Annotated in this window: 48 protein-coding genes; 21 read left to right on the top strand and 27 right to left on the bottom strand. The window is 64.8% G+C overall.

Annotated features, from left to right (window positions below):
• Window positions 1-257: 257 nt before the first annotated feature.
• The 5 genes from VGN68_RS05330 to hisG all read right to left on the bottom strand — a co-directional run bounded on the left by VGN68_RS05330 (window position 258) and on the right by hisG (window position 6180).
• Window positions 258-2378: a sodium-translocating pyrophosphatase gene (locus VGN68_RS05330; protein WP_414713010.1), complete on the bottom strand. Its 2121-nt coding sequence runs from the start codon at window positions 2376-2378 to the stop codon at window positions 258-260.
• 179 nt (window positions 2379-2557) lie between these two features.
• The gene (gene thiL / locus VGN68_RS05325) at window positions 2558-3487 is read right to left on the bottom strand and encodes a thiamine-phosphate kinase (protein ID WP_327474605.1); all 930 of its coding nucleotides are present in this window, start codon (window positions 3485-3487) and stop codon (window positions 2558-2560) included.
• A gap of 187 nt (window positions 3488-3674) precedes the next feature.
• Window positions 3675-4121 (bottom strand): transcription antitermination factor NusB, encoded by a 447-nt coding sequence (nusB, locus tag VGN68_RS05320; RefSeq protein ID WP_327474603.1) that lies wholly within the window; start codon window positions 4119-4121, stop codon window positions 3675-3677.
• A gap of 111 nt (window positions 4122-4232) precedes the next feature.
• Entirely contained in the window at window positions 4233-5537 is a 1305-nt protein-coding gene (hisD, locus tag VGN68_RS05315) for a histidinol dehydrogenase (RefSeq protein WP_327474601.1), read from the bottom strand.
• Complete coding sequence (gene hisG / locus VGN68_RS05310; RefSeq protein WP_327474599.1) at window positions 5524-6180, bottom strand: ATP phosphoribosyltransferase; 657 nt, start codon at window positions 6178-6180, stop codon at window positions 5524-5526. The genes hisD and hisG overlap by 14 nt, the downstream gene beginning before the upstream one ends.
• A gap of 38 nt (window positions 6181-6218) precedes the next feature.
• Between hisG and VGN68_RS05305 the strand changes: the two genes are divergently transcribed.
• A complete protein-coding gene (locus VGN68_RS05305; protein ID WP_327474597.1) occupies window positions 6219-7298 on the top strand; it encodes a DUF2332 domain-containing protein in 1080 nt (359 codons plus the stop codon).
• Window positions 7299-7549: 251 nt separating this feature from the next.
• Here VGN68_RS05305 and VGN68_RS05300 read toward each other — a convergent pair whose 3' ends face one another.
• Window positions 7550-8065, bottom strand: coding sequence for a DUF1465 family protein (locus VGN68_RS05300; RefSeq protein ID WP_327474595.1), 516 nt, complete (start codon window positions 8063-8065; stop codon window positions 7550-7552).
• 32 nt (window positions 8066-8097) lie between these two features.
• Window positions 8098-8295: a YdcH family protein gene (locus VGN68_RS05295; RefSeq protein ID WP_327474593.1), complete on the bottom strand. Its 198-nt coding sequence runs from the start codon at window positions 8293-8295 to the stop codon at window positions 8098-8100.
• Between the two features lie 125 nt (window positions 8296-8420).
• Between VGN68_RS05295 and VGN68_RS05290 the strand changes: the two genes are divergently transcribed.
• Window positions 8421-8579 carry a DUF465 domain-containing protein gene (locus VGN68_RS05290; protein ID WP_293703544.1) on the top strand — a complete coding sequence of 53 codons (159 nt, stop codon included), beginning with the start codon at window positions 8421-8423 and terminating at the stop codon, window positions 8577-8579.
• Between the two features lie 49 nt (window positions 8580-8628).
• Here the strand turns inward: VGN68_RS05290 and VGN68_RS05285 are convergent, their stop codons facing one another.
• From VGN68_RS05285 to VGN68_RS05275, 3 genes are all read right to left on the bottom strand, one after another.
• The gene (locus tag VGN68_RS05285) at window positions 8629-9018 is read right to left on the bottom strand and encodes a PilZ domain-containing protein (RefSeq protein ID WP_327474588.1); all 390 of its coding nucleotides are present in this window, start codon (window positions 9016-9018) and stop codon (window positions 8629-8631) included.
• Window positions 9019-9123: 105 nt separating this feature from the next.
• Window positions 9124-9585, bottom strand: a complete 462-nt coding sequence (gene dksA / locus VGN68_RS05280) for an RNA polymerase-binding protein DksA (protein WP_327474586.1) — start codon at window positions 9583-9585, stop codon at window positions 9124-9126.
• Window positions 9586-10300: 715 nt separating this feature from the next.
• The gene (locus VGN68_RS05275) at window positions 10301-11215 is read right to left on the bottom strand and encodes a hypothetical protein (protein ID WP_327474584.1); all 915 of its coding nucleotides are present in this window, start codon (window positions 11213-11215) and stop codon (window positions 10301-10303) included.
• Between the two features lie 320 nt (window positions 11216-11535).
• Here VGN68_RS05275 and serS point away from each other — a divergent pair, with 320 nt between their 5' ends.
• The 3 genes from serS (at window position 11536) to VGN68_RS05260 (ending at window position 14784) form a co-directional block, all read left to right on the top strand.
• Window positions 11536-12816, top strand: coding sequence for a serine--tRNA ligase (gene serS / locus VGN68_RS05270; RefSeq protein WP_327474582.1), 1281 nt, complete (start codon window positions 11536-11538; stop codon window positions 12814-12816).
• A gap of 96 nt (window positions 12817-12912) precedes the next feature.
• A complete protein-coding gene (gene surE / locus VGN68_RS05265; RefSeq protein WP_327474580.1) occupies window positions 12913-13683 on the top strand; it encodes a 5'/3'-nucleotidase SurE in 771 nt (256 codons plus the stop codon).
• Window positions 13684-13716: 33 nt separating this feature from the next.
• Window positions 13717-14784: a potassium channel family protein gene (locus VGN68_RS05260; RefSeq protein ID WP_327474578.1), complete on the top strand. Its 1068-nt coding sequence runs from the start codon at window positions 13717-13719 to the stop codon at window positions 14782-14784.
• On the opposite strand, the gene VGN68_RS05255 is transcribed toward VGN68_RS05260, so the two are convergent.
• A complete protein-coding gene (locus tag VGN68_RS05255) occupies window positions 14781-15110 on the bottom strand; it encodes a DUF423 domain-containing protein (RefSeq protein WP_327474576.1) in 330 nt (109 codons plus the stop codon). The genes VGN68_RS05260 and VGN68_RS05255 overlap by 4 nt on opposite strands.
• Window positions 15111-15179: 69 nt before the next feature.
• Between VGN68_RS05255 and VGN68_RS05250 the strand changes: the two genes are divergently transcribed.
• The 3 genes from VGN68_RS05250 to VGN68_RS05240 all read left to right on the top strand — a co-directional run bounded on the left by VGN68_RS05250 (window position 15180) and on the right by VGN68_RS05240 (window position 18975).
• Complete coding sequence (locus tag VGN68_RS05250) at window positions 15180-15887, top strand: alpha/beta hydrolase (RefSeq protein ID WP_327474574.1); 708 nt, start codon at window positions 15180-15182, stop codon at window positions 15885-15887.
• 166 nt (window positions 15888-16053) lie between these two features.
• Entirely contained in the window at window positions 16054-17424 is a 1371-nt protein-coding gene (gene rimO / locus VGN68_RS05245; protein WP_327474572.1) for a 30S ribosomal protein S12 methylthiotransferase RimO, read from the top strand.
• Window positions 17425-17493: 69 nt separating this feature from the next.
• Window positions 17494-18975, top strand: a complete 1482-nt coding sequence (locus VGN68_RS05240) for a DUF4403 family protein (RefSeq protein ID WP_327474570.1) — start codon at window positions 17494-17496, stop codon at window positions 18973-18975.
• A gap of 2 nt (window positions 18976-18977) precedes the next feature.
• Here the strand turns inward: VGN68_RS05240 and VGN68_RS05235 are convergent, their stop codons facing one another.
• Complete coding sequence (locus VGN68_RS05235) at window positions 18978-19418, bottom strand: NUDIX hydrolase (protein WP_327474568.1); 441 nt, start codon at window positions 19416-19418, stop codon at window positions 18978-18980.
• 167 nt (window positions 19419-19585) lie between these two features.
• Between VGN68_RS05235 and VGN68_RS05230 the strand changes: the two genes are divergently transcribed.
• The gene (locus VGN68_RS05230) at window positions 19586-21124 is read left to right on the top strand and encodes an NAD(P)/FAD-dependent oxidoreductase (protein WP_327474566.1); all 1539 of its coding nucleotides are present in this window, start codon (window positions 19586-19588) and stop codon (window positions 21122-21124) included.
• A 6-nt stretch (window positions 21125-21130) separates the two neighbouring features.
• On the opposite strand, the gene VGN68_RS05225 is transcribed toward VGN68_RS05230, so the two are convergent.
• Both VGN68_RS05225 and VGN68_RS05220 read right to left on the bottom strand, forming a co-directional pair.
• A complete protein-coding gene (locus VGN68_RS05225) occupies window positions 21131-22066 on the bottom strand; it encodes an SDR family oxidoreductase (RefSeq protein WP_327474564.1) in 936 nt (311 codons plus the stop codon).
• Window positions 22067-22083: 17 nt separating this feature from the next.
• Complete coding sequence (locus VGN68_RS05220; protein ID WP_327474562.1) at window positions 22084-22917, bottom strand: DUF4163 domain-containing protein; 834 nt, start codon at window positions 22915-22917, stop codon at window positions 22084-22086.
• A 55-nt stretch (window positions 22918-22972) separates the two neighbouring features.
• Between VGN68_RS05220 and VGN68_RS05215 the strand changes: the two genes are divergently transcribed.
• The 3 genes from VGN68_RS05215 to argC all read left to right on the top strand — a co-directional run bounded on the left by VGN68_RS05215 (window position 22973) and on the right by argC (window position 26336).
• Window positions 22973-24376, top strand: coding sequence for a leucyl aminopeptidase family protein (locus tag VGN68_RS05215; RefSeq protein WP_327474560.1), 1404 nt, complete (start codon window positions 22973-22975; stop codon window positions 24374-24376).
• A gap of 85 nt (window positions 24377-24461) precedes the next feature.
• Entirely contained in the window at window positions 24462-25406 is a 945-nt protein-coding gene (locus VGN68_RS05210; protein ID WP_327474559.1) for a C40 family peptidase, read from the top strand.
• Window positions 25407-25409: 3 nt separating this feature from the next.
• On the top strand, window positions 25410-26336 hold the full coding sequence (argC, locus tag VGN68_RS05205; protein WP_327474557.1) for an N-acetyl-gamma-glutamyl-phosphate reductase: 927 nt from the start codon (window positions 25410-25412) through the stop codon (window positions 26334-26336).
• Between the two features lie 50 nt (window positions 26337-26386).
• On the opposite strand, the gene VGN68_RS05200 is transcribed toward argC, so the two are convergent.
• Window positions 26387-26602 (bottom strand): hypothetical protein, encoded by a 216-nt coding sequence (locus VGN68_RS05200; protein WP_293703599.1) that lies wholly within the window; start codon window positions 26600-26602, stop codon window positions 26387-26389.
• Between the two features lie 182 nt (window positions 26603-26784).
• Between VGN68_RS05200 and VGN68_RS05195 the strand changes: the two genes are divergently transcribed.
• The gene (locus VGN68_RS05195) at window positions 26785-28125 is read left to right on the top strand and encodes a sorbosone dehydrogenase family protein (protein ID WP_327474553.1); all 1341 of its coding nucleotides are present in this window, start codon (window positions 26785-26787) and stop codon (window positions 28123-28125) included.
• Here VGN68_RS05195 and VGN68_RS05190 read toward each other — a convergent pair.
• From VGN68_RS05190 to dnaN, 4 genes are all read right to left on the bottom strand, one after another.
• Window positions 28122-29351 carry an RNA polymerase sigma factor gene (locus VGN68_RS05190; RefSeq protein ID WP_327474551.1) on the bottom strand — a complete coding sequence of 410 codons (1230 nt, stop codon included), beginning with the start codon at window positions 29349-29351 and terminating at the stop codon, window positions 28122-28124. The genes VGN68_RS05195 and VGN68_RS05190 overlap by 4 nt on opposite strands.
• The gene (locus VGN68_RS05185) at window positions 29348-29710 is read right to left on the bottom strand and encodes a YciI family protein (RefSeq protein WP_327474549.1); all 363 of its coding nucleotides are present in this window, start codon (window positions 29708-29710) and stop codon (window positions 29348-29350) included. The genes VGN68_RS05190 and VGN68_RS05185 overlap by 4 nt, the downstream gene beginning before the upstream one ends.
• A gap of 30 nt (window positions 29711-29740) precedes the next feature.
• Complete coding sequence (locus tag VGN68_RS05180; protein WP_327474547.1) at window positions 29741-30184, bottom strand: hypothetical protein; 444 nt, start codon at window positions 30182-30184, stop codon at window positions 29741-29743.
• 113 nt (window positions 30185-30297) lie between these two features.
• A complete protein-coding gene (dnaN, locus tag VGN68_RS05175) occupies window positions 30298-31413 on the bottom strand; it encodes a DNA polymerase III subunit beta (protein WP_327474545.1) in 1116 nt (371 codons plus the stop codon).
• A 171-nt stretch (window positions 31414-31584) separates the two neighbouring features.
• On the opposite strand from dnaN, the gene VGN68_RS05170 reads away from it, so the two are divergent.
• Complete coding sequence (locus VGN68_RS05170) at window positions 31585-32082, top strand: hypothetical protein (protein ID WP_327474543.1); 498 nt, start codon at window positions 31585-31587, stop codon at window positions 32080-32082.
• A 125-nt stretch (window positions 32083-32207) separates the two neighbouring features.
• Here the strand turns inward: VGN68_RS05170 and VGN68_RS05165 are convergent, their stop codons facing one another.
• A complete protein-coding gene (locus tag VGN68_RS05165) occupies window positions 32208-33089 on the bottom strand; it encodes a LysR family transcriptional regulator (RefSeq protein WP_327474541.1) in 882 nt (293 codons plus the stop codon).
• A gap of 151 nt (window positions 33090-33240) precedes the next feature.
• On the opposite strand from VGN68_RS05165, the gene VGN68_RS05160 reads away from it, so the two are divergent.
• Window positions 33241-33570 carry a UrcA family protein gene (locus VGN68_RS05160; RefSeq protein ID WP_327474539.1) on the top strand — a complete coding sequence of 110 codons (330 nt, stop codon included), beginning with the start codon at window positions 33241-33243 and terminating at the stop codon, window positions 33568-33570.
• Between the two features lie 43 nt (window positions 33571-33613).
• On the opposite strand, the gene VGN68_RS05155 is transcribed toward VGN68_RS05160, so the two are convergent.
• The 3 genes from VGN68_RS05155 to VGN68_RS05145 all read right to left on the bottom strand — a co-directional run bounded on the left by VGN68_RS05155 (window position 33614) and on the right by VGN68_RS05145 (window position 35364).
• A complete protein-coding gene (locus VGN68_RS05155) occupies window positions 33614-34120 on the bottom strand; it encodes a hypothetical protein (protein ID WP_327474537.1) in 507 nt (168 codons plus the stop codon).
• A gap of 25 nt (window positions 34121-34145) precedes the next feature.
• Window positions 34146-34871 (bottom strand): hypothetical protein, encoded by a 726-nt coding sequence (locus VGN68_RS05150; RefSeq protein WP_327474535.1) that lies wholly within the window; start codon window positions 34869-34871, stop codon window positions 34146-34148.
• Between the two features lie 100 nt (window positions 34872-34971).
• Entirely contained in the window at window positions 34972-35364 is a 393-nt protein-coding gene (locus VGN68_RS05145; RefSeq protein ID WP_327474533.1) for a helix-turn-helix domain-containing protein, read from the bottom strand.
• Between the two features lie 112 nt (window positions 35365-35476).
• Here VGN68_RS05145 and VGN68_RS05140 point away from each other — a divergent pair, with 112 nt between their 5' ends.
• The 4 genes from VGN68_RS05140 to VGN68_RS05125 all read left to right on the top strand — a co-directional run bounded on the left by VGN68_RS05140 (window position 35477) and on the right by VGN68_RS05125 (window position 38686).
• Window positions 35477-36220 (top strand): SDR family oxidoreductase, encoded by a 744-nt coding sequence (locus VGN68_RS05140; protein ID WP_327474531.1) that lies wholly within the window; start codon window positions 35477-35479, stop codon window positions 36218-36220.
• A gap of 70 nt (window positions 36221-36290) precedes the next feature.
• Window positions 36291-37535, top strand: coding sequence for a 23S rRNA (adenine(2503)-C(2))-methyltransferase RlmN (gene rlmN / locus VGN68_RS05135; protein ID WP_327474529.1), 1245 nt, complete (start codon window positions 36291-36293; stop codon window positions 37533-37535).
• Between the two features lie 283 nt (window positions 37536-37818).
• Window positions 37819-38277, top strand: a complete 459-nt coding sequence (locus tag VGN68_RS05130) for an outer membrane beta-barrel protein (RefSeq protein ID WP_327474527.1) — start codon at window positions 37819-37821, stop codon at window positions 38275-38277.
• An 85-nt stretch (window positions 38278-38362) separates the two neighbouring features.
• Entirely contained in the window at window positions 38363-38686 is a 324-nt protein-coding gene (locus tag VGN68_RS05125; RefSeq protein ID WP_327474525.1) for a YnfA family protein, read from the top strand.
• A 146-nt stretch (window positions 38687-38832) separates the two neighbouring features.
• On the opposite strand, the gene VGN68_RS05120 is transcribed toward VGN68_RS05125, so the two are convergent.
• Complete coding sequence (locus tag VGN68_RS05120) at window positions 38833-39546, bottom strand: arylesterase (RefSeq protein WP_327474523.1); 714 nt, start codon at window positions 39544-39546, stop codon at window positions 38833-38835.
• Between the two features lie 45 nt (window positions 39547-39591).
• Between VGN68_RS05120 and VGN68_RS05115 the strand changes: the two genes are divergently transcribed.
• Window positions 39592-40263 (top strand): ABC transporter ATP-binding protein, encoded by a 672-nt coding sequence (locus tag VGN68_RS05115; RefSeq protein ID WP_327474607.1) that lies wholly within the window; start codon window positions 39592-39594, stop codon window positions 40261-40263.
• Between the two features lie 148 nt (window positions 40264-40411).
• Window positions 40412-42913, top strand: coding sequence for an ABC transporter permease (locus tag VGN68_RS05110; RefSeq protein ID WP_327474521.1), 2502 nt, complete (start codon window positions 40412-40414; stop codon window positions 42911-42913).
• Here the strand turns inward: VGN68_RS05110 and VGN68_RS05105 are convergent.
• From VGN68_RS05105 to thrS, 3 genes are read right to left on the bottom strand one after another with little or no spacing between them, the layout of a single operon-like run.
• Window positions 42910-43671: a sulfite exporter TauE/SafE family protein gene (locus VGN68_RS05105; RefSeq protein ID WP_327474519.1), complete on the bottom strand. Its 762-nt coding sequence runs from the start codon at window positions 43669-43671 to the stop codon at window positions 42910-42912. The genes VGN68_RS05110 and VGN68_RS05105 overlap by 4 nt on opposite strands.
• A complete protein-coding gene (locus VGN68_RS05100; RefSeq protein WP_327474517.1) occupies window positions 43668-44534 on the bottom strand; it encodes a metallophosphoesterase in 867 nt (288 codons plus the stop codon). Before VGN68_RS05100 ends, VGN68_RS05105 begins: the two co-directional genes overlap by 4 nt.
• The gene (thrS, locus tag VGN68_RS05095; RefSeq protein WP_327474515.1) at window positions 44531-46546 is read right to left on the bottom strand and encodes a threonine--tRNA ligase; all 2016 of its coding nucleotides are present in this window, start codon (window positions 46544-46546) and stop codon (window positions 44531-44533) included. The genes VGN68_RS05100 and thrS overlap by 4 nt, the downstream gene beginning before the upstream one ends.
• Between the last annotated feature and the right edge of the window lie 79 nt (window positions 46547-46625).

The raw sequence follows: 46625 nt of genomic DNA, 5'->3' as shown, positions 1-46625 counted from the left end.
CCACCCGAAGGGTGGTGGAGGGGCACAGGCGGTTTACGTGGCGCCGGACAAAAAGCACTGCTTCAACGGCGACCGTTCGGCGGTGCACTATCGCACCGGCCAGGCAAACCGATGGTGCCCCTCCACCAGCTTCGCTGGTCCTCCTCCCCGTTCCGGGGAGGATCGGCAACGTCCGCTTCCCACCCCAAAGCTGCCATAGAAAAACCCCGCCGGATCGCTCCGGCGGGGCCTTTCTTTACCCGCGAGGGCCGCGCAGCTTACGCCGCGCCGTGTGCCAGCGCCGCGAGGAGCAGGATCGCCACGATGTTGGTGATCTTGATCATCGGATTGACCGCCGGACCCGCGGTATCCTTGTACGGATCGCCGACGGTGTCGCCGGTCACTGCGGCCTTATGGGCCTCGCTGCCCTTGCCGCCGTGGTTGCCGTCTTCGATATATTTCTTCGCATTGTCCCATGCGCCGCCGCCTGAGGTCATCGAGATGGCAACGAACAGCCCGCCGACGATCACGCCGAGCAGGAGCGCGCCGAGCGCTTCGAGCGCCGCGACCTGTCCCGCCACCGCGAGGATGACGAAATAGACGACGATCGGCGCCAGCACCGGCAACAGCGACGGGATGATCATTTCCTTGATCGCCGCCTTGGTCACCAGATCGACCGTGCGTGCATAGTCGGGCTTTGATTCATAGGTCATGATGCCCGGGTTGTTCTTGAACTGGTCGCGAACATCCTTGACCACCTCGCCCGCCGCGCGGCCGACCGCGGTCATGCCCATCGCGCCGAAGAGATACGGCAGCAATGCGCCGAGCAGCAGCCCGACGATGACATAAGGCGACGACAGCGAGAATGTCAGCGGTTCGGTCAGCCCGAGCTTGGCCGAGTATTCGGTGATGTCAGCGGTGTAGGTGCCGAACAGCACCAGCGCCGCAAGACCCGCCGAACCGATGGCATAACCCTTGGTCACCGCCTTGGTCGTGTTACCCACGGCGTCGAGCAGGTCGGTCTTTTCACGCACCGATTCATCGAGCCCCGCCATTTCGGCAATACCGCCAGCATTGTCGGTGACCGGGCCATAAGCGTCGAGTGCCACAACCATGCCCGCCAGCGCCAGCATGGCGGTGGCGGCAAAGGCGATGCCGATGATGCCTGCCAGGATATAGGCGATAATGATGCCCGCACAGATGACGAGCGTCGGCAGCGCGGTCGATTCAAGGCTGATCGCCAGTCCCTGAATGACGTTGGTGCCGTGGCCGGTTTCCGATGCTTTCGCGATCGACCGCACCGGGCGATAATTGGTCCCGGTGTAATATTCGGTGATCCAGATGATCAGCCCGGTGATGACCAGACCAAGCAGCGAGCAATAGAACAGGTCCATACCGTTGAAGGTCGTGCCGACCACATCGGTCGTCATGTCGCCCTGCAGGATATAGCTGGTCGAGAACCAGATCGCCGGGACCGAAAGGACCGCGGTGACGAGGAAGCCCTTGTACATCGCGCCCATGACGTTGGTGCCGCCACCCAGGCGAACGAAATAGGTGCCGATGATCGAGGTGATGATGCAGACGCCGCCCATCAGCAGCGGCAGGCTCATCAACGGCACGAGCATGTCGCCCGCACCCTTCAGCAGCAGCGCCATCAGCACCATGGTGGCGCCGACGGTGACAACATAGGTTTCGAACAGATCGGCGGCCATACCGGCGCAGTCGCCGACATTGTCACCGACGTTGTCGGCGATCACCGCGGGATTGCGTGGATCGTCTTCGGGGATGCCGGCCTCGACCTTGCCGACCAGGTCGGCGCCGACGTCGGCGGCCTTGGTAAAGATACCGCCGCCGAGACGCGCGAAGATCGAGATCAGCGAGGCGCCGAAAGCCAGCGCGACGAGCGCGTCGACAACAGTGCGGTCCTCACCGCCGACGGTGAACCCGCCGGGGCCGATCAGATACCAGAAAAAGACCGAGATCGCGAGCAGGGCGAGCCCCGCCACCAGCATGCCGGTGATCGCACCGGCGCGGAACGCCATGGTCAGACCCGCCTGAAGGCCCGTCTGCGCCGCTGCCGCGGTGCGGACGTTCGCCTTTACCGAGATGTTCATGCCGACGAAACCGGCCACCCCCGACAGGACGGCGCCGATGACAAAGCCCGTCGCCGAAATCGCGCCGAGGAACAGGCCGACAAGGATGGCGACAACAACGCCGACGATAGCGATGGTGCGATATTGGCGGCCCAGATAGGCCTTGGCGCCTTCCTGAATGGCGCCAGCAATTTCCTGCATCTTTTCATTACCGGCCGAGGCACTGAGCACCTGACGCGAGGTAATGAAGCCATAGAGCACGGCGATAAGGCCGCACGCTATCGCGATCATAACCGGATCAATCATGAATTTCCTTCCCCAATGAGCGGGGCGGAGTCAGGTGAACTGTCGAGCACGTCCGACTTATGATTGCCGGTTCGCCCTCTCCCCTGATGCGACCGCCCCTAAATTTGGACGCCGCGTTATGGGAAGAAAGAAAGCCTAGGGCAAGCCCGGTTTTTCGGCACTTTTGTAACGGTTTCGCGTCAATGTGTGAAACCGAGACGCTCGGGCAGCACAATGCGCTGCGAGCGATGTGTCACGACGATCCCCGCGCCCACGCCTGCATGACCGATCGGTGTGACCATGATATGCAATCCCGCCGCGATCTCGCGGATCGCCCCCGCCGCGCCCGGATCGGCAGCAAACAGCAGCTGATAATCGTCGCCCGCGGTCGCCGCCGCAAGCCGTGTATCGACGACATCGGGGCGCACCGCGAGCAAGGCGGCTGACAGCGGCACCGCCTCCAACATCAGCACGAATTCGCACCCGCTGGCTTCTGCCATGCGCTGCGCGTCGATCAACAGTCCGTCAGACACATCCATCATCGCATGGACGTGGGGCACCACCGCTTGCCCGAACGTCAGCTCCGGCAGCGGGCGGCGATAGGCGGCAAGGCATGTTTCGTTCGCCTCCTCCTGCCCCAGCCGCATCGCGAGCCCCAGCCCGGCATTACCGATCGAACCGGTGACCCACAGCTGATCACCCGGTCTGGCGCCGCCACGCGATGGCGCCCCGCCCGGCGGCGCGCGGCCGATCGCGGTCAGTCCGAAGCTGCGCGGCGCCCCCGCCGGAACGCGCACCGTATCGCCGCCAAGCAGGATGACGCCGAAGCGGCGCAGCGCAAGGTCAAGTCCTTCGACAAAGGCCGCGTCCCATGCATCGTCGCCCAAGCTGTAACCGACAAGCACCCCGACCGGCGCCGCGCCCTTGGCGGCGAGATCCGACAGGTTCACCGCGACGAGTTTCCATGCGACGTCCTGCGGGGTGTCGTCGGGCAAGAAGTGGATACCCTCGACGATCATGTCGTGGGTGAGGACAAGGCCTTCCCACTCCGCCGCATCATCGGCGAGCCCACGCGCGGCGGGGTCGGTCGCGATGGCGCGCAGGCGGGTGATGAAATCGGCTTCGGACATGGGTGCGAGCTTAGGTCATACCGATGCGGTATAAAAGATACCGTTCAATCCTCCCTGTCGCAAAGCGATGGGGAGGTGGCAGCGCGAAGCGCTGACGGAGGGGCCATGGCGCCAACGTGCGATGCCCCTCCACCATTCGCTTCGCGAACGGTCCCCCTCCCCATCGCTACGCGACAGGGAGGATCAATTACTTCCGCACATCCTTGCCGATCGCATCGAGCAGGCCATTGGCAAACCCTGCCTCGCGCGCATCGAAAAACGCTTTCGCGACATCGACATATTCGCTGACCACCGCGCCGACCGGCACGTCGCCGCGCGCGATCAGTTCATAGGCGCCGGCGCGCAGGATCGCCTTCATCGTGCGGTCGAGCCGGTCCATCGACCAGCCACTGGCCAGCCGCGTGATGATCGCCGCGTCAATCTCTTCGGAGCGCGCCAGCGTGCCCTTTACGATATCGTCGAAAAAGGCGACGTCGGCGTCGGCGTATTCGGCGTCCTCGATCGTCGCGCCGATGCGGTGCTGGTGAAATTCATGGATCAGCTTGGCAACCGGGGTCGCCTCCATCTCGTGCTGATAGAGCGCCTGGACGGCGGCGAGGCGGGCGGCGGAGCGGGATTGGGCGCGTTTGTTCATGACTTCTGCTTCTAACTCAATTCGTCATCCCGGCGAAGGCCGGGATCTCGCCGGTGCCTTGTTATGCGAGGTTGAGATCCCGGCCTTCGCCGGGATGACGACAATAGGGGTTCAAAGATCGTTCTGTTTTAGTCTGTTCTGGACGCTCAGCGCATGCGCCGGAAGCCCCTCGGCCCCGGCAAGCGCGACCGCGGCGGGACCGATCGCGGCAAGGCTCGCGTCGTCGAGCGCGAGGAAGCTGGTGCGCTTCATGAAATCGCTGACCGACAGCCCGCTCGAAAAACGCGCGCGGCGTCCAGTCGGGAGGACGTGGTTGGGACCGGCGACATAGTCGCCAATCGCTTCCGGAGTCTGGCGACCGAGGAAGACCGAACCGGCATGACGCACTTTGGCAAACAGCGCGTCGGCCGCGGCGGCATCGACCGCGAGCTCGAGATGTTCGGGCGCCAGCCGGTCGCAGAGCGGAATCGCGTCGGCCAGCGTCGGCACGATGATGATAGCGCCATTGGCATCCCAGCTTTGGCGCATCGTCGTCGCAGTGCTCAGAGTCGGGATGATCGCATCGACCGCCGCGGCGACCGCGTCGGCAAAGGCGGCATCGTCGGTGAACAGGATCGACTGGCTCGTCGGATCATGCTCGGACTGGCTGAGCAAGTCGGCGGCAATGACGCGCGGATCGTTCTGCGCATCGGCAACGACCACGATCTCGCTTGGTCCCGCCACCATATCGATGCCCACCACGCCATAGACCTGCCGCTTCGCCTCGGCGACCCAGGCGTTGCCGGGGCCGGTGACGACATCGACCGCTGCGATCTTGTCCGTGCCATAAGCGAGCGCGGCCACAGCCTGCGCGCCGCCGATCCGCCAGATTTCGTCCACGCCGCCAATATGCGCCGCGGCCATGACGACCGGATTGGTCTCGCCGCCCGGCGTCGGGGTCATCATCACGATGCGCCCCACCCCCGCGACCTTGGCGGGCAATATGTTCATCAGCACCGACGAGGGATAGGCGGCCCGCCCACCGGGAACATAGACCCCCGCCGCATCGACCGCGTTCCAGCGCGCGCCAAGCCGCGCACCCGTCACATCGCGATAGTCGCGATCTTCGGGCAGTTGCGCAGCGTGATAGGCGCGAATACGGTCGGCGGCGAGGTTGAGCGCATCGCGGAGGTCCGGGTCCAGCGCCTCATAAGCGGCCGCGCATTCCGCCTTCGAAATGCTCCACCCGCTCGCGTCCAGATCGAAGCGGTCGAATTTCGCGGTATAGTCGGCGAGCGCCGCGTCGCCCTCGGCCTTCACGCGCGCGATGATCGCCGCGACGTCGGCCGACACGTCGGAATCGCTCTCGCGCCGATCGTTGACCAGCGCGTCGAATTCGGCCGCAAAGCCGGGTGCGGAAGCGTCAAGCCGCCGCATCGCCCACCGCCTGACGGAACCGCTCGACCAGTGCCGGCACTTCGGCCGAGCGCAGCTTGAACGCGGCGCGATTGACGATCAGCCGCGCCGACACGTCGCTGATGATTTTCTGCTCGGCGAGCGCATTCTCGACGAGCGTGCGCCCCGTCGAAACCAGATCGACGATGTGCGAGGCCAGCCCCAGCTTCGGGGCAATTTCCATCGCGCCGTTCAGCTTGATGCACTCGGCCTGGATGCCCTGCGCCGCGAACCAGCGGCGTGTCGTTGCGGGATATTTCGTCGCGACGCGGATGTGGCTTTCACCCATCCCCGGCGGCGGCGCATCGGCGGGGCCGGCCAGCGACAGACGGCAATGGCCGATGCCCAGATCGACCGGCGCATAGAGCTCGCTGTAATCGAACTCGTCGACGACGTCGGAGCCGACGATGCCAAGCTGCGCCGCACCATGCGCGACAAAGGTCGCGACGTCGAACGCGCGGACGCGGATCAGCGAGATGTGCGGCTGGTTCGTCGCGAACACCAAAGCGCGGCTGCTCTTGTCGAAGAAATCGGCCGCGGGCTCGATCCCGACGCGCGCCAGCAACGGCAGCGCCTCGTCGAGGATGCGTCCCTTGGGGATGGCAAAGATGATCGGTTCGGGCATAAGCGTCGCGCACATAGGTGGTGACAGGACAAAGGGCAATGAGCGAGCGCTATCAGCCGATCGATATGGCCGAAACCGGACCCGCGGCGGTGCGCACCGCCTTTGCCAATCAGGTCACCTATTGCCGCGCCAATGGCGCCCCGGTGACCGCGCGCGTCGTGGCGGCGCTCGACGCCTTGCTCGACAAGCCCGCCAGCGGCTTTGCCCGCCGTATCGCCGACTGGAAGGGTGCTCCGCTCGCCGACGCGCTGCCGCTGCGCGCCGCGGGCGGCATCCACGCGCTGCATCTGGCGGGCAGCGCGCATGAACTGGCACCGATTTACGCCGATGCCGAGGATATCAATGACGCCGCGATCGTCGCCGGGGTGGTGGCGCGGCACGAGGCAGCGCTGCTGCCTTGGCTCGACGGCCCGCCGCAGACTAACGAGGCGGGGCGCTCATCGAACTTCATCGCCGCGATGCTGTGGCTCGCCGACAAGGGATTGCCGCCGCGCTTCAACTGCCTCGAAATCGGGTCGAGCGCCGGGATCAACCTGATGATCGACCGCTATCATTATGATCTGGGCGGCGTGCATGTCGGGCCGCAGGCCGGCGCAATGGCGTTCACCCCAGACTGGCGCGGCAATCATCCGCCGCAACACGCGATCGAATTTGCGGGTCTGAAAGGCTGCGACGTCGCGCCGGTCGACCTGACCGATCCCGCGCAGGCGCTGCGGCTCAAAGCCTATATCTGGCCCGAACATCATGTCCGGTTTGAACGCATGGCGGCAGCGATTGCCGCAGCGACCGAAGCACCGCCGCAGCTGATCCACGCCAACGCCGCCGATTTCGTCGAGGCCGAACTGGCGCGGCCGCAGGCGGACGGTACGACGCGCGTCCTGATGCACTCGGTCGTCTGGCAATATGTCCCCGCCGAGCAGCAGGCGCGGATCACCGCGGCGATGGAAGCCGCAAGTGTGCGGGCAACCGCGAAGCGCCCGCTGGCGTGGATCGCACTCGAAGCCAATCGGACGGTGCATCATCACGAACTGGTGGTTCGATATTGGCCGGGCAGCGGGGATCCGGTGAAGCTGGCGCATGCCCACGCACATGGCGCGTGGGTGGAGTGGTTGGGGTAGAGGGCTAACGACCGGTTGCGGACCTAGGCGATCCTCCCCCAAAGGGGGAGGGGGACCACCCGAAGGGTGGTGGAGGGGCACAGGCGGTTACCTCAGCATCGGAACGATTGACTCTATTTTTCCGGGAACCTTGCTGTCTCACCGGCAAGGTAAACCGATGGTGCCCCTCCACCAGCTTCGCTGGTCCCCCTCCCCGTTCCGGGGAGGATCTGCTCCGTCAGCCCGCACCCCAGAACAGACATCCCGCCCGTCTAAAGCCGCGCCTCCAGTTGCGCCAGCAGCCGCTGCACCGGCGTCGCCGCCTGCGGTGCATCCCAGCCCGCCTCCAGCCCCGCGATGCGTTCGAACAGGCGCTCGCTCGCCGCGATGATCCGCCGCACTGACGTCTCGAACCCTGCGCAGACAGCCCAGTCAGCCGCCACCGGTTCGCCGATCCGCGCCGCGCTGTCGTGTGGACCCGCGCCCGGATCGCCCGCCATCATCGCGCGGCGGTGGAGCAGCCAGGCGATGACATGCATCAGCCGTGTCGTGGTCTTGAGCGATTCGCATGCGAGGCTGATCTGCATTAGTCCGTCGCGGCGGATGTCGCCCAGATCGCGCTGCGCGGCAAAGGCGGCATGCGCTTCGTCGGCGAGCACCATCGCCTCCACATACAGATTTTCGACCTGCGCGCGGTGGACCGGCGCTGCGATTGCTATGTCTGGATGCCGAGCCACCATAGGCAGATGGATGCCATGACTGTGCCGCAATGCAATGGCGGTAACCATGAATTTGCGGTCGCTTGGCGTCCCGTTTTGACTCAGGCGATAATGTCCGGAACCAGCTGATCCTCACACCATGCGATTTCGTCGCGCAGCCGCAGCTTGCGTTTCTTGAGCCGTGCCAGCTGCAACTGGTCCGGAACCGACGCGGTACCGAGCGCAATGATCGCGGCGTCGAGGTCGCGATGCTCGATGCGTAACAGTTCCAGGCGCTGAATGATTTCGTCGGGGCTCACGACCGCTTCCCTGCCACGTTCACCACTGGTCCGCAACGGGGACCGGCTGACCGAATCGCGACGACATTCGCCCCGATTCGTGTTTTACTCCGACTTGCCAATCGAGTCGAAAAGGAGAATGGCCCATGAGCACATCGCATCTTTCCGCCCTGAAGTCGCGCCACGCGCACCTCGACGAGAAAATTGCGAATGAAGAGCGGCGTCCGGCGCCCGACATGGCGGCGCTGGCGCAGCTGAAAAAGCAGAAGCTGAAACTCAAGGAAGAGATGCTCGCGATCGCCTGACGATCGCCAGTCGTTACCGCCCCGCTGATGCTGCCCTAAATCGGATGCATCAGCGTCGGCGGTATAACGGCCCCCGTTCGAGGCCGGAGCGCCGCAGATGCGGCGGCAGATCGGACTGCGATACCACCTGACGACGCACCGCCTGCGGATCGACCTGATGGTCGAACGCGATGCCGAATTTGCCCTCGCCCGCCCATACGACGCGGCCCGGCACCGGACCCACATTTTTCAGGTCGACTTCGACAGTCGCGCCCTGTTCGACGCGCACTTTGGCTTCGGCGAGCATCCCGCCGGGTGAGAGGTTGCGGACACGGACCACAATAGGATCGGCGCGACCCGGCAGGATCAGATTGGCCTGCATGAACAGGCTGTCCCGATCGGCGCCGCGCGACAGCGCCGCCACTTCTTCATCCGTCGTGATTGGCCCGCGCGATTCCATTGCGACCTGTTCTCCGCGTTAATCGTTAGAACGCGAATCTAGAGCGCAGCCATTGCCGAAATGTAAATTGTGGGTGGGGAAATCGGATATCCGACCCAAAGTGGATCAATCTTCGCGCGAAATCCGCTCGTTCCGCTCATGCCGCTCCTGCGCTTCCAGCGTCATAGTCGCGATCGGGCGCGCTTGCAGGCGGGCGAGCGAAATCGGCTCTCCAGTTACCGCACAATAACCATATTCGCCCTCGTCGATGCGGCGGATCGCCGAATCGATCTTGGCGATCAGCTTGCGCTGCCGGTCGCGGGTTCTGAGTTCGATAGCCCAGTCGGTTTCGCTCGATGCGCGATCCGCGAGATCGGGTTCGCGCAGCGGCCCATCCTGCAGATGCGCCAGCGTCGATTCGGATTCGGACAGGATCGATTTTTTCCAGGCGAGCAGCAGGCCGCGGAAATACTCCTGCTGCCGCTCGTTCATAAACTCTTCGTCTTCGCCAGGAACATAATCCGTATCGAGATTTGATTTGGCTGCGCGCAGCGCGTCGGCACCAATGTCGGCAATCTTGGTCGGCATGAGGGGCTCTCGCGTCCTTTCCTGTCACCCTGCGATCCGCCGAGCGGCGCAGGGAGTGGCGCGCCTATAACCAGCCGCTGACGACGATACAAGCGCCGAAACAGCCGATAGCGACGGGGCGTGAAGCGGCGCTGAACAGAGGAGCCGCATGGGGCGATTCTAACCGGTCGATTGCGATCCAGAATGCCGCTTGGGCAGAGCCGATTTAGGGCCGAAGATTAACCAATCGCATAGAATCATTGCAGTTTTCGTGCTATTTTGGGACAATAACCGCCATTTGGGTTGATTCCGGTCGTGTTTTCCCGCTGTCGGACAGGCAAACGCGGTTAACGCAATTGCCGCGTTCGCAAAGCTTTGACCTTTTGGGTTATAGCGAAGGTGAAACGGGTGTCGGTGGATGGCGCTTTGCACCTGCAACGGGAAAGAAAGAGAAACCTATGTCTGTCCGAATGGCCCTCGCCAAGCTTTGCGCCTGTACCTGCGGCGGTGCGCTGATCGGCACTGGTGCGATGCAGATCACCGACGTGCCCAAGGCGCGAGCAGCGCAGTCTTGTTCGCCTTGCGCGGGACCGGCCAAAAAGGTCGTTCGCAAGCGCCACGCGGCACGCAAGCCGGTGAAGCGCATTCGCCGCGTCGTGACGACCAAGCGCGTCATTCGCACCGCCACCCCGCAGACGCAGGTGGTGACCCAGACGATCCCGCTGCCCCCCATCCCTTACGCGCCCTTCCCGCAGCGTGGTGGTTTTGAAGGCGGCGGCAGCGGCGGCGGTGTCACCGTGATCGGCGGCGGCTTTGGCGGCGGTTTCGGCGGCGGCTTCTTTGGCGGTTTCTTTGGCGGCGGCAGCAGCAGCGGTGGCGGCGGCAGTGTGGTTGTCACCTCGACGACCACTGGCGGCCTCAGCACGACCAGCAGCAGCACCTCGGGCGGCGTCTCAACGTCGACCGGCGGGGTCAGCACCTCGACCTCGACAGGCGGCGTGTCGACCTCGACCGGCAGCGTCAGCACGTCGAGCGGGGTTTCGACCTCCACCGGCGGCGTGTCGACCTCGACGGGCGGTGTCTCGACCTCGACCGGCGGTGTATCGACCTCGACCGGCGGCGTTTCGACGTCCTCGGGCAATGTCAGCACCTCATCGGGTAACGTCTCGACCTCGTCGGGCAATGTCAGCACCTCGTCGTCGAGCAGCAGTTCGTCGTCGAGCTCCTCTTCTTCGTCGTCCTCTTCGAGCTCGTCTTCGTCCGGCGGGAACTCGTCCAAGGGCGGCTCGTCGCACGGCAGCTCGCATGGGAGCTCGGGCTGGGGCAGTTCGAACGGTTCAACCGGTAGTTCGGGTGGATCCAGCAGTTCGTCGTCCAGCTCCTCGTCGTCGTCGAGCAGCACTTCGTCGGGCGCAACCTCGTCGGGCGCAACCGGCGGCAGCAGCAGCTGGGGTTCGACCGGCAGCACCGGCTCCTCATCGTCGAGCAGCAGCTCGTCGTCATCCTCTTCATCGTCGTCCAGCTCCGGCGGCACCAGCAGCTCGTCGGGCAATCCGCCGACCCCGGTTCCGGCGCCGCCGATGATGCTGTTGTTCGGCGCCGCTGCTGCAGCGCTCGTCGCGCGCCGCCGCGCCGCGAACCGCAACGACAAGGACGCCGACGCCGCGTAACCTATCCACTGGAGGTCGGGGGGGCTTTTACCCAGACCGCCACACTGAAGGGCCGCCTTTCGGGGCGGCCCTTTTTTCATGCGCGCATCGGGCTTGCGCCGCGCTGCCGAACGAAAATCCTCCCTGTCGCGCAGCGATGGGGAGGTGGCAGCCCGCAGGGCTGACGGAGGGGCGTTGGTCCACCGTCGCCGCCCCTCCACCACCGCCTGCGGCGGCGGTCCCCCTCCCCGTGGCTTCGCCACAGGGAGGATCACAAAAGGACAGGCTTGCACCGCTTGCCCGGCAACGCCATAGCGCGCCCATGCACGATATCCGCCTGATCCGGGATGACCCGCAAGCCTTCGACGTCGGCCTCGCGCGCCGCGGCCTCGAACCCCTGTCCGCCGCCATTCTGGCCGCCGACGCATCGGTGCGCGCGCTGCAGACCGAAATTCAGGCCTCGCTGGCGCGCCGCAACGAAGCTTCGAAGCTTATCGGCCAGGCGATGGCCAGCGGCGACAAGGACAAGGCCGAGGCGCTGAAGGCCGAGGTTGCCGAACTCAAGACGTCGCTACCCGCGAAAGAAGATGCCGAGCGCGAACAGCTGGCCGCGCTGCACGACAGGCTCGCCGCGCTCCCCAATTTGCCCTCCGCCGATGTCACCGACGGCGAAGACGAGGACGGCAATGTCGAAATTGCGCGCTGGGGCACCCCGCGCAGCTTCGACTTCCCACCGCAGGAGCACGCCGACTTCGCGCCCGCGCTCGGCCTCGATTTCGAGACCGCGGCCAAGATGTCGGGCGCGCGCTTTGCGTTCCTGCGCGGCCAGATGGCGCGGCTCGAACGTGCGCTTGGGCAATTCATGATCGACAAGCAGACGATCGAGGCGGGCTACACCGAATGCGCCACCCCGCTGATGGTGCGCGACGAGGCGGCGTTCGGCACGACGCAGCTGCCCAAATTCCGCGAGGATCTGTTCCAGACCACCGACGGCCGCTGGCTGATCTCGACCTCGGAAATGAGCCTGACCAACGCGGTGCGCGAAGAGATTTTGCCCGAGGCCGACCTGCCGATCCGCATGACCGCGCTGACCCCCTGCTTCCGCTCCGAAGCCGGATCGGCGGGGCGCGACACGCGCGGCTATATCCGCCAGCACCAGTTCTGGAAGGTCGAGCTCGTCTCGATTGTCCGCCCCGAAGACAGCGATGCCGAACTCGAACGCAAAACCCGCGCCGCCGAAACGATTCTGGAAGCGCTGGAGCTGCCCTATCGTAAGATGCTGCTCTGCGCCGGCGACATGGGCTTTGCGGCGCGCAAGACCTATGACCTTGAGGTGTGGCTGCCCGGACAGAATAGCTACCGGGAAATTTCGAGCTGCTCGAACTGTGGCGATTTCCAGGCGCGGCGCATGAACACGCGTTTCCGGCGCGAGGGCGCGAAGGGCAATGAGTTTGTCCACACGCTGAACGGGTCGGGGTTGGCCGTGGGCCGCACGCTGGTGGCGGTGCTAGAGAATTATCAGCAGGCGGATAGCAGTGTCATCGTTCCCGATGTGCTGCTGCCTTATATGGGCGGGATCACGAAACTGACGCCCACCAGATAATACGCGTCACCCCGGGCTTGATCCGGGGCCCATGCGGCGGCGGTGTCATGGACCACGGATCAAGTCCGGGGTGACGAAGAAAGAGAGACCATAAACGTGCGCATCCTCCTCACCAACGACGACGGCTATTACGCCCCCGGCCTTGCCATTCTCGAAGCCATCGCGCGCCAGCTCAGCGACGACATCTGGGTGTGCGCGCCGGCCGAGGAACAGTCGGGCGCCGGTCACTCGCTCACCCTGTCGCGCCCGGTGCGCATTCGCGACCATGGCCCGCAGCGCTGGTCGTGCAGCGGGACCCCGACCGATTCGGTGATGATGGCGATCAGCAAGCTGATGCCGGAAAAGCCCGACCTGATCCTGTCGGGCGTCAACCGCGGCGCCAATCTGGGCGATGACGTGACTTACTCAGGCACCGTATCGGCGGCGATCGAGGGCGCGCTGGCGGGCATTCGCTCGATTGCGCTCAGCCAGGTTTATGCCAAGGAAGGCATGGGCGACACCGTCCCCTTCGAGCCCGCCGAAGTATGGGGCGCAAAAGTGCTGCGCCCGCTGCTCGCGATGGACATGGCGCCGCGCACGCTGATCAACATCAACTTCCCTGCGATCGCCGCCGCCGAAGTCCGCGGTATCCGCGTCACGCGGCAGGGTTTCCACGATTATGGCCGCGGCTCGATCGTCGAGGGCACCGACCCGCGCGGTTACCGCTATTACTGGTTCGGGCTGCACGGCATCGAACATAGCCCCGGCCACGACAGCGACCTGGAGGCGATCGACGACCGCTATATCTCGGTCACCCCGCTCCAACTCGATCTGACGCATGACGCGTCGCTGGCGGCGCTGCGTGGGGCTTATCATTCGGCGGGCTAGCCTTCGCCCATCGGCTTTGGCACAAGCACCACCATGAGCCGCAAGCCCTCCACCAAACTGAAGCTGCACCACCGCTTCCAGCCGCTCAAACGCGCGAGCAAATGGCCGGTGTGGGCCGACGTCCTCGCGCGGCTCAGCCTCGCCTTTTTTCTGATCGGCATCGTCGTGCTGGTGCATTGGATCGACCGGGCGGGGCTGAAGGACAACCACGACGGCCACATCAGCTTTCTCGACGTCGTTTACTTCACGATGATTTCGGTGACGACGACAGGGTTCGGCGACATTCATCCGGTGTCCGACCGTTCGCGCCTGATCGAAGCGGTGATCGTCACCCCGATCCGCATCGCGGTGCTCTTTATCTTTGTCGGCACCGCCTATAATTTCGTCCTCAAACGCACATGGGAAAAATGGCGCATGGCCCGCATCCAGGCAAAGCTCACCGATCATATCGTCGTCCTTGGCTTCGGCGTCAGCGGCAGCGAGGCGGTGAAGGAATTGATCGCGCGCGGCACCGATCCGGCGTGCATCGTGGTCATCGACCAATCGGCGTCGCGCATTGCCGAGGCCGAGGCGATGGGCTGCAACGTGCTGCAGGGCGACGCGTCGAACGACGACACGTTGATCGACGTCCATATCGCGCGGGCGCAATCGGTGCTGGTATCGGCGGGGCGCGACGACACGTCGATCCTGATGGTGCTGACCGTCCGCCACCTGTCGCCCAAGGTGCCGATCAGCGTCGTCATTCGGGCTCAGGATAACGAGTTGCTGGCGCGCCAGGCAGGCGCGAACAATGTCATCAACCCGGTCAGCTTTACCGGCCTGCTGCTCGCCGGATCGGCGCAGGGCGCGCATGTTGCCGATTATATGGCCGACCTTGCCAGCATCGGCGGACGGGTCCAATTGCGCGAACGTCCCGTCGCCGCGGAAGAAATCGGGCGGAGCATCGACCAGCTCGCCAGCGAAGGGCGCGGGCTGCGCATCTATCGCAGCGGCAAGCCCTTCGGCTTCTGGGAGCCCGAAGCGCAAAGCCTCGCCGTCGGCGACCTGATCGTCGAGGTTATCCGCTGCGAAGAGTGCGAAGCAAGCGTACCCGGCGGCTAACCTCGCCAGTAACGCCAACCCGCCCACAGCCACCCGATGATCAGCAACCCGCCGCCGATAGGCGTCACTGCCCCCAGCCAGCGCGGCGCGCCGAGCGCCATCGCATAGAGGCTGGCGGCAAAAATCGCCGCACCGACCAGCAACATGATCGCCGGTCCGCGCGCCACGCCCATGATCGCCAATGCGGCGACCGCGTGGATCAACTGATACATGCCGCCGGTGCGCAGCCATTCGGCCTCCTGCTGTCCCGCCGCGCCATGCGCGCCAAACGCCCCCGCCGCCACCGCAATCGCCGCTGAAACTTCCGCAAAGACCCCTATGCTCATCTGTCACCCTATCCGCTTGCAATGCCGCACCAATCCGCCAAGCTGTAAACCGATGACAGGGAGAAGGCGATGCCCCGCGACGTTCCGCTGCCCCAAGGGTTAAAGCCCCCTACCCGGCTGGCGCAGCTGGGCGAACTCACGCTGCCGTTCGATATGCTGCGCTACGGCCTGTCGGGCTATCACTTGATCGGCGCCCCGCGCGGAGACGGGCGACCCGTCGCGCTGCTGCCCGGTTACGGCGCCTCCGAACTCTCGATGCGCCCTTTGGAGGCATATCTGCGCCACCTGGGCTATCAGGTCCGCGACTGGGGCATGGGCCGCAACCAAGGCCGCGTCGCCGCCGATGTCGAACGCTTCGCGGCGCAGGCCACCGAATGGGTCAAGGCCGACGGCGCCCCGCTCACCCTGATCGGCTGGAGCCTCGGCGGCGTCATCGCCCGCGAAACCGCGCGCGCCTATCCGAAACTCGTCCGCGAAATCATCACCCTGGGCACCCCGATCATCGGCGGCCCCAAATATACCGCGCTCGCGCAGCGCTTTGCGGGCCGCGATTTCGACGCGATCGAACGCGACATCCACGCGCGCAACCTGAAAGGCCTGACCCAGCCGCTGACGGTCATCTATTCGGACCGCGATGGCATCGTCGGGCCGGATATCGCGGTCGACATCTACAACGACCAGGCGCGCAACATCAAAGTCGACAGCACGCATCTGGGTTTGGGGATCAATCCGAAGGTCTGGCGGATCGTCGCGGATACGCTGGCCGGGAAGCCCTAGTCGGCGCCATTTTCCCTATCGTCACCCCGGACTTGCTCCGGGGTCCATGACTTCAGCGCCGCGATGGATCCCGGATCAAGTCCGGGATGACGAAGAGAAGCATGGACCACCCCAAGCATAGCACCCGTGACAAACCCCAAAAAATCCCCTATGCGCGCCCGCAATCATGCCAGTCAAAACCCTCCCCACCCAGCCGAAGATCGGCATGGTTTCGCTCGGCTGCCCCAAGGCATTGGTCGACAGCGAACGGATTCTCACCAAGCTGCGCGCCGACGGTTACGGCCTGTCGCCCGATTATGCGGGCGCCGACGTCGTGCTCGTCAACACTTGCGGCTTCCTCGACTCGGCAAAGGAAGAAAGCCTTGAGGCGATCGGCGAAGCGATGGCCGAAAATGGCCGCGTCATCGTCACCGGCTGCATGGGCAATGAAGCCGACGTCATCCGCGCGCGTTTTCCGAACGTCCTCGCGGTCACCGGCGCGCATCAGTACGAGCAGGTCGTCGATGCGGTCCACGAAGCGGCGCCGCCGACCCAGGGGCCGTTCGTCGATCTGGTCCCCGAAGGCGGGCTGAAACTCACCCCGCGGCACTACAGCTATCTGAAGATTTCCGAAGGCTGCAACCACAGCTGCTCCTTCTGCATCATCCCCGATCTGCGCGGCAAACTCGTCAGCCGCCGCATCGACGCGGTGCTCCGCGAGGCCGAAAAGCTTGTTGCCGCGGGGACCAAGGAGCTGCTGGTGATCAGCCAGGACACCTCGGCTTACGGCGTCGACACCCGCCACGACCCGCGCCAGTGGAAGGGCCGCGAGGTCCGCGCCCATATGACCGACCTCGCCCGTGAACTCGGCCAGCTCCAGACCAGCGAAGGCCGCGCCCCGTGGGTGCGCCTCCACTATGTCTATCCCTACCCCCATGTCGACGCGGTGATTCCGCTGATGGCCGAGGGGCTGCTCACACCATATCTCGATATCCCCTTCCAGCACGCCAGCCCAAGCGTGCTCAAGCGCATGAAGCGCCCCGCGAACGAAGCGAAGGTGCTCGAACGCCTCAAGAACTGGCGCGCCATCGCTCCCGACATCGCGATCCGCTCCAGCTTCGTCGTCGGCTTTCCCGGCGAGACCGAGGCCGATTTCCAATATCTCCTCGACTGGCTCGACGAAGCCCAGCTCGACCGCGTCGGCGCCTTCCGCTTCGAACCCGTTGCGGGTGCGCAGGCGAATGCGCTCGACAATCCGGTGCCCGAGGAACTCAAGGAAGAGCGCTACCAGCGCATCATGGAAAAGACCGCCACGATCAGCGCCGCGAAACTCGAAGCCAAGATCGGCCGCACGATGCCGGTCATCATCGACGAAGTCGGCGAAGCGGATGAAGATGGCAGCATCGGCGCGACCGGCCGCTCACAAGCCGACGCGCCCGAAATCGACGGGCATGTCTATCTGCGCGATGTCGCCGCGACATTGAAGGCGGGCGATATCGTCGACGTCGCGATCGAGGATGCCGACGAGCATGATTTGTTCGGAGTAGTCGCCGCCTGAACCGTCGATTTGTTGGAACGGCCTTTACCGATTGGTGTTACCACGGGAACATCTATCGGGGGCTGAGATATGCGGGCGATCAACTCTATAGCGGTAGCCGTAGCGGCGTTGGCCGCGCTCACCGCCTGCGACCGCCAAGTCGCCGTCGAAGCGCCACCGCGCGCCACCGACAAGGCGCCCTCGCCGACGCAGACATCGCTCATCGCGGTGCCGATCAACGCCGATACCACGGCGCTCAAACAGGCGCTCGAACGCGCGGTGCCGAAGACGCTGTGGACGATCAACCGGCGCGAGCGCGCGTGCGTCAAGCCGCAGCAGGTCAAGGTCTTCGGCAAGGAGGTGAAAGTCACACCGCCGATCGCCTGCACCATCGTCGGGCGCGTCACGCGCGGGCCGCTGCGCCTGCGCGGCGCGGGCGACGAGATCATCGTCGATGTGCCGCTGAGCGCCACGATCGCCGCGCGTGACGTCGGCGGGGTGTTGAAGGGTGAGACCGCGACCGGCGCGGCGATGGCGCATGCGCGGGTCAAGATCGACATCACGCCCGACTGGCGCACTCGCGGCACGGCGCGGATCAGCTATGGCTGGACCAGGGCGCCGGGGATCGACTTTCTGGGCAAGCGCATCACCTTCACCGACGAGGCCGATGCCAAGCTGAAACCCGTTGTGCGCGACGTCGAGCGCGAGGTGAACCGCGAGATCGCCCGTATCGACATCCGCCAGCAGGCGTCCGAGGTGTGGCGCCAGAGCTTCACCGCGCTCGAACTCAACCGCGACAAGCCGCCGGTGTGGATGCGCGTGACCCCGCAGCGCATCCTCTATGGCGGATACCGGATGGAGGGGCAGCAGATGCGGCTGAACCTCGGGCTCGAAGCGATCACCGAGACCTTTGTGTCGGGTCGGCCCACCGATCCGACGCCGACGCCGTTACCGCGCATGGTTCGCGAAGCGCCCAAACCGTTGCTCGACGTGCGGGTGCCGGTGCTCGCCGACTATGCCCAGCTTCAGCCTGTCGTCGATCGCGCGCTGCTGAAACGGTCGGCGCGGCCGTTCGTGTTGCCAAAGGTTGGGCCGATGACGGTCAAATTCGGCAAGTCGACCATCTATGGCGCGCCCGACGGGCGCATCGCTTTGGGCGTCGATGTCGCCATGCGACTGGCCGACCGCAGCGGCGAGCCAACCCACGGCCGCATCTGGATGACCGCGGTTCCCAACAACAAGCCCGGTTCGGCCGAGGTGCATTTCACAAATTTGTCGATCAACGGCGATACCGACGGAGTCGGCGGCGACCTGCTGATCACGCTCGGCCAGAGCCCCGGCTTTGCCCCGCTGATCGCCGATGCGTTGACCCAGAATTTCGCGCGCGACCTGGGTGAACTGCAAGGCAAGATCAAACGCGCGGTCGATCAGCGGCGCGAGGGCGCCTTCGTCATCCGCACACGGGTCAATGGCTTCGAGATTGGTCAGATCAAGGCTTATGGCAACGGCCTCTATCTGCCGGTGCGGATGGTCGGCGGCGCGAGCGTCGATTACCGGCCGTCCCGCCGATAAATCTATCGCTCGCCGCGATATTCGAGGATCAATGCTTTCAGCTGTTTCTCGCTCACGCGGTCGGCGGCCTTGGCGCGGGGAAACCATTTGCGCTTGCGTTCGGTTTTCTCTTTCCAGTCGCCCAATTCATGGGTCACCTCCATCGCGAAAACGGCGACGTCGGCAATGTCCCAATGGTCGCGGGTACGATATTTATGATAGCGGTAATGGCCGATCACGCGATCCTCGGTCCGCCCGCGGACCCCGGCCTCCTCCAATGCTTCGGACACCGCGGCGCCGTGCGGGGTCTGGCCGCTGTCGATATTGCCCTTGGGAATGACCCAGCGACCGGTTTCGCGCGATGTAATCAGCAGGACATCGATCGAACTGGCATCGCCATCATCGCGGAAACGGTAAGGCAGCACGGCAATCTGTTGCAAACTATCGCGTTTTTTTCGTGCCATGCTATTCATTCGATCCTGATAATTCATGACATTTTTATGTCATTTTTATTGCATTGGCAGCGCGATGGTGTGGCGTCAAGCCGCGCTGCTTTCCGTAAACGTCAATTCGATTGCAAAATGAAACGTGGTGCGTAAGCTACATCCAAACATAGTCGGGAGACAGGATCATGGCAGGCACGGCGACGATGGAACGCCCCGCAGACACGAAGGCTGCACCGGTCGATCAGGATGTGCTGATCGTCGGCGCCGGAATTTCGGGCATCGGCATGGCCGTCCACCTTCAGCAATATAGCCCTGACCGAAGCTTTGGGCTGGTCGAGCGCCGCGCCAATCTGGGCGGTACATGGGATCTGTTCCGTTATCCCGGCATCCGATCGGACAGCGACATGCACACGCTGGGGTTCGTGTTCGAACCGTGGAAGCATGAAAAGACGATCGCCGACGGCCCCGCGATCCTCGAATATCTCAACCGCATCGTCGATGAGCGCCATATCCGCGAGCGCATCCGGTTCGACCGCAAGGTTGTCGGGGCCGACTGGGACAGCAGCACTGCGCGCTGGACGGTGACGCTGGAGGATGCCGCGGGCGGCACGTCGACCACCACCGCGCGCTGGCTCTACCTCGGCGCGGGCTATTATGATTATGACGAGCCGTTCGACGCCAATTTCACCGGCCGCGAGGATTTTCAGGGGCAGATCATCCATCCGCAATTCTGGCCCGAAAATCTCGACTATGCGGGCAAGAAGGTCGTGGTGATCGGATCAGGCGCGACCGCAGTAACAATCGTCCCGTCGATGGCGGACAAAGCCGCGCATGTGACGATGCTGCAACGCACCCCGACGTGGTTTTTCATCCGCCCGGCGAAGGACGCGCTGGCCAATTTCTTGCGGAAAGTCCTGCCCGAAAAGCTCGCTTACCGCATCACCCGCTTTAAAAATGTGAAGCTGCAGGACATCGGCTTTCGCCGCGCGCGCGAAAAGCCCGAGAAGGTCAAGGAGTTCCTCTCCGGCAAGATCAAGGACGCGCTCGGCGACCGCTATGACGCCAAGAGCTTCACCCCGCCATACAACCCGTGGGACCAGCGGCTGTGCCTGGTTCCCGACGCCGATTTCTTCAATGCGATGAAGGCCGACAAGGCGTCGGTGGTCACCGACCATATCGAACGCTTTGACGCCACCGGCATCCAGCTCAAGTCGGGCCAGCATCTCGACGCCGACATCATCGTCACTGCGACGGGCCTTAAACTGGCGGTCGCAGGCAAGATTCCGGTGCGCGTCGATGGCGCGCTCGTCGACTGGAGCGAACATTTTTACTACAAGGCGTGCATGTTCTCGAACGTCCCCAATTTCTCGGCGGTGTTCGGTTACCTCAACGCCAGCTGGACGCTACGCGCCGACATCGTCGCCGAATATGTCTGCCGCGTACTCAACCACATGCAGGCAACCGGCACGACCGTCGCGACCCCCGCACTCGCCGACCCGGCGACGCTGACCGAAGAGAATATCTTCGACTTCTCGTCGGGCTATATCCAGCGGTCGCTGCACATCATGCCGAAAAACGCCGACAAGCTGCCGTGGCGGCTCAACCAGAATTACATCCAGGACCGCATCGACATGAAGACCGGCGCGATCGACGATGGCGTGCTGACGTTCGGCAATGCGCGGGCCGTGGCAGCGGCACCTGCCGAACTGGAGGCCGCCGAATAGCGGCCCCTAACCGTTGACGATCATCCCGCCATTGGGATGCAGCACCTGCCCGGACATGTAACTGCTGTCATCGCAGGCCAGAAACAGTAAGCAGGGCGCGACTTCATTCGGTTCACCCGGCCGCTTCATCGGGGTATCCTCGCCGAAGGTCGCAACCTTGTCCGCAGGGGCGCCACCGCGCGGATTGAGCGGGGTCCAGATCGGCCCCGGTGCCACGGCATTCACGCGAATTCCCTTCCCGACCAGATTTTCGCTGAGCGAGCGGGTGAAGGCGGTGATCGCACCCTTGGTTGCGCTATAGTCGAGCAACCCGCCCGATCCCTGGTACATGGTAACGCTGGTGCAATTGACGATCGCCGCGCCTTTGCCAAGATGCGGCAGCGCAGCCTGCACCAGATAGAACATCCCGAAGATGTTGGTGGCAAAGGTGCGTTGCAACTGGTCGGGGCTGATGTCGCGAATGTCCTCGGCGGGGTGCTGCTCCCCGGCGTTGTTGACGAGGATGTCGAGGCGGCCGAGCTTGGCGACCGTTTGCGCGACGATCTTTTCGCCCGATTTTTCCTTGCCGACATCGGCCTTGATCGCGATCGCGCGGCGGCCCTCGCCTTCGACGATCGCCACGGTAGCCTCGGCATCCTGCTTGTTGCTCAGATAAACGATCGCGACATCGGCGCCCTCGCGCGCGAACAGCGCACAAACCGCGCGCCCGATGCCGCTGTCACCGCCGGTGACAATCGCCACTTTGCCGTCGAGCCGCCCCGACCCCGGATAGCGCGGCTGCCATTTGGGCGCGCGGTCGAGCTCGGCCTCGCGATCGGACAGCGGCTTGGAGATCGTCTTGCCTCGCCCAACTTCACGGCGCAGCTTCGTCGCGGCCTTTGCTTTTCCCTTCTGCTCTTTCGGGCTCTCGCCGACCTTCCCGGCTTTCGACTGTTTTGCCATGTGTTTGTCCTTCGATCTCAATTGATGGGGAGGAAGTCGCGTTTGAATTCCGGCTTCACCGCGCCAACCAGCGCCGCGGTCACCGGGACATTGATCTTGTAGCTGCCCTCGGCAAACGGGCCGATCTCGTAGGGGGCGATGGCGATGGTCATGCGGTCAAGATGGCGACCGTCCGACGAGCCGAGCCATACCGTCTGCGCCGATGCGGGCGGGCATTCGCCGAAGGGGCTGTCGGGTGCTTCTTCCGCAACGATGCCCTTCGCTGCCTTGGCGCGCTTGATCCCGGCACAGAACGGCTCGCGGATCGCGGCGTCAAACGCATCGCCGCTGGTGAACAGGTCGAGCGGCTGAAGCAGCTTCGCCCGGTTGCGGTCCCAGAGCAGTGTGGCAAAGCTGGTCATCCCGTGCGCGCCGCCGGTGTAGGTCTGGATTTCTGCCGACAGGCTCAGGAAGCGCGGCGTGTTCGTGACCCGCTCCCAGGTCTGGAGATGGCTATGCGTGCGATAAGGAAACCCCGCCTTCTCTGCTGCGGCCTTGTCGCGCCGGGCTGCGGCGATCAGCGCGTCGCGCCTTGTCCCGCGGTCGTTATCGAGCCACGCGGCCAGGTCCGGGATCGTCGCCGCCTCGCGCGGATAGGCATAAGCGAAGTCGAAAACGTCATTGCTCTCCTTGACGTTCGATGCCGCGGCGTTTTTCGCGTTCGCTTCGGCGACGCTGCTAGGCGGTGCTCCGGGGACCGCAGCGGCGGCAGCCTTCTCGGCGGGCGTGGGCGCATCTTCGCCGCAGCCGGAAAGGAGCGCGGCGCTGGTCAGCAGCAGCAGGATGATGCGAGGCCGTGTTTCAGTTGTCATGCCAGCATAACGCCGGGAATCGACAAAATATCCCCGGCGGCCTAGCACGATCCGCATGACCGACTATTCCGACCTGATCCAGCCCGACAAGGGGCAGGACGCCCGCCCGATCCACCTCGTCGATAAAAAGGGCTATGACGAATGGCTGAAGGGCCGCAGCGCCCGCGAGCGTGCGCACCTTGTCGCGGTGGGGTTCAAGCCCGACGCCTATGTCCACGCAATCCTGCCGGGTGACGACCCGGACAAATGGGCCGTCGTAACCACCGTCGCCAAAGTCGACAGCCTGTCGGCGTGGTGTCTCGCCAAGCTGGGGCAGATCCTGCCCGCCGGACGCTATCGGCTCGAAGGGCAGCAGCCGGGCAAAGCCTTGTTCGGTTGGATGAGCGCGCAATATCGGTTCGATGCTTACCGATCGAAGGTCGAGACCAAGGGGCCGCGCGTGCTGCTGACCACCGATGTCGGCGCGATCGCGCCGATGGTGGCAGAGGTGCGCGCGACCGCGCTCGTCCGCGACATGGTCAACACCCCCGCCGCCGACATGGGGCCGGCGGCAATCGAGAAGGCGGCCGAACGGATCGCCAAGGCGCATGGCGGCAAGCTGACGGTCACCAAGGGCGAAGCACTGGAACAGGGTTATCCGATGATCCACGCCGTCGGACGCGCCGCGGCCAAGCATCACGCCCCGCGCCTGATCGAGATCGAATGGGGCAAGGATAGCGACCCGCGCGTCGCGCTGGTCGGCAAGGGTATCAGCTTCGACAGCGGCGGGCTCGACATCAAACCCGCGTCGGGGATGCGCCTGATGAAGAAAGACATGGGCGGCGCCGCACATGTGCTGGCGCTTGCCGAACTGGTGATGGCGAGCGGCCTGCCCGTGCGACTACACTGTCTGGTCGCGGCGGCGGAAAATGCGATTTCGGCGGATGCGATTCGTCCCGGCGACGTGCTGAAAAGCCGCCTCGGGCTGACGGTCGAGATCGGCAACACCGACGCGGAGGGTCGGCTTGTGCTGGGCGATGCGCTGGCGAAGGCGGGCGAAGCCAAGCCGGAACTGATACTCGATTTCGCGACGCTGACCGGTGCCGCGCGCGTCGCGCTCGGCCCCGACCTGCCGCCGCTGTTCGCCAATGACGATGCGCTGGCGGACGCGATGCTCGCCGCGGGGACCGACCGCGATGATCCGCTGTGGCGGATGCCGCTGTGGGACGGCTATGCCGATCTGCTTGAAACGGACATCGCCGATCTGGGCAACGCAGGCAGTTCGCCCTTTGCCGGGGCGATCACCGCGGCCCTGTTCCTCAAACGCTTTGTGCCGGAAGGCGTGGCGTGGGCGCATCTCGACACCTTTGCCTGGCGCCCGTCGGCAAAACCCGGCCGGCCGAAAGGCGGCGCCGCGCTGGGGTTGCGCGCCGCATGGGCGATGTTGCAGACGCGATACGACCGGCGCGGCAAGGCCTGAACATTCTTGATAAAGCGGGGCCGGCTGGTCTAATGGCGCGCAATTGTCCGCCGGAGGCGCGGACCAGCTATTTACGGGACGACAGGTGACAGCTCAAAGCGGCGACAATATAGCGGCCAACCGCGTCCGCATGGGCCGCCCCGGCGCCGTCGGCGCGGGCCGCGACCGCTTTGGCCTGACCGGTACGTCGCAGGGCTATGATCCGCGCATCGTCGCCATCCGCCCCGATCTGGCCGATATTGCCGTGGCTGGTCAGCATTTTGCTCCCCATTATGCCGCGCCGATGATGCGCAGCGGTGTGTTGCCCGCCGCGGTGCTGCGCGGATCGCCATCGCTCGACGCCGAGCAAACGAGCGAACTGCTGTTCGGCGAGGGATTTGCGTTACTCGACCTGACCGGTGGCTGGGCATGGGGATATTGCCTCGCCGACCATTATGTCGGCTATTTGTCCGCCGATGCGCTCGCCGCACCGATTGCGCCGACGCACCGCGTCGAGATGATCGAAGCGATCCTGCATAACGCGCCCGATGCCGCAAGCGGCGGCCCCGCCGTCCTGCCGCGCGGCGCGCTGGTGATGGGCGAGGTCGAGGGCGAGTGGCTCGCCACCGCGCATGGGTATCTGCCGCTCGCCGCACTGGTCGAGGTCGGCAGCGAAGATGCCGACCCCGCCGGACGCGCCGAGGAACTGATGGGCACCCCCTATTTGTGGGGCGGCCGCACGTCGAAGGGCATCGACTGTTCGGGGCTAGTCCAGCTGAGCTGGGCCGCTGCCGGGGTGCAGTTGCCGCGCGACAGCGATTTACAGCTGGCAGCTTTGGGCGCGGACAAAGATGTCGACCCGGCGGCGCTCGCACGCGGCGATCTGGTGTTCTTCCCCGGCCATGTCGGGATCATGGCGGACGGCGAAAACATCATCCACGCCAGCCGACGATGGATGGCAGTGAAAACAGAACCGCTGGCCGACGTCATCGCGCGTTCGGCCGCCAAGGATCATAATCCGCCGGTGAGCAGATATAAACGACTGCGATAAATCATGACACAAACGGTCTTCATCGACGGCGCGGCGGGAACGACGGGCCTGGAAATTGCCGAGCGGTTGGCGGGGCGGAGCGAGTTTTCGCTGCTGACGCTCGACGACGCGCGGCGCAAGGATGCTGGCGCGCGGCGCGAGGCGCTAAACGACGCCGATTTCGTCATCCTCTGCCTGCCCGACGATGCCGCGCGCGACGCGGTGGCGATGATCGGCAATGACCGCACCCGCGTCATCGACGCGTCGACCGCGCACCGCGTCGCGCCCGGCTGGGTCTATGGCTTTCCCGAGGTCAGCGGGCATGACGCCGTTGCCAACGCTGCGCGGGTCAGCAACCCCGGCTGCTATTCGACCGGCTTCATCGCACTGATCGCGCCGCTGGTCCGCGCCGGGCTGCTCCCCGCCGACTGGCCCTATGCCTGCAACGCCGTCAGCGGCTATTCGGGCGGCGGCAAGGCGTTGATCGAGCGCTTCGAGCAGGACCGCGACATTGCTTGGCGCGGCTATAGCTTGGGCCTAGGTCACAAGCATGTGCCGGAGATGCAAGCGCATTGCGGTCTGTCGATCTCACCGCTGTTCTCGCCGTCGGTCATCCCCGCGCATCGCGGTATGGTCGTCGATGTCCAGCTGCCGCTGGCGGCGATGCCCCATGCTGGCTCGCCAGATGCGCTGCGCGCCGCGCTCGCCGATTTTTATGCCGCCAGCCCGGTCGTGGTGATGGGCGAGGCGCCGACGGACGGCGAAATGCTGCTCCGCGCCTCGGACGCGGGGGACGACCGGATCGAACTGTTCGTGTTCGGGAACGCCGACGCCAGTCAGGCGCGCCTGATCGCGCGGCTCGACAATTTGGGCAAGGGCGCGAGCGGTGCGTGTGTGCAGAATCTCAACATCATGGCGGGATTGCCCGAAACGGCGGGATTGCGACTATAACCCCCAACTCGTCATCCCGGCGAAGCTGAGGAAGGGCGACCGTCGTGCGTTCAATGTACCGTGTCTAGCACATCCTCGGCCGCCAGATAGGTGATCAGTCGTTCGATCTGGCGCCAGCGCGCAAAATGGACGTGATTGCCCAACACCCGATATTGTTCGGCGCGCGCAGCCGCGGCGAATCCCGCCTCCTCGCCATGCATCCGGATGAGCGCATGGGCGTCCTCGACCGCAGCGCGATCAGTCAGAAATGGTGCAGGCAGGTGCATGGAATCCCCGTCTTTGCCTTGGAGCCGCTGTCCTAAAGCGCGCGCCTCACCGCGCCGTTCCCAACCGTGATGAAGATTCCGGTAAGGTTAATGCTGGTCCAAGCGGCGTTAACCACAGGCGCGATTTCGGCAGGCGCGTTTCGCCCCTTTGCCGCCGCGCTTCGGCCGTGTAGATAAGGGCGATGCGCAAGATCCTGAAATATGTCGCCCTCGCCCTGCTGCTGCTGATCATCGTCGGCGGCGTGACGCTTTACATCATGTCGAGGCCCGACGTGGCGCGCTTCTCTACCGCCGAACTCAGCGGCCGGGTGCCGGTAATGGCGTCGCAAAAGACCGAGACATTCCCGACCATCAACGTGCCCGAAGTCACCGGGTGGCCCGCGGGTCAGGCGCCGCGCGCTGCACAGGGTCTGGCGGTCGTCCGCTTTGCCGATGGGCTTGATCACCCTCGCACCATGCTCGTGCTGCCCAATGGCGACGTGCTGGTCGCCGAAGCGCAAAGCCCGCCGCGCGACACGTCGGGGATCGAGGGCAAGATCATGGGCCGCCTGATGAGCAAGGCGGGCGCCGGGGGCGTGTCGGCCAATCGCATCAGCCTGCTCCGCGACGCCGACGGCGACGGACGGGCCGAGGTCAAGACCGCCTATATCACCGGACTCAACTCACCCTATGGCATGGCGCTGGTCGGTGACACGCTGTACGTCGCCAACACCGATGCGCTGCTCGCCTTCCCCTATGTGGCGGGCGAGACAAAGATGAGCGGCAAACCGGCGAAAATCGTCGACCTGCCCGCCAAAGGCACCAACCGTCACTGGACCAAAAGTCTGGCCGCCGCACCCAATGGTTGGCTTTACATTGGCGTCGGCGCCGACAGCAACATCGGCGAAAAGGGCATGAACCGCGAGTTCCGCCGCGCCAGCGTGCTCGAAGTGCGCCCCGATCAGAAATATGTCCGCACCTTTGCCTCGGGCATCCGCAATCCCGTCGGACTGGGCTTTTATCCCGGCAGCGACCGGCTGTGGACGGTGGTCAACGAACGCGACATGCTGGGCAGCGATCTGGTTCCCGACTATCTGGCCGATGTAACCGAGGGCGATTTTTACGGCTGGCCCTGGTATTATTGGGGTGGCTTCGTCGATCCGCGCGTTGAACCCGAGGCTGAGGATCGCCGCCAATATGTCAAGCGTCCTGCCTATGGCCTGGGCGCCCACACCGCACCGCTCGGCATGACCTTTACCCAGGGCCTCGACCTGGGTGAGCGCTGGGCGAACGGCGCGCTGATCGCATTGCACGGGTCGTGGAATCGCGAACCGGCCGCGGGATACAGCGTCGTGTTCGTCAAGTTCGGCGCCAACGGCAAACCGGTCGATGCGCTGCCCGTCACCCTGCTCGACCGTTTTCTGGCGTCCGACAACAAAACCGCCCGCGGTCGCCCAGCCGATGTGAAGGTCGCCAAGGACGGCAGCGCGCTGATCGCCGACGATAGCGGCGGGGTTATCTGGCGGGTGGCAAAGACTGGTTAAGCCCTTGTATCCTTAAGGTGGAAACGCGCGATCAGATGGTCGCGCACTGCCGGGTCATCGGACAGCCCTATTGCCTGCTCAGCGCTCGCCCGCGCTGCCTCGTGATTGCCCAGCGCCCGCATGACGGCGGCATGTGCCGCCCAATAGGGTTGATGTGCGCGCAGACGTTCGCTTGGCAGCCGAGCGAGCGCGGACGCCGCCGCTTCGGCCTGTCCGTCGTCGAGCAGCGCCGCGACGCGGCCAATGCTGGCACCGAAGCTGGGTGCACGATCGACGAGTAGGTTGTACAAGCCAACGATAGCGCCGGTGGGCACGGCGCGGCCGAACGCCCGCTGACTATGAGCGGATTGAATCGCGGCTTCGCACTGAAAGCGCCCGAACCGGGCGTGACGCGACGCGGCGATCAACAGCGCATCGCCCGCCTCGATCAGCGATTTTGACCACAACGACACATTCTGGTCTGCCAGTGGGACGAACCGGCCAGCAGCGTCGCGCCGCGCCGGTCGCCGGGCTTCGCAAAACAGCATCAGCGCAAGCAATCCCTTGGTTTCGGGTTCGCCGGGCAACAGATCGACGAGCAGCCGGGCGAGGAATATCGCTTCTGCCGAAAGGTCATCGGCGAGCGTGGCGCCGACCGGCAAATCTTCCCAGGCGAGCCCAAAGGCACTGTAAATCGTTTCAAGCACCGGCGGCAGACGCTCGGCAAGCCGCTCCGGATCGGGCACGGCAAAGGCGATGCCCGCCGCGCGGATCTTTGTCTTTGCCCGGACAAGCCGCTGGCTCATGGTCGCCGGGGCGACAAGAAAGGCTCTTGCGATACGCGCCGCGTCAAGACCCAGAACGGCCTGCAACATCAAGGGCGTTCGCACCCCGGCGTCGATCGCGGGATGCGCACAGACAAACAGCAATTTGAGCCGCTCGTCAGGGAATTCTTGCGACTTTTCGGTCACTTCCTGTTCCAGCATTCGCAGATCGTCGGCGTAGCCGGCGGCACGGCCGTCGCGGCGGTAGCGGTCGATCGCATGGTTGCGCGCCGCAGTTACCAACCAGCCGACGGGATTGGCCGGAATGCCTTGCTCCGGCCAGCGTTGCAACGCTGCCAGCAAGGCATCCGACAGCGCGTCTTCTGCCCCGGCAATATCGCCAGAACGCGACGCCAATATGGCCACCAGTCGGCCATAGGCGTCGCGCGCGGCGCGTTCGACCGCAGCAACCGCTGCGCTCATGCAGCGTTCGGCGGCGGCATCACCGGACGGATTTCAACCGAAGCGGTCGCCGCCGACGGCGCCTGCGCAGCCCAGGCGAGTGCCGCATCAAGATCGTCAACCTCGATGACGAAATAGCCCGCCAGCTGTTCCTTGCTGTCGGCGAACGGGCCATCCTCGACAATTTGCTCGCCATCGCGGATCCGCACGGTGGTCGCCGTTTCGGGCGGTAACAGGCCGTCACCATTTACGACGATACCGGCCGCCGCCATCGCGCCGATGAATGTATTCCAGCCCGCCCAATAGCCATCGGCCCGCGCAGGGTCGTTTCGGTCAGCAAAATCGGCGGCGGTTTCGTTGAGAATCAGCATATATTGCATGAGAATTTCCTTTTTGAATATCACGCGCCTTCAGGCGAGGTGGCCCGCAATGCGCGCACGGCGCGCCCACAGGGTGAGGATGAGCATCAACATGGTCGACGAGCCGACGATGGCAATTGTCGGGGCGCCAAAGGCGGCAAACACGCCGAACCAGATGTCCCCGATGACCAGCAGCACAAAAGCTGCAAGGGAGATCGCCAACAGCGGCATCGCAACCGGCCGTTTGAGCGCCAGCAACAGGCAGGCCGCTGTCCCCACAAAAACGGCGACCGCAAAGGCGGCGGTCATCCATGCCGGCAGCCCGGCGTAAAGTTCGGCCTGCGCCGCGGTCATGCCCTGCGCCATCAGCGACGCGGGGCTTGCCCGATATTGCACGGCAAACTGAACGATACCGAACGCATTCCATGCGGCACCGGCAGCCGCCGCAACTCGCAGCGGGACGATCGGCGGCGACGCAATGGCCAAATTTGTCATGGCAGTCCTCCATCAAGACGAAGGACTGCATCATGCCGTCCTTCACCCCCATGACGACGGTGCCGCGGCAATTTCGACATCCTCCGAAAAAAAAGATCGGAGGCGGCGGCGGACTACACCCGCATCGGCATCAAGACATAGAGCGCAGGGCTTTTTTCGTTTTCGCGGATCAGCGTCGGGGCGTTCGCGTCGGCAAGGTGCAGTTCAACCGTGTCGCCATCAACCTGGCCCAGAATGTCGCTGAGGTAGCGGGCGTTAAAGCCGATTTCCATCGCTTCGCTGTCATAAACCGCCGCGACTTCTTCGGCCGCGGTGCCATTTTCCGGGCTCGTCACCGACAACGTGATGCGGTCCTTGTCGAGCCCGACCTTGACCGCGCGGGTCTTTTCGCTGGCGATCGTCGAAACGCGGTCAACGCCCTGATACAGGCTCTTCGGATCGACCTTGAGCAGCTTGTCGTTCGCGGTCGGGATGACGCGGCTGTAATCGGGAAAGGTGCCGTCGATCAGCTTCGAGGTCAGGATGGCGTTGCCAAGCTGAAAGCGGATCTTGCTCGCCGACAGGCTGATTTCGACATTGCCCTCCGCCTCGTCGAGCAGCTTGCGGATTTCGGTGACGCATTTGCGCGGCACGATGACGTCGGGCATCGTCTCTGCGCCCTCGGGACGCGTGACGGTATAGCGTGCGAGGCGGTGGCCGTCGGTCGCCGCGGCCTTCAGCACCGGACCCGACGCGTCTTCGGCGACATGCAGGAAGATGCCGTTGAGATAATAGCGCGTTTCTTCGGTCGAGATCGCAAAGCGCGTCTTGTCGATGATCTGGATCAGCGCGGCGACCGGCAGTTCGAAATTGGTCGGCAGGTCGCCCTCGGCGATCACCGGGAAATCGTCGCGCGGCAAGGTCGGCAGGTTGAAGTTCGAGCGGCCGGCCTTGACCTGCATCTTGCCCTCGGCGGCGGCGAGGCTGACCTCGGCCCCCTCGGGCAGCTTGCGCGCGATTTCGAACAAAGTGTGCGCCGACACGGTGGTTGTCCCGGCGGTTTCGACCTTCGCCGCGATCGTTTCGACGACCTGCAAGTCGAGGTCGGTCGCCATCAGCTTCAGCTGGCCCGACGCATCGGCTTCGATCAGGACGTTCGACAGGATGGGAATGGTATTGCGCCGCTCGACCACCGACTGGACGTGGCCAAGGCTCTTCAACAACACTGCGCGTTCGATCGTCGCTTTCATTCTAATCCGCCATCCCTGTGTTTCGCGGGAGAAGTCCCTGAAAGGGCCGCCGTCAAAGGCGATTCGTCGCCCCGATTCCCGGCCCCTGAAAATGCCCACCTTCCTTAACGCACGCATCGGCACGTGCAAGCCATGCTTGCAAAGCATCCCCAATCGCGCGAACGAGGGCCGATGCGGCGCCGGGCCTCCCTTTTCCTGATATTGGTGGCGATGCCCGCGATGACGCTCGCCGCCGCGCCGACGGCGCTCGGCATTTTCGACGGCTGGGGCGCGTTCCGCGACCCCGGCACCCCGCGCTGTTACGCCTTGGCCGCCCCAGCGGCGACGATCGGCACGCCGCAGGTCAAGGCCTATGCCAGCGTCGGTTACTGGCCCAAATCGCGGATCCGCGGCCAATTCTATGTCCGCCTGTCGAAAGCGCGCGCGCCCGGACGCGACCTGCGCCTGACCATCGGCAGCCGCCGCTTCATCCTGACCGGCAATGGCGCGCATGGCTGGGCGAGCGATCCACGGATGGACGCCGCCATCGTCGCCGCGATGCGGTCGGCGCCGAGCATGAGCGTCGCGAGCAGCACAACAAGCGGCGGCGCGATCGCCGACACGTACCGGCTGCGTGGTGCAGCGACCGCGATTGATGCGGCGGCACTGGGGTGTGCGCGGCTGGGGTGAACATCTGCCTTCGCTTGTGCCTCAGCACTCAGATTTCACCGTAGCCCTGAGCCTGTCAAAGGGCGCTTCGCGGACAGGCGCCCTTCGACAGGCTCAGGGCTACGGTAAGGGAAAAAAGCAAAATCCTATTCGCGCGCCAGGTTGGTCAACTCAACCGCCAGGAAATCGAGCACCAACCGCACCCGCGGCACATGGCGCAACCGTTCGTGGGTCAACAACCACAGTCCCGTGGTGTCTTCCTTCTTTGGCGGGATGCAGCGGATCAGATCGGGTTCGCGATTGGCGATAAAGCCGGGCAGGATCGTCAGCCCCATTCCCGATCGCACCCCGGCGAGCAGGCCGGGGGCGCTGTCATATTTCACCACCACCGACTCCTCCAGCCCATATTGCCGCAGCCAGGCCAGATACGGCGTCCACACGCCCCCGCCGCCACCGATGAACGGGTGCGCCGCAAGCTCCTCGCGGCTGTGCGGGATGCCATGGCGGTCGGCATAGTCGCGGCTGCAATAAACCGTCCATGGATTGTCGGCGATACGCCGCCCGACCAGCCCCGCGCCGGTCGGCTGTTTGCTGCTGCGGATCGCAATGTCGGCGGCGCCGCTCGCCAGATCGCGCTGCTCGTCCGACGTATCCAGCTGGATATGGATGCCGGGGTGCGCGGCGCGCAGGTCGCGCAGGATCGGCGGCAGGATCGTGACCGCAAAGATCTCCATCGTCGTCAGGCTGACGGTGCCGCCGACTTCGCGCGATGACGCGCTGGCCGCTTCGCCGAAACGGTCGGCGGCATCGCGCACCGCCGCGGCGCGGCCCAGCATCGCCTCGCCCACCGGGGTCAGCGCATAGCCCGCCTGCCGCCGTTCGAAGAGGTTGAGCCCGGTCGCGGCCTCCAGCGCCGCAATGCGCCGCGCGACGGTCGTCTGGCTGACGCGCAGCGCCTGCGCCGCGGACAGCGTGCTGCCCGTCTCGGCAACGGCCAGAAAGGCTTTGAGGTCGTTCCAATCGTACATGCCGGTTTGTGCGTCATAACTGCCGCCACAGCATTCTGCAATTTTGCAGAACGGCCGTGCAACATCGTTGCTCCTGCCGCGCCGATCGATCGCTTATCTGCGCCGTACCGGCTTCCTCCCCTCCTCTTTGGCCGGTCGATGGAGACACAAGATGAAAAAGCTTCTGATCCTCGCCGCGCTGGCCGCCACCTCGGTGAGCCAGCCCGCCCTCGCCCAATCGGCGCCCGCGAACCCGAGCGTCGCCGTCCAGCACCGCGACCTCGACCTGCGGACCGAGGCCGGTGCCAAAAGCCTCGACCGCCGCATCTGGCGCGCGGTCGTCGAAGTGTGCGGCACCGCGTCGGATTTTGATCTGAAAGGCAAGAACGACGTGCGGCAATGCCGCACCGACACGCGGCTGGCCGCTTCGGCGCAGGCCGATGTGGCGATCGCCGACGCGACGCGCAATCAGGCGATCCGCGTCAGCTCGATCCGCAAATGATCCGCGTAGCCGGGGCAATGTTGGCTGACGAAAAGCGAGATGCCTATTTCATCAACCCCTGCCCCGGCACCCAGCGCAGGTCGCAGCTGGTCGTCTGACCCAATTGCACCCGGTCCCAAACCGCCTTGTCGGCATCGCTTCCTATGATCCGCGGCTTTGCGAAGGGTCGCCGGTCAAGATATAATCCGCTGATAAAGGCGGTCAGTTGCTTGCCCTCGATCATGCGCGACGCTTTGGAATAGATGACATAGATTTGCGGCAGCTGTCCGCGCCGCACAACCGTCTGCGTCTTGGTCGAAGCGACCGCCACGTCGCCCGCGCCGGGCGCCGCCAGCCCATTGTAATCGGCAAAAATCCACTGCCCCGCCGGACCCGAAATCAGCAATTCGACCCCGCTCGCCCCGGCACCATTGACCTCTGCCTTCTCGCCCGACTCTAAAAGAATCGTCGAGTGGCGGGTGCATATCTTTTGCCCGGTGGCAGCGGCAGCCGCATGCGGCGTGGTGAGCGTCGCGGCGAGAACGGCGATCAAGGAAAGAAAACGGATCATTCGGATAGCCTTTTCTGTGAACAAATCATTTTGTCGTCGTCCGGATATCGCGGTGTTCTTCGAAGGAAAAAAACCACGCGCACGTTGCCTCCAGCGTTTCACGTGAGGGCAGCTCGGACGTGTTGGACAGATGGACCAACCGCAGGCTGCGGCCATCGTCCTTGACCAATGCCCCCGGCGTGAAAATGGGTCCGACGGTTCCGCTGCCGATCTCGCCAGGCACATAGCGCCATCCGGCTGCCGTCGCCCGATCCAGGACTTCCGCCTCGCTCAGGCAGCGCCCCTTATATTCGGCCTCGGTCGCCGGGTTGACACCGGTGCTCAGGAAATCGATCGTGAAAACGTCCTTGCGACCCCAGTCGCCTTCGCTGCTACGCTGATAGGTCGCGATGATCATTTCCCAATTATCGATGCCCGCCAGTGCAACCTGATGGGCCGCGTTGATGATGTAGAAGCCGTTCGGTTCCCACCCCTCGCGCCGGGTGAATTCCGGCACAGCAAGAACAGCTTGCAGCCAGGCGACGCTCACATCGCCGCTCGGCGCCTCTATCAATTGGGCGAGGCGCCGGTTGACCTCGACAAAACCATAGTCGCAGACCGCATCGCTGTTGCTCGACCAGTTCGAATAATGTTTGATCGGTCGCGCGCCCGCGGTGCAGCCGACGCCATGGCCCGAATGGGGCGGCTCTGCGGCGGCAGGACGGGATATCGCGGCGATCGCTAGCGCAGCGACCAGCATGGGCAAACGCATAAGGCCTCCAGCCAGAACAGGCATCGACCCCTAGATTGCCCAAGCTGACCAAATTGTGATCGGCGTCATAGGATAGCCGGTCGCCCGGCCCAACCTGCCGTCAATCGCGGTTATCGAATGCCGAACGCGCGGCTTCAACCGCCGCCAGATGCGTTTCCGCCCCGGCCCAAACCCCGCAGAAAGCCTCGCCCAGACTGTGTCCCAGCGCGGTCAGACGATATTCCACCTTGGGCGGCACGACCGGGTGAACGGTGCGATGTACTAGTCCATCGCGCTCCATCGCGCGCAGCGTTTGGGTCAGCATCTTCTGGCTGATTCCGGGAACCAGGCGCGCCAGTTCAGTGAAACGGCAGGTGCCGTGTTCCTCCAGCTCCTCCAGCACGAGCAAGGTCCATTTGTCGGCGACTCGGCCAATGAGTTCGTTGACGAGCGTTTCAACGCGCGGATCGACTGGCGCATTCGGATCATAGGCGATTTTTTCAGGGGCGGACATGGCGGAAAATCCAAATCTCTCTTTCTGGTAACTATGGCACTTTCGGGTGCCTACTTTCTTTTGGAGAGTATAGCGGTATCTAGGCCTTCTCACCACCCCAAAGGAGGCATTCATGAAAACCACAGGCAACACCATCCTCGTCACCGGCGGGGGTTCGGGCATCGGGCTGGCCCTTGCGCAGCGCTGGCACGACGCCGGCAACCACATCATCATCACCGGCCGCAACGCTGCTAAGCTCGACGCCGCGATTGCCGGACGGCCCAATATGTCGGCGATGACGCTCGACGTCACCGATGCCGCCGCCATCGCGGCCTTTGCCAAAGAGGTGGTCGCAAGGCATCCCGGCCTGAATGTGCTGGTCAACAATGCCGGGATCATGAGCAGCGAGGACGCGAGCGCGAAACGCGACCTGACCGACGCCGAAGCAACGGTCATCACCAATATCCTTGGCCCGATCCGGCTGACCGACGCGCTGGTCGATCATCTGGTGGCGCAGGACGATGCCGCAATCGTCAATGTCACGTCGGGGCTGGCGTTCGTGCCGTTGCCCAAGGCGCCGACCTATTCGGCGACCAAGGCCGCGATGCACAGCTATTCGGTGGCGCTGCGCACCCAGCTCGACGGCAAGGTCGAGGTTATCGAGCTGGCGCCGCCCGCGGTGCGCACCGACCTGACCCCCGGCCAGTCGACGCGCGAGGGCTATATGCCGCTGGACGATTTCGCCGATGAAGTCATGGCGCTGTTTGCGCAGCAACCGACCCCGGAAGAAATCCTGGTTCAGAACGTCCTGCCGCTGCGTCAGGCCGAAGCGAACGGCAATGTGGCGACGGTACTGGGGATGCTGGCATCACTATAGTCGCGTCCGAACGGGCCGCTTACGCCGGGGCTGGCGTAAGCGGCCCGTTGTCCCTATATGCGCGGCCATCATGCAGATTCCCGGCCATATCGACCCCGTCACGACGGGTACCGTCCCGTTGCGCGGCGGCAACCGCATCGACCTGGTCGGGCTGACCCGCGACGCCATTGGGGGCGTGCTGGTCGAGGCGGGGCTCGACGCCAAAGCGGCGAAGCTGCGCGCCAAGCAAATCTGGCACTGGATGTACCACCGCGGCGTTACCGATTTCGAGGCGATGACCGACATCGCCAAGACGATGCGCCCCTGGCTGAACGACCGCTTCATCATCGGCCGCCCGACGGTGCGCGAGGCGCAGGTGTCGAGCGACGGGACGCGCAAATGGCTGCTCGCCGCCGCCGACGGGCAGGAATATGAAATGGTCTTCATCCCCGACGCCGATCGGGGAACCTTATGCGTGTCGAGCCAGGTCGGCTGCACGCTCAATTGCCGCTTCTGCCACACCGGCACCATGCGCCTCGTCCGCAACCTCGCCGCGGGCGAAATCGTCGGGCAAGTGATGCTGGCGCGCGACGAACTGGGCGAATGGCCCAAGGGGACGATGGCGGGTTTCGGCCCCGACCCCGAGGATGATGACGACGAAGAGGGCGGCCATTACACCGCCGACGGCCGCATCCTGACCAACATCGTGATGATGGGGATGGGCGAGCCGCTGTATAATTTCGACGAGGTCAAGGGTGCGCTCAAGATCGTGATGGACGGCGACGGGCTGGCGCTGTCCCGGCGCCGGATCACGCTGTCGACCAGCGGCGTCGTGCCGATGATGGCGCGCGCGGGCGAAGAAATCGGCGTCAACCTGGCGGTGTCGCTGCACGCGGTGTCGAAGGAAGTGCGCGACGAAATCGTCCCGCTCAACCGCAAATATGGCATCGACGAATTGCTGAAAGCGTGCGCCGATTATCCGGGCGCGGGCAATTCGCGGCGCATCACCTTCGAATATGTGATGCTGAAGGACAAGAACGACAGCGACGACGACGCGCGCGAACTCGTCCGGCTGATCCGCGAATATGGCTTGCATGCCAAGGTCAACCTGATCCCGTTCAATCCCTGGCCCGGCGCGATGTATGAATGTTCGTCGCCCGAGCGCGTCCGCGCGTTCAGCAACCTGATTTTCAAGGCCGGGATTTCGGCGCCGGTGCGCACCCCGCGCGGGCGCGACATCATGGCGGCGTGCGGGCAGCTGAAAAGCGCCGCGACCAAGCCGACGCGCGCCGAACTCGACCGGATTGCGGAAGAGAAACAGGCCGCGCTGGACTGATCTTTTTTCGTCATCCCGGCGAAGGCCGGGATCTCTCCCTCGTGTTTCCATGGACCGGCGAGATCCCGGGCTTCGCCGGGATGATGAAATTGGAGCGCAGTTTTCCGGGAGATTCTGCCATTGCCGCTGCATAGCTATTCTGTACTGTGTGGTAAAAATAACACAGGTAAGAAAATTGTCACATGATGACACTTCCGTTCATTGAAGCGACAGCTGCCAACGCCATTTAGGCGGTGGACCGCGGCCCAAAGGGCGTGGCCATATAAAGCAGAAGGAAAACAAAATGAAGAAATTCGCAGTTGCAGCCGCTCTCCTGACGGCCATCGTTGCAACCCCCGCTATGGCAGCCGAAGGCGGCGAAGGCCGCGTCGAAGTGCGCGGCGGCCTGATCACCGGCAACGGCATCGACGAAGGCACCCTCGGCTTGGCCGCTGGCTATGACTTCGACCTTGGCTCGGCCGCGTTTGTCGGCGCCGAAGTCGCGGGCGACAAGGTGCTTGTCGACGGTGCGGACGTCCAATTCTCGGCCGGTGGCCGCGTCGGCGCCAAGGTTGGCGCGAACGGCAAGGCCTATGTCACCGCTGGCTACACCTTCAGCGACATCGAAGATCCGTATGTCGGCGCCGGTTATCAGCACAAGCTGGGCCAGAACCTGTACGCCAAGGCCGAATATCGTCACCAGTTCATCGAGAACTTCGGCGACTTCGACACCTTCGTCGCGGGCGTCGGCTTCGCGTTCTGATCTTTCGGACAGCGAAACGAAACAGGAAGGGGCGGCCGATTGGTCGCCCCTTTTCATTTGTGTGCAACCCGGCCACGGTGAGCTGATGACGGCTTTCTTCTATATTGCCGCGGCGCTTGCCGAGATCGCGGGTTGCTTTGCCTTTTGGGCGTGGCTGCGGCTGGACAAATCGGTGTGGTGGCTGGCGCCCGGCATGGCGTCGCTGGCGCTATTCGCTTATTTGCTGACGCTCGTGGACGCCGAACATGCGGGACGCACTTACGCCGCCTATGGCGGGGTGTATATCGTCGCGGCGCTGTTGTGGCTGTGGGCGTTCGAGGGGGCGAAGCCTGACCGCTGGGATCTGATTGGCGCGGCGGTGTGTCTGGGCGGCGCGGCGATTATCCTGTTCGGGCCGCGGGGGAGTTAGGTTTCGATCCTCCCTGTGGCGAAGCCGTGGGGAGGTGGCAGTCCGCAGGACTGACGGAGGGGCATTGGCGCTACCGTTGCGGCCCCTCCACCACTCGCTTCGCGAGCGGTCCCCCTCCCCATGGCTTCGCCACAGGGAGGAGCGATTTATTCCGCGTCCGGCAGCGCCTGTTCGACCAGCGGCGCCAGCGCTTCGGCCACCACCGTCACCCCCTTTGCATTGGGATGCATATTGTCGCCCAGCATCAGCGCCTTTTCCGTCACGACATTGTCGAGAATGAACGGATAAAAACTCACATCATATTTGGCCGCAAGTTCGGAATAGATCGGATTGAATTTCTTGGCGTAATCGCTGCCCATGTTCGGTGCGGCCATCATGCCGGTGAGCAGCACCGGAATCTCGCGCTTCTGAAGCTCGGCGAGCATCGCGTCGAGGTTGTCACGTGTCTGGTCGGGGCCGATGCCGCGCAGCATGTCGTTGCCGCCGAGCCCCAGCAGCACCAGCGCGGGTTTTACCTTGGCATTGTCGAGGACATAGGTCAGCCGCTGGCGCCCTGCCGCGGTGGTATCGCCCGACACCCCGGCGTTTTGCACCCGCGCCACCACGCCGTCGGCGGCCAGCGCCGTCTGCAATTGCGGCGCCAAGCCCTCTTTCGGCCCAAGCTGATACCCGGCGTACAGGCTGTCACCAAAAGCGATGACCAGCGGTGCGTCGGCCGGAATCGCGGGGGCTGCCTTGGCGGCCACCTTGTCGTTGGTCGAAGCCGACGGGTTTTCCGCCGATCCACACCCGGCAAGCGGTTGGCAAAGCGCAATCGCGCAACCATATATAGCGTAAGAGCGCCATCCGGTCGTTCTCATTTCCAAAGGGTCCTTTCCTTGACCGACGCTCGACTTTCGCCTGATATGGCGATCGCCGCCCATAATGTGACGCTGACCCTCGGCAGCGACAAGGCCCCCGTCGAAATTTTGCGCGGCGTCGATCTGGAGGTTCCCGCGGGCGCCTCGGTCGCACTGCTCGGCCCTTCGGGCTCGGGCAAAAGCTCGCTGATGGCGGTGCTCGCGGGGCTGGAGCGCGCCAATGGCGGCAGCATCCGCGTCGCGGGACTCGATTTCACCACGATGGACGAGGACGAACTCGCGCGGGCGCGGCGCGGGCGGATCGGCATTGTGCTCCAGGCGTTTCATTTGCTGCCGACGATGACCGCGCTGGAAAATGTCGCGGTCCCGCTGGAGCTGGCGGGGATCGCCGATCCGTTCGGGCGTGCCGCCGCCGAACTCGAAGCCGTCGGGCTGGGCCACCGGCTGACCCATTATCCGGCGCAGCTGTCGGGCGGCGAGCAACAGCGCGTTGCGATCGCGCGCGCGATGGCGAGCTCGCCCGCAATCATCTTTGCCGACGAGCCGACGGGCAATCTGGACACCGCGACCGGGCAGTCGATCATCGACCTGATCTTTGCGCGCCGCGCGGCGTTGGGCGCGACGCTGCTGATCATCACCCACGATCCGGAACTAGCGCAGCATTGCGACCGGGTGGTTGTGATGCATGATGGGCGGATTGAGGAACGGGTAACGTGATGGGCAAAGCGATCCTCCCCCAAAGGGGGAGGGGGACCATGCGAAGCATGGTGGAGGGGCACATGCAGGCACAGGCTGTGTTTGGCCGCTCGTGCCCCTCCACCACCCTTCGGGTGGTCCCCCTCCCCGTTCCGGGGAGGATCGGCTGATGCTCCCCCTCGCTTCCCTCTGGCGGATCGCCCGCCGCGATCTCGCGACGCGCATCCGCGGCCTGCGGCTGCTCGCGGTCTGCCTGTTCCTCGGCGTCGCGACGCTCGCCGCGATCGGCAGCCTGACGCGCGGCATCACCTCCGAGCTTGAGGTGCGCGGGCAGACGATCCTGGGCGGCGATATTGAATTCGGCATTCCGCAGCGCGAAGCCACCGCCGAAGAAATGGCGGCATTCCGCAAGGCAGGAACGACATCGTCCACGGTGCGGATGCGCGCAATGGCGAATGCGCCCGCGGGCGACGCGCTATTGTCCGAACTCAAGGCGGTCGATGGCGCCTATCCGCTTTATGGGACACTGCGGCTCGAAAGCGGCGTCCGCCGCGGCCCACCACCCGCGGGCAGCATCTGGATCGGCAAGGATCTCGCGTCGCGGCTTGACCTGAACGTAGGCAGCCGAGTGAAGTTTGGCGAAAAAGCGTTCCTTATTGACGGCATCATTGCCGAAGAACCCGACCGGCTGGGCGAAGGTTTCACCCTCGGCCCCGTCGCAATCATCGGTATCGCCGACCTCCCCGCGACCCAGCTAATCCAGCCGGGCAGCCTGTTCGAAAGCAAATATCGTGTCCGCTTGCCCGCCAGTGCCAACCCCGAAGCGGTCGGCGAGGCGCTGACCGCCCAATTCTCCGGCGCGGGCTGGGACATCACCGACCGCAGCAACGGCGCCCCCGGAACGCGGCGCTTTATCGAGCGCATGGGGCAGTTCCTGTCGCTTGTGGGTCTTGCTGCGTTGGTGATCGCGGGCATCGGCGTCGGCAACGGCGTGGCGAGTTATCTGGCGGGCAAACGCCCCGGCCTTGCGACGCTGAAAGTTCTCGGCGCCGACAGCGCGACGGTGCTGCGCATCTATGGCTTGCAGATTTTGGCGGTCGCCGCGGTGTCGATCTTTGCCGGTTTGGTCGTCGGCGCGCTGGCGCCGTTCGCGATCGGCGCGATTGCTGGCGACGTGCTGCCCGTCCGCCCGGGCTTCGCGCTCTATCCGCTGCCGCTTGCGGTCAGCGCCGCCTATGGGCTTTTGATCGCTGTCGCCTTCGCCATGCCGCCGCTCGCTGCCACGAAGCATATTCCCGCCGCGGGGCTCTATCGCGCGACCGTCGACAAGGCAGCGCGGATCGATCGGCCCGCGCTGGTCGCCGTTGCAGTGGCGCTGATCGCGATCGTCGCACTCGCCGTCGGTACCGCGCGCGAGCCGTTGTTCGCGCTCGGCTTTATCGGCGCCGCAATCGGTTTGCTGCTGATCCTCGTCGGGCTCGGCTGGCTGGTGCGCCGCATTGCCAGCCGCCTGCCGCGCCCACGCCGTCCATTGCTGCGCCTCGCACTCGCCAACCTCCATCGTCCCGGCGCCTCGACCGGCGCACTGGTGGTCGCGCTCGGGCTGGGCCTGACCCTGTTCGTGACGCTTGCCGCGATCCAGACGAGCATCACCAACGAAATTGCACGCACCGTGCCGCAGCGCGCGCCGAGCTTTTTTGTGCTCGACGTCCCGCGCGACGGCGCCGCGCAATTCCGCAATCTCGTCACCAAGGCCGCGCCCGACGCGCAGATCAACATGATCCCCGCGCTGCGCGGCAGCGTCACCGAATTTCGCGGCCAGCGCGTCGACGAACTCGCCGAATTGCCCGAGGGCGCGTGGGTGCTGCGCGGCGACCGTGGGCTGACGTACAGCGCGGTGCCGCCCAGCGGCAGCGAGTTGGTTGGCGGCCAATGGTGGGCGGCCGATTACAAAGGACCGCCGCTGGTCAGCGTCGAGCAGGAAGTTGCCACGTCGCTGGGACTCAAGATCGGCGACACGCTGAGCGTCAACGTGCTGGGGGTCGAGGTGCAGGCCAAGGTCGCCTCCTACCGCACCGTGCAGTGGGACAATTTCGGGCTCAATTATGTGCTCGTATTCTCGCCCGGCACCTTCGACGCCGCACCGCACAATATGGTCGCGACCGTTGCCGTCGATGCGCAGGCCGAAACCGAGCTGGCGCGCAGCATCCCGCGCGCGTTCCCCTCGGCCTCGCTGATCGCGGTTCGCGATGTCGTCTCGCAAGTGACCATCCTGCTCACGCAAATGAGTCAGGCCATTGCCGCGGCCGCAAGCATCGCGATCCTTGCCGGCATTGCGGTGCTGATCGGCGCGATTGCCGCCAGCCGCGAACGCCGCGTGTATGACAGCGTCATCCTGAAACTGCTCGGCGCGACGCGGCGTCAGATATTGGGCGCGCAGGCGATGGAATATGCCGTGCTGGCCGCAGTGCTGGCGGTGCTGGCGCTCGGGTTGGGACTGATCGCGGCGCGCTATGTCGTCGTCAGCCTGTTCGACTTCACCTTCGCGCCCGATCCGCTGATCGTCGGGGCGACGCTGATCGGCGGAGCGGGATTGTCGTTCCTGATCGGTATCGCGGGCAGTTGGCCACTGCTGTCGGCGAAACCCGCGCAGGCGCTGCGGAGCCTTTAGTTCAGGACCCGCACCACCGCCGCCACCGCAGCAATGCCCAGCACAACCGCGACCATCGCCTGCCACACATGCGGCGCGACGCGGCCGAAGTGGCGCCCGCCGACATAATTGCCGATCCACATCGGCGCGAAGAGCAGCAGCGACAGGATCAGCAACCGCGAGGTGGCGATCCCGACCCACAGCGCCGCCAGCGTCCCGGCGATCGCGGTCGCGAAAAAGATCAGCATCATCGACGCGCGCGACGTCTTGGGCGGCAGCGCGCTGCGGAGGTAAAAGGGCACGACCGGCGGCCCGGGCATCGCCGCAAAGCCGGTCAGGATGCCGGACACCACGCCGGTGCCACCAATCGCCAGCCGACCCGGGCGATGCCCCTCGGGCTGTTTGGGGAGCAGCACCGCAACGAAGGCGCCAACGGCGACCAGCGTGATCAGCAGCCGCGCCACGTCGGGCGTCGTCGCATCGAGCGCGATCATCCCGAGCGGCGTCGCCGCCATCGCGACGAGCGCGATCGGTACGGCGGTCGAGCGGTCGGCGTCGGCGAGGATGACCTTCAGCCCGACCGGCCCGATCAGCAGTTGCAGCAGGATGCCGAGCACCACCGCCTCGCCCGGGGTGATAATCAGCCCAAGCAAAGGCACGAGGATGATCGCCATCCCGAACCCAGTGAGCCCGCGCACATAGGCCGCGCCAAAGGTCATCGCCGCGGCACCGGCAAGGGTGAGCGGGGCAAGCCCGACAAGCTGCGCGAGACCGGTCATTTGCCCTGTGCCTTTGGCCCGAGCGTCACCAACCACGCGTCGGGCGGGGTCAGATAGCGCAGCGGCAGCAAGCTGGTCCCCAGCCCTGCCCCGACGAAGACGCGCTGGCCGTCGTCGGTCATGTCGCCGCACGCAAAGCGGTCGCCGTAGCGCGAGACATAGGTGAGCGCGCCGACAAAGGGGAAACGGATCTGGCCGCAATGGGTGTGGCCGGCAAAGATCGCAGCGACCGGGCGCTGGACGTCGGGAATGATGTCGGGGCTGTGCGTGAGGAGCAGAGGGACACCGGAGCCAAGCCGATCCATGGCCGCAAGCGTCGCGGGGACATCGTCATGCCCCGAATAGTCATCATCGACCCCGCCGATGATCAGCGGGCCGAGCTTCACCGCTTCATTCTGCAACACGCGCAGCCCGCGCTTCTCCAGTTCGCCGCTCAGCGCGTCGGGTTTGAACCAATGGTCGTGATTGCCCGGCGCCACCACAACGCCGAGCGGCGCGCGCAGCTTGCCGAGCGGCGCGACGACTTCGGCGGCGGTGTAGATATGCGTCGCGCTGCGCTTCTCACTGACGAGATCGCCCGCGATCAGCACAAGGTCGGGGCGCAGTCGATTGAGCTGCGCGATGATTCGCGTCAGCCGTTCGGGCGGCATGTCAGGACCGGCGACATGGATGTCCGACAGCAACAGCAGTTTCAGCGGCGGCTGCCCCGCCGGCCAGTCGGCGACCGCAACCGTCGCGGTACGTATCACCGGATCGCGCGTCGCATTCCAATAGCCCTTGGCGAGCAAGGCCACGCCGAGCAGCGCCAGCAGCAACAGCCCGCGCCACCACCGGCGCGGGGGACGTTCGGGCGTGGCGATCAATGGCGCAGGTCGGGCGGGGTCGCTTCGCCCTTGAGCAGCGCAATCGCTTCGGCGAGCGGCATGATGCGCTGGCCTTCCTGCCCAAGAGTGCGGATCGCGACCGTGCCTTCGTCGGCCTCGCGCTTGCCGACGACGAGCAGAAACGGAACCTTCGCCAGGCTGTGTTCGCGGACCTTGTAGTTGATCTTTTCGTTGCGCAGGTCGGTTTCGACGCGGATCCCCGCCGCCGCCAACTGTGCGGTGGCATCGCGTGCATAATCATCGGCATCTGACACGATCGTCGCAACCACCGCCTGCACCGGCGCCAGCCACACGGGCAGCTTGCCCGCAAAATGTTCGATCAGGATGCCGATGAAGCGCTCGTAGCTGCCAAAGATCGCGCGGTGCAGCATCACCGGCCGGTGGCGCTCGCCATCCTCAGCAATGTAGGATGCGTCGAGGCGGTCGGGCAACACGCGGTCCGACTGGATCGTCCCGACCTGCCACGTCCGGCCGATCGCGTCGGTCAGATGCCATTCCAGCTTGGGTGCATAAAAGGCGCCCTCGCCCGGCAATTCTTCCCAGCCATATTCGTCGGTGTTAAGTCCGGCCGCGACCACTGCGGCGCGCAGCTCGGTTTCGGCCATGTCCCACATCTCTTCGGTCCCGAAGCGCTTTTCGGGGCGCAGCGCGAGCTTGATCGAATAGGTGAAGCCGAATTCCTTGTAGATGCGGTCGGCGAGCGCGCAAAAGGCCTGCACCTCGCTGACGATCTGATCCTCGCGGCAGAAGATATGCGCGTCGTCCTGCGTGAACTGGCGGACGCGCATCAATCCGTGGAGCGCACCGTGCGGTTCGTTGCGATGGCAGCAGCCATTTTCATAGAGGCGCAGCGGCAGGTCTCGGTACGACTTCATGCCCTGGCGAAAGATCAGCACGTGCGCCGGGCAATTCATCGGCTTGAGCGCCATCCACTCGGCCTCGTCCGAGATGATCGGCCCTTCGTCGTCGACGTTCGGCACTTCGTCGGGGATCACGAACATATTTTCGCGATATTTGCCCCAATGGCCCGACTGCTCCCATTGGCGCGCGTCCATGACCTGCGGCGTCTTGACCTCGCGGTAGCCCGCGCCGTCGATCGCGCGGCGCATATAGGCCTCCAGCTCGCGCCAGATCATATAGCCTTTCGGGTGCCAGAACACCGACCCATGCGCCTCGGCTTGCAGGTGGAACAGGTCCATCTCCTGCCCCAGCTTGCGGTGGTCGCGCTTCGCGGCTTCCTCGAGCCGGACGAGATGCTCGGCGAGCTGCTTCTTGTTGAGCCAGCCGGTGCCGTAGATACGCGACAGCTGGGCATTCTTCTGGTCGCCGCGCCAATAGGCGCCCGATACGCGCGTGAGTTTGAACGCCGCGGGGTCGAGCTTACCCGTCGAGGCGAGGTGCGGGCCGCGGCACATGTCCATCCAGCCCCCCTCTCCGCTTTGGCCGCCGCTGCGATAGACGGTCAGCTCCTCGTCCGCGGGGAGCTCGGCGGCCCATTCGGCCTTGAACGTCTCGCCATCGGCCTGCCATTTGGCGATCAGCTTGTCGCGCTCCCACACTTCGCGCGTCAGCGGCAGGTCGGCGGCGATGATCCGGCGCATCTCTTCCTCGATCAGCGGCAGCTCTTCGTCGCGAAACGGACCATGTTCGGCGGTTGGCGCGAAGTCGTAATAGAAGCCGTCGCCGGTCGACGGGCCAAAGGTGATCTGCGTGCCGGGGAACAGGTTTTGCACCGCTTCGGCCAGGATATGCGCATAGTCGTGCCGCACCAGTTCGAGCGCATCGGCCTCGTCGCGGCTCGTCACCAGCGCCAGGTTGGTGTCTTCCTCAAGCGGGCGCATGATGTCGCGCAGCTCGCCGTCGATCCGCGCCGCGAGCGCCGCCTTGGCAAGGCCGGGTCCGATGTCGGCGGCGATCTCAGCCGGGGTGGTCCCGCGCACGACGTCCCGGGCAGAGCCATCGGGAAGGGTGACGCGGATCATCTGGGACATCGAAACTATAGCCTTTCTGGGCAAAATTGCCGGGTTCCTTTGCCAGCATGCGGTGGGGGCGGCAAGGGGCGGATTCACA

The organism is Sphingopyxis sp., assembly GCF_035998965.1.
Taxonomy (GTDB): domain Bacteria; phylum Pseudomonadota; class Alphaproteobacteria; order Sphingomonadales; family Sphingomonadaceae; genus Sphingopyxis.
This window is presented reverse-complemented; position numbering and strand designations above follow the sequence as displayed.

Coding starts and splice junctions, on each gene's coding strand:
- VGN68_RS05200 (WP_293703599.1), bottom strand. CDS start 26,602: ATGCACCTGCCTGCACCATTTCTGACTGATCGCGCTGCGGTCGAGGAC.
- VGN68_RS05235 (WP_327474568.1), bottom strand. CDS start 19,418: ATGGCACGAAAAAAACGCGATAGTTTGCAACAGATTGCCGTGCTGCCT.
- VGN68_RS05285 (WP_327474588.1), bottom strand. CDS start 9,018: ATGGAATCGCGCGGGCCAATCACGACGGATGAAGAAGTGGCGGCGCTG.
- argC (WP_327474557.1), top strand. CDS start 25,410: ATGACACAAACGGTCTTCATCGACGGCGCGGCGGGAACGACGGGCCTG.
- dnaN (WP_327474545.1), bottom strand. CDS start 31,413: ATGAAAGCGACGATCGAACGCGCAGTGTTGTTGAAGAGCCTTGGCCAC.
- VGN68_RS05115 (WP_327474607.1), top strand. CDS start 39,592: ATGGCGATCGCCGCCCATAATGTGACGCTGACCCTCGGCAGCGACAAG.
- VGN68_RS05145 (WP_327474533.1), bottom strand. CDS start 35,364: ATGTCCGCCCCTGAAAAAATCGCCTATGATCCGAATGCGCCAGTCGAT.
- VGN68_RS05215 (WP_327474560.1), top strand. CDS start 22,973: ATGACCGACTATTCCGACCTGATCCAGCCCGACAAGGGGCAGGACGCC.
- VGN68_RS05250 (WP_327474574.1), top strand. CDS start 15,180: ATGCCCCGCGACGTTCCGCTGCCCCAAGGGTTAAAGCCCCCTACCCGG.
- serS (WP_327474582.1), top strand. CDS start 11,536: ATGCACGATATCCGCCTGATCCGGGATGACCCGCAAGCCTTCGACGTC.
- VGN68_RS05160 (WP_327474539.1), top strand. CDS start 33,241: ATGAAAAAGCTTCTGATCCTCGCCGCGCTGGCCGCCACCTCGGTGAGC.
- rimO (WP_327474572.1), top strand. CDS start 16,054: ATGCCAGTCAAAACCCTCCCCACCCAGCCGAAGATCGGCATGGTTTCG.
- VGN68_RS05120 (WP_327474523.1), bottom strand. CDS start 39,546: ATGAGAACGACCGGATGGCGCTCTTACGCTATATATGGTTGCGCGATT.
- rlmN (WP_327474529.1), top strand. CDS start 36,291: ATGCAGATTCCCGGCCATATCGACCCCGTCACGACGGGTACCGTCCCG.
- VGN68_RS05130 (WP_327474527.1), top strand. CDS start 37,819: ATGAAGAAATTCGCAGTTGCAGCCGCTCTCCTGACGGCCATCGTTGCA.
- VGN68_RS05290 (WP_293703544.1), top strand. CDS start 8,421: ATGAGCACATCGCATCTTTCCGCCCTGAAGTCGCGCCACGCGCACCTC.
- thiL (WP_327474605.1), bottom strand. CDS start 3,487: ATGTCCGAAGCCGATTTCATCACCCGCCTGCGCGCCATCGCGACCGAC.
- VGN68_RS05165 (WP_327474541.1), bottom strand. CDS start 33,089: ATGTACGATTGGAACGACCTCAAAGCCTTTCTGGCCGTTGCCGAGACG.
- VGN68_RS05220 (WP_327474562.1), bottom strand. CDS start 22,917: ATGACAACTGAAACACGGCCTCGCATCATCCTGCTGCTGCTGACCAGC.
- nusB (WP_327474603.1), bottom strand. CDS start 4,121: ATGAACAAACGCGCCCAATCCCGCTCCGCCGCCCGCCTCGCCGCCGTC.
- VGN68_RS05195 (WP_327474553.1), top strand. CDS start 26,785: ATGCGCAAGATCCTGAAATATGTCGCCCTCGCCCTGCTGCTGCTGATC.
- VGN68_RS05110 (WP_327474521.1), top strand. CDS start 40,412: ATGCTCCCCCTCGCTTCCCTCTGGCGGATCGCCCGCCGCGATCTCGCG.
- VGN68_RS05170 (WP_327474543.1), top strand. CDS start 31,585: ATGCGGCGCCGGGCCTCCCTTTTCCTGATATTGGTGGCGATGCCCGCG.
- VGN68_RS05150 (WP_327474535.1), bottom strand. CDS start 34,871: ATGCGTTTGCCCATGCTGGTCGCTGCGCTAGCGATCGCCGCGATATCC.
- VGN68_RS05125 (WP_327474525.1), top strand. CDS start 38,363: ATGACGGCTTTCTTCTATATTGCCGCGGCGCTTGCCGAGATCGCGGGT.
- VGN68_RS05185 (WP_327474549.1), bottom strand. CDS start 29,710: ATGCAATATATGCTGATTCTCAACGAAACCGCCGCCGATTTTGCTGAC.
- hisD (WP_327474601.1), bottom strand. CDS start 5,537: ATGCGGCGGCTTGACGCTTCCGCACCCGGCTTTGCGGCCGAATTCGAC.
- VGN68_RS05225 (WP_327474564.1), bottom strand. CDS start 22,066: ATGGCAAAACAGTCGAAAGCCGGGAAGGTCGGCGAGAGCCCGAAAGAG.
- hisG (WP_327474599.1), bottom strand. CDS start 6,180: ATGCCCGAACCGATCATCTTTGCCATCCCCAAGGGACGCATCCTCGAC.
- VGN68_RS05330 (WP_414713010.1), bottom strand. CDS start 2,378: ATGATTGATCCGGTTATGATCGCGATAGCGTGCGGCCTTATCGCCGTG.
- VGN68_RS05305 (WP_327474597.1), top strand. CDS start 6,219: ATGAGCGAGCGCTATCAGCCGATCGATATGGCCGAAACCGGACCCGCG.
- VGN68_RS05255 (WP_327474576.1), bottom strand. CDS start 15,110: ATGAGCATAGGGGTCTTTGCGGAAGTTTCAGCGGCGATTGCGGTGGCG.
- thrS (WP_327474515.1), bottom strand. CDS start 46,546: ATGTCCCAGATGATCCGCGTCACCCTTCCCGATGGCTCTGCCCGGGAC.
- VGN68_RS05180 (WP_327474547.1), bottom strand. CDS start 30,184: ATGACAAATTTGGCCATTGCGTCGCCGCCGATCGTCCCGCTGCGAGTT.
- VGN68_RS05105 (WP_327474519.1), bottom strand. CDS start 43,671: ATGACCGGTCTCGCGCAGCTTGTCGGGCTTGCCCCGCTCACCCTTGCC.
- dksA (WP_327474586.1), bottom strand. CDS start 9,585: ATGCCGACCAAGATTGCCGACATTGGTGCCGACGCGCTGCGCGCAGCC.
- VGN68_RS05240 (WP_327474570.1), top strand. CDS start 17,494: ATGCGGGCGATCAACTCTATAGCGGTAGCCGTAGCGGCGTTGGCCGCG.
- VGN68_RS05300 (WP_327474595.1), bottom strand. CDS start 8,065: ATGGTTACCGCCATTGCATTGCGGCACAGTCATGGCATCCATCTGCCT.
- VGN68_RS05230 (WP_327474566.1), top strand. CDS start 19,586: ATGGCAGGCACGGCGACGATGGAACGCCCCGCAGACACGAAGGCTGCA.
- VGN68_RS05190 (WP_327474551.1), bottom strand. CDS start 29,351: ATGAGCGCAGCGGTTGCTGCGGTCGAACGCGCCGCGCGCGACGCCTAT.
- VGN68_RS05140 (WP_327474531.1), top strand. CDS start 35,477: ATGAAAACCACAGGCAACACCATCCTCGTCACCGGCGGGGGTTCGGGC.
- VGN68_RS05155 (WP_327474537.1), bottom strand. CDS start 34,120: ATGATCCGTTTTCTTTCCTTGATCGCCGTTCTCGCCGCGACGCTCACC.
- VGN68_RS05260 (WP_327474578.1), top strand. CDS start 13,717: ATGAGCCGCAAGCCCTCCACCAAACTGAAGCTGCACCACCGCTTCCAG.